This window comes from Microbacterium testaceum (assembly GCF_006539145.1).
Taxonomy (GTDB): Bacteria; Actinomycetota; Actinomycetes; order Actinomycetales; family Microbacteriaceae; genus Microbacterium; species Microbacterium testaceum.
Genome location: NZ_BJML01000009.1, coordinates 112,028 through 169,547, shown reverse-complemented (window position 1 = coordinate 169,547; position 57,520 = coordinate 112,028). Strand labels below are relative to the sequence as shown.

At 71.6% G+C, this 57,520-nt stretch carries 48 protein-coding genes and 1 tRNA gene (2 of these 49 cut by a window edge); 17 read left to right on the top strand and 32 right to left on the bottom strand.

Annotated elements, in window-relative coordinates:
* The 3 genes in view from MTE01_RS13690 to MTE01_RS13680 are tightly spaced (at most 3 nt apart) and all read right to left on the bottom strand, a layout consistent with a single transcriptional unit that may run on beyond the window.
* Window positions 1–4,710, bottom strand: partial view of a non-ribosomal peptide synthetase gene (locus MTE01_RS13690; protein WP_141378068.1) — the 5' portion only. 1,434 nt of this gene lie to the left of the window's left edge; 4,710 of the gene's 6,144 nt are visible here — the first part of the coding sequence; the start codon lies at window positions 4,708–4,710; its stop codon lies off the left edge, out of view.
* Window positions 4,707–11,108 (bottom strand): non-ribosomal peptide synthetase, encoded by a 6,402-nt coding sequence (locus MTE01_RS13685; protein WP_141378067.1) that lies wholly within the window; start codon window positions 11,106–11,108, stop codon window positions 4,707–4,709. Before MTE01_RS13685 ends, MTE01_RS13690 begins: the two co-directional genes overlap by 4 nt.
* 3 nt (window positions 11,109–11,111) lie before the next feature.
* Entirely contained in the window at window positions 11,112–12,434 is a 1,323-nt protein-coding gene (locus tag MTE01_RS13680; protein WP_141378066.1) for a lysine N(6)-hydroxylase/L-ornithine N(5)-oxygenase family protein, read from the bottom strand.
* Between the two features lie 129 nt (window positions 12,435–12,563).
* Here MTE01_RS13680 and MTE01_RS13675 point away from each other — a divergent pair, with 129 nt between their 5' ends.
* The 9 genes from MTE01_RS13675 to MTE01_RS13635 are packed head-to-tail and all read left to right on the top strand — an operon-like array spanning window position 12,564 to window position 22,208.
* Window positions 12,564–13,508 (top strand): methionyl-tRNA formyltransferase, encoded by a 945-nt coding sequence (locus MTE01_RS13675; protein WP_141378065.1) that lies wholly within the window; start codon window positions 12,564–12,566, stop codon window positions 13,506–13,508.
* Window positions 13,505–15,202, top strand: coding sequence for an ABC transporter ATP-binding protein (locus tag MTE01_RS13670; RefSeq protein ID WP_218026367.1), 1,698 nt, complete (start codon window positions 13,505–13,507; stop codon window positions 15,200–15,202). The genes MTE01_RS13675 and MTE01_RS13670 overlap by 4 nt, the downstream gene beginning before the upstream one ends.
* On the top strand, window positions 15,199–16,983 hold the full coding sequence (locus tag MTE01_RS13665; RefSeq protein WP_141378064.1) for an ABC transporter ATP-binding protein: 1,785 nt from the start codon (window positions 15,199–15,201) through the stop codon (window positions 16,981–16,983). The genes MTE01_RS13670 and MTE01_RS13665 overlap by 4 nt, the downstream gene beginning before the upstream one ends.
* Window positions 16,984–17,032: 49 nt before the next feature.
* On the top strand, window positions 17,033–18,052 hold the full coding sequence (locus MTE01_RS13660) for an ABC transporter substrate-binding protein (protein ID WP_141378063.1): 1,020 nt from the start codon (window positions 17,033–17,035) through the stop codon (window positions 18,050–18,052).
* Window positions 18,053–18,086: 34 nt separating this feature from the next.
* The gene (locus tag MTE01_RS13655) at window positions 18,087–19,439 is read left to right on the top strand and encodes a FecCD family ABC transporter permease (protein ID WP_116239527.1); all 1,353 of its coding nucleotides are present in this window, start codon (window positions 18,087–18,089) and stop codon (window positions 19,437–19,439) included.
* Complete coding sequence (locus MTE01_RS13650; RefSeq protein ID WP_141378062.1) at window positions 19,436–20,476, top strand: FecCD family ABC transporter permease; 1,041 nt, start codon at window positions 19,436–19,438, stop codon at window positions 20,474–20,476. The genes MTE01_RS13655 and MTE01_RS13650 overlap by 4 nt, the downstream gene beginning before the upstream one ends.
* Window positions 20,473–21,327: an ABC transporter ATP-binding protein gene (locus tag MTE01_RS13645; RefSeq protein WP_141378061.1), complete on the top strand. Its 855-nt coding sequence runs from the start codon at window positions 20,473–20,475 to the stop codon at window positions 21,325–21,327. Before MTE01_RS13650 ends, MTE01_RS13645 begins: the two co-directional genes overlap by 4 nt.
* Window positions 21,317–21,547, top strand: coding sequence for an MbtH family protein (locus MTE01_RS13640; protein ID WP_141378060.1), 231 nt, complete (start codon window positions 21,317–21,319; stop codon window positions 21,545–21,547). Before MTE01_RS13645 ends, MTE01_RS13640 begins: the two co-directional genes overlap by 11 nt.
* Window positions 21,548–21,554: 7 nt before the next feature.
* Window positions 21,555–22,208, top strand: a complete 654-nt coding sequence (locus MTE01_RS13635) for a 4'-phosphopantetheinyl transferase family protein (protein ID WP_141378059.1) — start codon at window positions 21,555–21,557, stop codon at window positions 22,206–22,208.
* Here the strand turns inward: MTE01_RS13635 and hutI are convergent.
* From hutI to MTE01_RS13610, 5 genes are read right to left on the bottom strand one after another with little or no spacing between them, the layout of a single operon-like run.
* The gene (gene hutI / locus MTE01_RS13630) at window positions 22,171–23,385 is read right to left on the bottom strand and encodes an imidazolonepropionase (RefSeq protein ID WP_141378058.1); all 1,215 of its coding nucleotides are present in this window, start codon (window positions 23,383–23,385) and stop codon (window positions 22,171–22,173) included. The genes MTE01_RS13635 and hutI overlap by 38 nt on opposite strands.
* On the bottom strand, window positions 23,382–24,698 hold the full coding sequence (locus MTE01_RS13625; RefSeq protein WP_141378057.1) for a formimidoylglutamate deiminase: 1,317 nt from the start codon (window positions 24,696–24,698) through the stop codon (window positions 23,382–23,384). The genes hutI and MTE01_RS13625 overlap by 4 nt, the downstream gene beginning before the upstream one ends.
* On the bottom strand, window positions 24,695–25,897 hold the full coding sequence (locus MTE01_RS13620) for an allantoate amidohydrolase (protein ID WP_141378056.1): 1,203 nt from the start codon (window positions 25,895–25,897) through the stop codon (window positions 24,695–24,697). The genes MTE01_RS13625 and MTE01_RS13620 overlap by 4 nt, the downstream gene beginning before the upstream one ends.
* A complete protein-coding gene (hutU, locus tag MTE01_RS13615; RefSeq protein WP_141378055.1) occupies window positions 25,894–27,549 on the bottom strand; it encodes a urocanate hydratase in 1,656 nt (551 codons plus the stop codon). The genes MTE01_RS13620 and hutU overlap by 4 nt, the downstream gene beginning before the upstream one ends.
* Entirely contained in the window at window positions 27,546–28,211 is a 666-nt protein-coding gene (locus tag MTE01_RS13610; RefSeq protein ID WP_141378054.1) for an IclR family transcriptional regulator, read from the bottom strand. The genes hutU and MTE01_RS13610 overlap by 4 nt, the downstream gene beginning before the upstream one ends.
* Window positions 28,212–28,286: 75 nt before the next feature.
* Between MTE01_RS13610 and MTE01_RS13605 the strand changes: the two genes are divergently transcribed.
* On the top strand, window positions 28,287–28,880 hold the full coding sequence (locus MTE01_RS13605) for a hypothetical protein (protein ID WP_141378053.1): 594 nt from the start codon (window positions 28,287–28,289) through the stop codon (window positions 28,878–28,880).
* Window positions 28,881–28,996: 116 nt separating this feature from the next.
* Here MTE01_RS13605 and MTE01_RS13600 read toward each other — a convergent pair whose 3' ends face one another.
* The 5 genes from MTE01_RS13600 to MTE01_RS13580 all read right to left on the bottom strand — a co-directional run bounded on the left by MTE01_RS13600 (window position 28,997) and on the right by MTE01_RS13580 (window position 35,274).
* On the bottom strand, window positions 28,997–29,434 hold the full coding sequence (locus MTE01_RS13600) for a heat shock protein transcriptional repressor HspR (RefSeq protein WP_103207887.1): 438 nt from the start codon (window positions 29,432–29,434) through the stop codon (window positions 28,997–28,999).
* 91 nt (window positions 29,435–29,525) lie between these two features.
* The gene (locus tag MTE01_RS13595; RefSeq protein WP_116239534.1) at window positions 29,526–30,506 is read right to left on the bottom strand and encodes a DnaJ C-terminal domain-containing protein; all 981 of its coding nucleotides are present in this window, start codon (window positions 30,504–30,506) and stop codon (window positions 29,526–29,528) included.
* 11 nt (window positions 30,507–30,517) lie between these two features.
* Window positions 30,518–31,132, bottom strand: coding sequence for a nucleotide exchange factor GrpE (locus MTE01_RS13590; RefSeq protein ID WP_103207883.1), 615 nt, complete (start codon window positions 31,130–31,132; stop codon window positions 30,518–30,520).
* Window positions 31,133–31,142: 10 nt separating this feature from the next.
* Window positions 31,143–33,017: a molecular chaperone DnaK gene (gene dnaK, locus MTE01_RS13585; protein WP_103207881.1), complete on the bottom strand. Its 1,875-nt coding sequence runs from the start codon at window positions 33,015–33,017 to the stop codon at window positions 31,143–31,145.
* Window positions 33,018–33,525: 508 nt separating this feature from the next.
* Entirely contained in the window at window positions 33,526–35,274 is a 1,749-nt protein-coding gene (locus MTE01_RS13580; protein ID WP_103207879.1) for a DEAD/DEAH box helicase, read from the bottom strand.
* 128 nt (window positions 35,275–35,402) lie between these two features.
* Here MTE01_RS13580 and MTE01_RS13575 point away from each other — a divergent pair, with 128 nt between their 5' ends.
* Window positions 35,403–36,773 carry an MFS transporter gene (locus MTE01_RS13575; protein ID WP_103208575.1) on the top strand — a complete coding sequence of 457 codons (1,371 nt, stop codon included), beginning with the start codon at window positions 35,403–35,405 and terminating at the stop codon, window positions 36,771–36,773.
* A 107-nt stretch (window positions 36,774–36,880) separates the two neighbouring features.
* Here MTE01_RS13575 and MTE01_RS13570 read toward each other — a convergent pair whose 3' ends face one another.
* Window positions 36,881–37,402 (bottom strand): MarR family winged helix-turn-helix transcriptional regulator, encoded by a 522-nt coding sequence (locus MTE01_RS13570; protein ID WP_103207876.1) that lies wholly within the window; start codon window positions 37,400–37,402, stop codon window positions 36,881–36,883.
* A 107-nt stretch (window positions 37,403–37,509) separates the two neighbouring features.
* On the opposite strand from MTE01_RS13570, the gene MTE01_RS13565 reads away from it, so the two are divergent.
* A complete protein-coding gene (locus tag MTE01_RS13565; protein ID WP_141378052.1) occupies window positions 37,510–38,274 on the top strand; it encodes a winged helix DNA-binding protein in 765 nt (254 codons plus the stop codon).
* Window positions 38,275–38,331: 57 nt separating this feature from the next.
* Here MTE01_RS13565 and dcd read toward each other — a convergent pair whose 3' ends face one another.
* A complete protein-coding gene (dcd, locus tag MTE01_RS13560; RefSeq protein ID WP_103207874.1) occupies window positions 38,332–38,937 on the bottom strand; it encodes a dCTP deaminase in 606 nt (201 codons plus the stop codon).
* A 347-nt stretch (window positions 38,938–39,284) separates the two neighbouring features.
* Between dcd and MTE01_RS13555 the strand changes: the two genes are divergently transcribed.
* The 3 genes from MTE01_RS13555 (at window position 39,285) to MTE01_RS13545 (ending at window position 40,782) form a co-directional block, all read left to right on the top strand.
* Window positions 39,285–39,358 (top strand) — tRNA-Gly (locus MTE01_RS13555).
* 183 nt (window positions 39,359–39,541) lie between these two features.
* The gene (locus MTE01_RS13550; protein ID WP_141378051.1) at window positions 39,542–39,952 is read left to right on the top strand and encodes a hypothetical protein; all 411 of its coding nucleotides are present in this window, start codon (window positions 39,542–39,544) and stop codon (window positions 39,950–39,952) included.
* Between the two features lie 290 nt (window positions 39,953–40,242).
* Window positions 40,243–40,782, top strand: a complete 540-nt coding sequence (locus MTE01_RS13545; protein ID WP_141378050.1) for a DUF6611 family protein — start codon at window positions 40,243–40,245, stop codon at window positions 40,780–40,782.
* 16 nt (window positions 40,783–40,798) lie between these two features.
* Here MTE01_RS13545 and MTE01_RS13540 read toward each other — a convergent pair whose 3' ends face one another.
* Both MTE01_RS13540 and MTE01_RS13535 read right to left on the bottom strand, forming a co-directional pair.
* On the bottom strand, window positions 40,799–41,560 hold the full coding sequence (locus MTE01_RS13540; protein WP_141378049.1) for an SDR family NAD(P)-dependent oxidoreductase: 762 nt from the start codon (window positions 41,558–41,560) through the stop codon (window positions 40,799–40,801).
* A 193-nt stretch (window positions 41,561–41,753) separates the two neighbouring features.
* On the bottom strand, window positions 41,754–42,113 hold the full coding sequence (locus MTE01_RS13535; RefSeq protein WP_103207864.1) for a hypothetical protein: 360 nt from the start codon (window positions 42,111–42,113) through the stop codon (window positions 41,754–41,756).
* Between the two features lie 125 nt (window positions 42,114–42,238).
* Here MTE01_RS13535 and MTE01_RS13530 point away from each other — a divergent pair, with 125 nt between their 5' ends.
* On the top strand, window positions 42,239–42,823 hold the full coding sequence (locus MTE01_RS13530; protein WP_116239541.1) for a YdeI/OmpD-associated family protein: 585 nt from the start codon (window positions 42,239–42,241) through the stop codon (window positions 42,821–42,823).
* Window positions 42,824–42,843: 20 nt separating this feature from the next.
* A complete protein-coding gene (locus MTE01_RS13525; protein ID WP_141378048.1) occupies window positions 42,844–43,533 on the top strand; it encodes an SGNH/GDSL hydrolase family protein in 690 nt (229 codons plus the stop codon).
* Here the strand turns inward: MTE01_RS13525 and MTE01_RS13520 are convergent.
* The 15 genes from MTE01_RS13520 to MTE01_RS13450 all read right to left on the bottom strand — a co-directional run.
* Window positions 43,528–44,163: a Pr6Pr family membrane protein gene (locus tag MTE01_RS13520; RefSeq protein WP_116239543.1), complete on the bottom strand. Its 636-nt coding sequence runs from the start codon at window positions 44,161–44,163 to the stop codon at window positions 43,528–43,530. The genes MTE01_RS13525 and MTE01_RS13520 overlap by 6 nt on opposite strands.
* Before the next feature lie 39 nt (window positions 44,164–44,202).
* Window positions 44,203–44,640, bottom strand: a complete 438-nt coding sequence (locus MTE01_RS13515) for a BLUF domain-containing protein (protein WP_103207855.1) — start codon at window positions 44,638–44,640, stop codon at window positions 44,203–44,205.
* A complete protein-coding gene (locus MTE01_RS13510; RefSeq protein ID WP_174799699.1) occupies window positions 44,637–44,921 on the bottom strand; it encodes a hypothetical protein in 285 nt (94 codons plus the stop codon). Before MTE01_RS13510 ends, MTE01_RS13515 begins: the two co-directional genes overlap by 4 nt.
* Window positions 44,922–45,057: 136 nt before the next feature.
* Window positions 45,058–45,447, bottom strand: coding sequence for an ester cyclase (locus MTE01_RS13505; RefSeq protein WP_103207853.1), 390 nt, complete (start codon window positions 45,445–45,447; stop codon window positions 45,058–45,060).
* A 234-nt stretch (window positions 45,448–45,681) separates the two neighbouring features.
* The gene (locus tag MTE01_RS13500) at window positions 45,682–47,271 is read right to left on the bottom strand and encodes a GMC oxidoreductase (protein WP_141378047.1); all 1,590 of its coding nucleotides are present in this window, start codon (window positions 47,269–47,271) and stop codon (window positions 45,682–45,684) included.
* Between the two features lie 37 nt (window positions 47,272–47,308).
* On the bottom strand, window positions 47,309–48,802 hold the full coding sequence (locus MTE01_RS13495) for an MDR family MFS transporter (protein ID WP_141378046.1): 1,494 nt from the start codon (window positions 48,800–48,802) through the stop codon (window positions 47,309–47,311).
* A 129-nt stretch (window positions 48,803–48,931) separates the two neighbouring features.
* Window positions 48,932–49,693, bottom strand: coding sequence for an SDR family NAD(P)-dependent oxidoreductase (locus MTE01_RS13490; protein WP_103207847.1), 762 nt, complete (start codon window positions 49,691–49,693; stop codon window positions 48,932–48,934).
* Window positions 49,690–50,661, bottom strand: coding sequence for a fumarylacetoacetate hydrolase family protein (locus MTE01_RS13485; RefSeq protein WP_103207845.1), 972 nt, complete (start codon window positions 50,659–50,661; stop codon window positions 49,690–49,692). The genes MTE01_RS13490 and MTE01_RS13485 overlap by 4 nt, the downstream gene beginning before the upstream one ends.
* Complete coding sequence (locus tag MTE01_RS13480) at window positions 50,658–51,689, bottom strand: amidohydrolase family protein (protein ID WP_103207843.1); 1,032 nt, start codon at window positions 51,687–51,689, stop codon at window positions 50,658–50,660. Before MTE01_RS13480 ends, MTE01_RS13485 begins: the two co-directional genes overlap by 4 nt.
* Complete coding sequence (locus tag MTE01_RS13475) at window positions 51,686–52,819, bottom strand: FAD-dependent monooxygenase (RefSeq protein WP_141378045.1); 1,134 nt, start codon at window positions 52,817–52,819, stop codon at window positions 51,686–51,688. The genes MTE01_RS13480 and MTE01_RS13475 overlap by 4 nt, the downstream gene beginning before the upstream one ends.
* A 35-nt stretch (window positions 52,820–52,854) precedes the next feature.
* On the bottom strand, window positions 52,855–53,790 hold the full coding sequence (locus tag MTE01_RS13470) for a cyclase family protein (RefSeq protein ID WP_141378076.1): 936 nt from the start codon (window positions 53,788–53,790) through the stop codon (window positions 52,855–52,857).
* Between the two features lie 110 nt (window positions 53,791–53,900).
* Entirely contained in the window at window positions 53,901–54,848 is a 948-nt protein-coding gene (locus tag MTE01_RS13465) for a fumarylacetoacetate hydrolase family protein (RefSeq protein WP_141378044.1), read from the bottom strand.
* A gap of 34 nt (window positions 54,849–54,882) precedes the next feature.
* Complete coding sequence (locus MTE01_RS13460; protein WP_141378043.1) at window positions 54,883–55,899, bottom strand: VOC family protein; 1,017 nt, start codon at window positions 55,897–55,899, stop codon at window positions 54,883–54,885.
* 287 nt (window positions 55,900–56,186) lie between these two features.
* The gene (locus MTE01_RS13455) at window positions 56,187–56,924 is read right to left on the bottom strand and encodes a hypothetical protein (RefSeq protein WP_141378042.1); all 738 of its coding nucleotides are present in this window, start codon (window positions 56,922–56,924) and stop codon (window positions 56,187–56,189) included.
* Window positions 56,921–57,520: the 3' portion of a Gfo/Idh/MocA family protein gene (locus MTE01_RS13450; protein WP_141378041.1), read on the bottom strand. It continues 492 nt past the right edge of the window; 600 of the gene's 1,092 nt are visible here — the last part of the coding sequence; its start codon lies beyond the right edge, outside the window — the gene reads right to left on this strand; the stop codon is at window positions 56,921–56,923. Before MTE01_RS13450 ends, MTE01_RS13455 begins: the two co-directional genes overlap by 4 nt.

The following is a 57,520-nucleotide window of genomic DNA, read 5'->3' as shown; positions in this document are numbered from 1 at the left end:
CCCCGCGACCCCGGGCCGCGCGGGGCGGAGCGCATCGTCGAGAACTCGCGCGACGGTTGCGGTGATGGGTCGACCGATCGTCGAGGTGGGGCGTTCCTCGACATCGGCGCCGAGGGCGTTGATCGTGTATTCGGTCGGGCCGTAGAGGTTGTAGCCGTGGACACCGGGCGCGTCGCGCAGCGCCCGCCAGAGGTCGTCGGGCACCGCCTCTCCCCCCAGCGACACGAAGACCACACCCGGGCCGTCGGCGGTCGGGTCGGTGCAGCGCGGGCGGGCGAGGAGCCCCTCGTCGACGAGGATGCGGCCGTAGCTCGGCGTCACATCGAAGCCGTCGATGCGGTGGTCGTCGAAGTAGGCCAGCAGCGCGCGCGGATCGCGCCGCATGTCGTCGTCGATGACGTGCACGCTGTGCCCTTCGAGCAGCCAGAGCAGCTGCTCCCACGAGGCGTCGAACGCGAACGACGTGGTGTGCGCGATCGCCAGGCGCCGGCCGCCCGCCGCCGTCACGACGGGCGTGAAGATCTCGACGCGATGATTCACGAACATGTTCGTCAGTCCCCGGTACGGCACGGCCACACCCTTGGGCCGACCCGTCGACCCCGACGTGAAGATGACATAGGCGAGGGCATCGAGGGATCGACGGGGCTCGACGAACGATCCGTCTCCCGACGCATCGGGCGACAGCACGGGGATGCCGGCCGGAACGGCGGCGGAGAGCACGTCGTCGCTGACGACGACCGCCGGCGCCGCCTCACGGAGGATGTCGGCGACGCGGGTGGCGGGCAGGGTGGGGTCGACGGGGACGTACGCCGCGTGCACGGCGAAGACGGCGAACAGCGCGACGATCATGCGCGCATCGCGCGGCAGATAGAGCGCCACGCGCGACTCCGGCCCGATCCCGCGCTCCTGGAGGGCGGTCGCGAGCTGCGTCGCCCGGTGCACCAGGTCGGAGAAGGTCCAGCGAACCGGGCCGGCCACGACGGCGAGACCGTCGGGATCGACGCGGGCGCGTCGCACGAGCAGTTCCCAGACCGTCGCGTCGAGCAGTGCCGCGTCGTCGCCGCTCGGGGTCGCCCCGACGAGCGCACCCGCCCCGGCCTCACCCGGGTCGCCGACGTCGAGCGCGGCGAGCGCGCCGGTGTGCGCGGCGATGCCCTCGAGCGCCCGCACGAAGGCGGCGACGATCCGGTCGGTCGAACGAAGGCCCTCGTCGTCGGGCCAGGCGCCGGGGCGCGTCATGACGCGCACGCGCGCGCCGGCGCCCTCACCGCCGGGGTTCACCACGACGGTGACCGGGTAGTGGGTGGCGTCGCGGACGGTCTGCGCGCGCTGGCGCAGGCCGCCGTCGGGGCCGAGCGCCTCGGTCGACGGCGTGACGGGGATGTTCTGGAACACGAACAGGGTGTCGAACAGTTCGCGATGCCCCGAACTCGCGAGGATCTCCGGCAGGGGCACCTCGGGGTGGGCCAGCATCACGCGGCGGAACCGGGTGAGATCGTCGAGGTGACCCTGCAGGTCGCCGCCGGGGCGGACCCGCACGCGGACCGGAACGGTGTTGAAGAGCAACCCGAGCAGGTCGTCGATGCCGGGGATCTCGGGGGGCCGCCCCGAGGTCACGGTGCCGAACGCGACGTCGCTACGGCCCGTCTCGTGCCGCAGCGCCAGGGCCCACGCGAGCTCGTACACCGCGCTGAGCGGCGCCCGCGCGGCGGTGCCGGCCTGCCGCAGCCGTGCCGTCAGGGTGGGGTCGAGGGTCAGGACGCGTTCGAGGGAACGCCCGTCGTCGCCGCGGTCCCGGACCGACGCGGAGGGGGCGACGAGGGTCGGCGCCTCGATGCCCCCGAGTGCGCCGCCCCACGCCGCGCGTGCCGCCTCCCGGTCGCGAGTAGCGAGCCACGAGACGTACCTCGCGTACGGCGGCCCGCAGCGTTCGACGGCCGAGCCGTGCCGGGTGTACTCGTCGAGGATGCCGCGGAGGAACCGCCAGATCGACCAGCCGTCGAGGATCGCGTGCTCGACGGTGAGCACCCACGTGTGCTGCGAGCCGTCCGGCGTGCTCAGCAGCCCGAACCGCAGAAGCGGCCCCTCGCCGTCGAACCCGCGCCGGCGCTGGTCCTCGAGGAAGCGCTCGCGGTCATCGCCCACGCGCACATCCCATTCGATGCGCGGCGACCGCGGCACGATCAGCACCGTGCGCTCGCCGACGCGCCGGAAGTGGCCCGCCACGTGGGGATGCTGCGCGATCATCCGCGCGGCGGCCGCGCGGAGCGCCGGGATGTCGAGCGTTCCGACCAGGTCGGTGACGGTCTGCGACAGGTAGACATCGGTATCGCCGGAGAGGTCGCGATGAAACAGCAGGCCCTCCTGCAGGGCCGTCGCCGGGTGCACCGCTCGGAGCGATCCGGCCGTGCGCTCGAGGTCGCGGATCGCCGCGGTCCCGATTCCCGCCGTGTCGAGCACGCGCGTGTCGGCGGGGCGCACGATCGCGGTGAGTGTGCTCACCCCGGCGCCGGGGGTGACGCGGCGGGCGATGGCCGCCGCGATCTCCGCGGCATCCCGATGCCCCGACACCGTCACCCGCCACCGGTCGGCGACCAGGCTCGCGGTCACGGTGACACGGTCCGAGACGGGAGCGACGGGCCGATCGGACACGTGGATGTCGACCAGCACGTCGGCGTTCACGAGACCGTCGAAGACCCCCGGTGTGTGCGGACTCGCCTCGCCGGCGATCTCGTAGTCGCGCGCAGCCTCCGCGGTCGGCTCGACGATGGTGCCGTCGCCTCGAAGGAAGACGGGGAAGGCGCGACGCCGCACACCGACGGCGGAGGCCTGAGCGGGGTCATCGCGGTCGGGCTCACCGACCATCGCGACGGCGGGTCCGGCGCAGAGGTCGCCGAGGCCCGACAACACGGCGGTGCGCAGGGCGGTCGTGGTGGTGGGCGGCGCGGGCAGCTCGGCGTGCGCCGACACCCCGGGGTCGAGGGCGGCCCACGACGGATCGACGGCCGACGCGGGAACCGACTCGATCACGTCGAGCCAGGCCTCGGCCGCGTCGACGATCCCGAGGTCTTCTCCCCGGCGGGTGCGGGCCTCGACGTATTCGGCGGCATCGCGGATGCCGAGCGCCGAGCCCGTCGAGAGCGCAGCCAGCAGCGCGGGCCAGGACTCTTCGTCGATCGCTTCCGACGCCGCCGCGAGAAGGATGCCGTCGGGTCCGGCCGATGCGGCGACCGGCCGCCCGGCCACCGTATCGGGATCGCGGGGTTCATCCGTGATCGCGGCCGCATCGAGCACCTCGTCGAGGGTGAGCGGGACGAACTCGTCGCCGCTCCGACGGGTGCCGATCGCGTCGCTCGAGGCATAGACACCCACCAGCGCCGCGGCGGCCCGGTGCCGGGGCAGGGCCATGCGCCGCTCGGTGACCGCGGTGCCCCGCGGCCGTAGCGCGGGGCGGGGACCGGTCGTCCGACTCAGCGCGAGGCCGTCGACGGGCGCGGCGGCATCGCCGGTGAGGGCGACGAGCGCGAGAACGACCGACTCCAGCAGGGCGGACGTCGTCTCGGGGCGGAAGATCTCGGCGCGCGAGACGACGTCGACCACGAGGCCGTCGTCGCCCTCGCCGATCGCGAAGGTGAGGTCGAATTTCGCCGAAGGCTCGGCGTCGTGGCGCACCTCGGCGGAGACGTCCCCGAGCCCGACCCGGCGGGTGCGGCGGTCGACCTCCGCGATCATGACCTGGAACAGAGGGTGGACGCCCGCGGCGCGGGCGGGAGCGACCTCGGCGACGAGCTCGTCGAACGGCACGGCCCGGCGCTCCCACGCGTCGAGCGCGCACGAACGCACGCGGCCGATCACCTCGCCGACGGTCGTCGTACCGGTGAGATCGGTGAGACCGACGACGGTGTTCAGGAACAGACCGACCCCCTCCGCGTCGGAACCCTCCCGCAGATCGGCGGCCATGCCGAGCGGGATGCGGTCGCCCGCTCCCCTCGATCGCAGGACGAGAGCGACGGCCGCGTGCAGGAGCATGAGCCGGGATGCCGCGACCCGGCCCGACAGGTCGGTGAGCGCCCGCGAGACCCACGCGGGCAAAGGACGCTCCTCACGATTGGCGACCGAGCTCGGCGCGGGGCTGCGCGGCCGGTCGAGGGGCAGCGGGACGGCGCTCGGCATGTCGGCGAACAGCGGCCCGAGCCCGTTCGCCGACGCGCTCGGCGGCTCGGCGTCGGACGCGGGGCCTGCCGGCCAGGTGGGCGCACCGCCCGCGAGCCGTTGCGTGTAGGCGTGCTCGAGGTCGTCGAGGATCGTGGGGATCGACTGCCCGTCAGCCGCCACGTGATGGATGACGATCACGACGTGCTCGGCGTACACGGCCGCGGCGGCGGGGACCTCGCGACGGGGGTCGGGAGTGAAGGGCAACCGCCCGTCCCATGTTTCGCCCGACCGATCGCGGACGGGGACCTCGGCGGCATCCCTTACGCTCTCGGTCCAGCCGCCGTCGATCTTCTCGAAGGCGGTACGCAGACTCGCGTGGCGTTCCACGACGTCGCGGAACGCCGCGGCGAAGACCGAGACGTCGACGCGCCCGTCGACGATCCGCAGGACGAGGGGCATCGCGTACGCGTCCGGCGAGTCCTCGAACTCGGCGAGGAAGAGCATGCGCTCCCGCGCGCCCTGCACCCGGACCGTCTCGATCACGTTCTCGCTCATGCTCTTCCTTCTCCTGCACGTACTGCATCTGCACGCACGGCATCCGCCCCCGCCGTGCCCGTGCGCGCCACGTCACAGACCTCGGCGGCGAGACGACGCGCTCCCTGCTCCGCATCGGCGGGCAGCGCCATGCGGTGGACGACGAGACGCGGCGCACCGTCCGCGATCTCGACGGCGACGAGCCTGCCCTGCGCCAGGTCGACGCCGTCGCCGGGCGGGACGCGATCGACCTGGAACGCCCGCCACAGCCGCGCGCGGCTCCGGTCGAGGCGCACGCGCAACTCGGGTCGTGTCGCGACCACCGAGGTGAGCGCGCGGCGGGCGGCCTCGGCCTCCACGGTCTGCAGAGGCACGGAGACCGTCATCGTGTCGACGTCGAGACCGTCGGTGCGAGCGGCGGCGAGCGACGGCGGCAGCGGAACGGGTCGCGCGGTCACGCTTTCGGTCGGCGGGGCGCACCGCGCCGCCAGTCCCTCGACGGTGCGGGTCTCGAAGAGATCGACGACCGACACCGGGATGCCACGGCGCTGAGCCGCGGTGACGACGGCGATCGCCGAGATGCTGTCGCCCCCGAGGGCGAAGAAATCGGCATCGGCCGGTACCGTCGAGGCTCCGAGCGCCGCGGCGAACGCCGCGGCCAGCGCGACTTCGGTCGTCCCCGCGGGCGCTCGACCACCGACGGCCGCGGGGGCGCGGTCGAGCTGCGGCAGCGCCGCGCGGTCGAGCTTCCCGTGCGGGGTGAGGGGGAGGCCGGCCACCGCCGTGAGGCGCGCCGGGACCAGAGCGGCCGGGACGACACCGCCCGCGTGTGCGCGCACCGCCTCGGGGGTCGCCGTCCCCACGTACACGGCGACCAACGTGCTCCCGACGACGAACGCCGCAGCCGCCTCGACGCCGGGCGCCGACACCAGCGCCGCCTCGACGTCGCCGAGCTCGATCCGCTGACCGCCGACCTTGACCTGCTGGTCGCGCCGGCCGAGGTAGTCGATCGCGCCGTCGGGTCGCTGACGCACGCGGTCGCCGGTGTCGTACATGCGCGCGCCGGCGGCGAACGGATCGGCGACGAACCGCTCGGCGGTCAGCGAGGGCCGGTTCGCGTACCCGCGAGCGAGCTGCACGCCGCACAGATAGAGGTCGCCCACCGCACCCGGCACGACCGGCTGGAGCGTGGCATCCAGGATGCGGCACGCCACCCCGACCAGGGGCAGCCCGATGCCGATCGGTCGGTCGACCGTGACATCGAGTGCGGCAGTGACGTCGACGGCCGCCTCGGTCGGGCCGTACAGGTTGTCGACGCGCACGCCGGGCAGCAGCTCGGCAAGCCCGCGCAGGTGGTGCGCGGTCAGCGCCTCGCCGCTGCAGACGATCACGCGGAGGCTCCGCGCCACGGCGGCGGCCGTCTCGCGCGCACCCGACAGGTGCTCGAGGAACGCGGCCAGCACCGACGGCACGAAGTGCACGACGCTGGCGCGCTCCGCCACGATCGCGGTGGCGATCGCGGCCGGATCGCGGTGCGCATCGGGCGGGGCGACCGCCTGACGGACGCCCACGACGGCCGGGAGGAACAGCTCCCAGACCGACACGTCGAACGTGAAGGGGGTCTTGTAGAGGATGACGTCGTCGGGCCCGATCCCGTGCAGGCCGGGGGCCGCCAGCAGACGGTTCACGATCGCGCGATGACTGACGACGACGCCCTTGGGTCGTCCGGTCGAGCCCGAGGTGAACAACACATAGGCGGCGTCGTCGGGTCTCGGCGCGAGCGGCGGGGCGGTGGGAGCGGCGCGGTCGGGGACCGCCTCGAGCACGAGGTGGGCGCCCGCGTCGGCGACGACGGCCTCGCGTCGCGCGGCCGGCCACGCGGGGTCGATGGGCACGTAGGCCGCGCCCGCGAGCACGATGCCGTGCACGAGGTCCACCTGGGCGGATCCGCGCACCGCGCACACACCGACCACCGACCCCGGGCCGATCCCCCGGGCCGCGAGCGTTCCCGCGATGCGGCGGGCCTCGTCGGAGACGCCTCGCGCGATGAGGTCGACGAGCGTGCGGTCGCGCCCGGCGTCGATCGCCCGCCCTCCTTCGAGAAGCGCCGGCGACACGGTGTCGACCGCGTCGACGCCCTCCAGGGCCGCGCGCACCTGGCGGAGGAAGCGCTCGGCCTCGTCGCCGGCGAGGGCATCCGTCGCGTATTCGAGCTCGACGGCGAGATCGTCACCGACCTCGGCGACGGTGATCGTCGCGTCGAACTTCGCCGTGCCCGTCGAGATCGGCATCCGCGACCCCTCGACCCCGCCCAGCTCGAGCCGGTCGAGACGCCGGGACTGGTGCACGACCATGATGCGCGGGGCGGCCCGGTCGCGCAGCTCCGGCGCCGCGGCCACCAGGTCGGCGACGTCGGCGCGTGTGTCGAGCGCAGCGACGATCTGCGGCCGCAGGTCGGTGCCACGCCGCGCGGCGAAGAGGGTCGTGGTGATGTGGCATCCCACGATCCCGTCGTCGGGCGTCGTGCGCGCCACCGGCGATGCGATGAGCAGATCCGCAGGACCGCCGAGCCGCTCGACCGCCGTGGCGACCGCGCGGACGGCGAGTTCGAAGACGGTCCCCCCGCGCGCGCGATCGCGGACGGCCGCCGCCGACGTCCCCGTCAGCACGCAGGCCCGGGTCGCCCCGGCGCGACCGAAGCCGGCGGTGGTGACGGACCATCCCGGCACGTCGGCGCGGTCCGGCAGCGGGGTGAGACGTGCCAACGCCTCGGCGGCGCTCTCGCCGCTCGGCTCCTCGACCACGGCGTCGACCTCGGCCCAGACCGGGACGGTGCCCGCGCAGCGGGCGCGCATGGACTCCGACAGCGTCTGCAGGAGCACGGGCTCGGACGCCTCGTCGACGGCGCTGTGATGCAGGGCGATGACCAGCAGCCAGCCATCGTCGCGCGGGCTCAGACCGACACGGATCGGGATCGCGGATGCCAGGTCGAACGGCCGGCGAAGAAAAGCGTCGACGTCTACCACGTCTTCGACCCCGGGGTGCGCTCGGGGGTCGTCTGCAGCGAGCCGGTCGGCGACCAGGGCATCGGGCCCGGGCGACAGCAGCGTCCGCAGCGCCGGATGCCGCCGCGTCGTGTCGGCCAGCGCCCCGCGCAGCGCCGAACGGTCGGGCTCGCGGGGGAAGAGGAAGGCCAGGGGGACGGTGTAGGTCGCCGAGGTCGTGTCGAGCTGCGATGCGAGCCACATGCGCCGCTGTCCCGGGGTCGCCGGGAGGCGAGCCGCCCGGTCGGCGGCACCGGTCGCGCGCGGGCGAGCTGCCGCGGCGTCGGCGTTCTCGACGAACCGGGTGAGCTCCGCGACCGTGGGGTGGTCGAACACCGCCCGCGTCGGCACGGTGCGCTGTGCGGCGCGCGACAGCCGGTTCGCCAGCCGCACCGCGGCGAGCGAGTCACCGCCGAGGGTGAAGAACCCGGTGTCGGGGCCGATCTGAGCCGGGTCGACTCCGAGCACCGCGGCCATCTGCTCGGCGACGGGCCGCTGGGCGGCATCGAGGGCACCCGGGCTGACCGCCTGCGAAACCGGCTCGGGGAGAGCGGCGCGGTCGACCTTGCCGTTCGCCGTCGTCGGCAGCGCGTCGAGTGCCGTCACCCACGCGGGCACCATGTGCCGGGGCAGGGTGGCGATCGCGCGCTCCCTGGCCGACACCTCGACGCGCTCCGGCGCGGCGCCCGCCTTGGGCACGACGTAGGCGTGCACGCGCGCTCCGCGCACGACGACGACGCAGGCGCGAACGCCCGGCGCTGCCGCGATCGCCCTCTCGATCTCCTCGAGTTCGACGCGCATGCCGCCGATCTTGACCTGGTTGTCGGTGCGTCCGAGGAATTCCAGTTCGTCGCGGTTCCACCGCGCGCGGTCGCCCGTGCGGTACAGCCGCGGCGTGGATGCCGGGTCGCGGGGATCGTGGAAAGGGTTCGCGACGAAACGCGACGCCGTCAGCGCGGGGGCGTTCACGTAGCCGCGGCCCAGGAGGTCGCCGGCCACGTAGAGCTCGCCGCCCATCCCCGCCGGGACGGGGCGCAGGGCGCGATCGAGCACGTACAACCGGCATCCGGGGTTCGGCCGGCCGATCGAGGTCGTGCTGCGCACGCCGTCTCCGCGGTAGACGATGTGCGAGACGCCGATCGTCGCCTCGGCGGGGCCGTAGCCGTGGTACATCGTGGCGTGCGGCAGGTGCCGGCGGAATCTGGCGAACAGCTCGGGGGTGAGCAGCTCGCCGCCGCACCACACGTGCCGCAGGCCCTCGAGGCGCGGGGCCGTCGTCAGCGCATCGCTGTCGAGCAGCGCGTCGAGCATCGAGGCGACGAGGTACGTGAAGGTGACACCGTGCTGCGAGATCAGCTGCAGCAGCCGCTCGGGCTCACGCTCCTCCCCGTCGCGCGCGACGACGACGGTGCCGCCCGAGCAGAGCGGGAGGAGCACCTCGTTGATCGAGATATCGAACGACAGCGGCGCCTTGAACAGGCTCGCATCGTCGGCGCCGAACCCCAGCACGCGCTCGATCTGCCACCGCATGCGGCTCGCGATGGCGCCATGGCGGATCATCGCCCCCTTCGGGGTGCCGGTGGAGCCCGACGTGAAGATCACGTACGCGAGCGACTCGGGGTCGCGCGGCACGAGGTCGGCGGCGGGCTCGATCTGCGCGAGATCGACCGCGTGCGTGCGGAGACCGGTCGGCTCGCCGGCTCCGGGTCCGACGAGCACGGCCCGCGCCCCCGCGTCGGCGACGACGCTCGCGCGGCGCCGGTGCGGCCACGCGGGGTCGAGCGGCACGAACGCCGCCCCCGAGAGGAGGATGCCGAGGATCGCCGCGACCATCTCGGCGCTGCGGTGCATGTCGATGGCGAAGATCGTCTCGGGGGCCGCGCCGAAGTCGTCGCGCAGAGTCCGCGCGATGCGCGTCGCCGCCCCCAGCAGCGTGCGGTAGTCGATGTGACGGTCACCGTCGGCGACGGCGACCGCCGACGGCGCGTTCCGCGCCCGCGCGAAGACCATGTCGACGACGTCCGCGTCCGACAGGCAGCGCCCCGTGTCGTTGCGCGTGGCCAGCAGGAGCGCGCGCTCGGGCTCGTCGACGATCCGGTGCGCACTCAACGCCCGGTCGGGAGCGGCGACGGCGGATGCCAGGAACGCGGCGAGCCCGGAGGCATGGGCCGCGAGCTCGAGATCGTCGGCCCGGCCGCGCACGACGAGCCGCAGAGCGCGGCGAGCGATCTCGCCCTCCGCCACGATGTCGAGGTCGGTCGAGGGCCCCACCCAGGTCGACCGCGCGATGCCGTCGCCCGGGTCGGGGCCGAGCATGACGTTGATTCCCGGCACGACGAGCGTGGGGCTGCCGAAGCGGGTGCGCAGAGCGTCGGCGACGGCACCGGGGTCGGCTCCCAGGTGCGGGCGCTGCGCGCTCAGCGCCTCGTCGAACGATCGCAGGTACGCCTCGATCGTCGCGTCGCCGTCGGCGGCCGGCTGCAGGGGCACGACGGCCGAGCGCATCTCGACGACGTGCGGGTCGCCGGGGGCCGCGACGGCCAGGCGCACCGCGTGCGCCCCCGGTCCGCGCACCGTCGCCGTGTACGCCGCGATGAGTCCCGCCACCGTGCGACCGACGCTCAACCCGCACCGGTCGGCGAGACCGGGGAGCGAATCGACCAGGTCGGGGTCGAGCTCGACGGCGATGCTCCGGATGCCGCGTGCCGGGCGCTCGATCAGGCTCTCGGCGCGGCTCACCGCGGCGACCACCGCCTCCGCGTCCGACCGAGGCGTGTCCGCCGGACGCGCCCCCGACCTACCGGCATCCCCCGCCCGAAGCGACTCGGGCGCCTCCGCGGATCTCGACGCCGGGGGTGCGGCATCCGGATCTCGGAGAACCGCGAGTACTCGACGCGTCAACTCGCGAATCGATCGGCCGTCGACGAGCACGTGGTGGTACGCCTGCGCCCACACGTACCCGTCCGGGACGATGAGGATCTCGTGGCGGTGGAGAAGTCGTCCCGCGCCGAGAGCGACCTCGACGCGCAAGCCGTCGACGCGGGCGGCGACCGCCGCATCGGGCTGGTTCTCGCCGCGCAGGTCGACCACGGCGGGCGCCTCGAACGGGTCGCACGCGACCCATCGCGGCTCGTCGCCGTCGGCGACGACCGTTCGCGACAGCCGCGGTTCCCCGCGCAGCACACGGGCGACCGCCTGAGCGAGACGACCGGGGTCGTGCGCCGAGGAGAAGCGCGTCGTCCACCCGAGGTGGAAGTCGGTGGCGCTGTCGGGATCGACCTCCGATGCCACCCACACGGCGCGCTGCGCGGGGGTCAGGGCGACGGCGTCGTCGGGTCGATCGAGGGAGGGGCGCGCGGGGGCGTCGACGGTCACGGTTCAGGCGCTCCGCACCAGCTCACGCTCGCGGGCGTGCAGTCCCGCGGCGATCGAGTCGACGATCTCTGCCGAGCGCACGGCGATGTTCGACAGCAGCGAGGAGGTGAGCCCGTGCGTGTCCTCGGTGCCGCCCTGCAGGTAGAGGCCTCCCGCCGTCGGTCGCGTCGTCCGCAACCGGTAGTCGCGCATCACCCGCGCATCGCCCGGCCCCTGGGGTGTGTAGAGGTCGCCGAGAATCGCGTCCAGCGGCATGGAGGTGAAGCCGGTCGCGTACACGACGGCATCCGCCGCGACCTGCTCGACCGCACCGGTGAGGCGGTTCTCGATCAGCACGGAGACCCCGTCGGCCCGCTCACGCGCCTCGGCGAGCGCGCTGCCGCCGTGCACGAACAGGCGCCGGGCGCCGACGACGCGCTCCGCGTACTCGATCTCGTAGAGCCGCTCGATGAGCGAGAGGTCGACGGCCGAATAGTTGGTGCCACGGTGGTAGGACAGCAGGCGGGCCTTCATCTCGGCGCTGCTGCCGTAGTAGTCGTCGACGGCCTCCGCGTCGAAGATGCGGTTGGCGTAGGGGCTGTCGTCGGCGGGGGTGTAGCCGTACTTGCCGAAGACGGCGTGCACGCGTGCGCCGGGGTACTGCTCGTGGAGGTAGTGGGCCACCTCGGCGGCGCTCTGCCCGGCCCCGACGACCACGAACGCGTCGTGCGTCGTCTCGGGCAACGCGGCGAGGCTGCTGAGCAGCGCGTGGTTGTGGAACTGGCGTGCGCTGGCCCTCACCCCCTCGGGGAGGCGCGGGGTCAGTCCGCCCGCCAGGACGACGTTGCGGGCACGGACCGATCCGGCGTGGGCGCCCTCGAGCACGACCTCGAAGTGGTCGGGGTGGTCGATGATCCTCGTCCCGCGCGTGTCGTAGAGCACCTCGGCGTCGACCCGGTCGGCCGCCCACTCGAGGTACTGGTGGAACTCGATCCGGGTCGGGAAGAACGTCTGGCGGTTGATGAAGTGGGGCAGTCGTCCGCTGTCGTGCAGGAAGGAGAGGAAGCTGTAGTCGCTCGCCGCGTTGCGCTGGGTCACGAGGTCTTTGAGGAACGAGATCTGCATCGTCGCCCCGGGCAGGAGCATGTCGGGGTGCCACGCGAAGCGGGGCTTCGACTCGACGAATGTCGACGTGATCGGCGAATTGCCCGGGATGGCGTTGCGTTCCCGCAGCGCGATGGCGAGTCCGAGGTTCGACGGGCCGAACCCGATGCCGACGATGTCGACGACCCCGTCCTGCGTGCTGGTATTGCGCGGTTTCTCTGCCGAAACGCGGGCGTGCGTCATCCGTCACTCCTGTTCGTCACCGCCCTCGCGAGTCCGCGGGGGCGTTGTGCTAGCTTAGGCAAGCCTTACATAAGTAAGGGCATGCTAACTGATCTACCGGCCGGCCGAAACCATCGAGGAGGGAAACGCATGCGGGTTGCGATGTTCGGGTACCAGACATGGGGACACCGCACGCTGGACGCCCTGCTCGGATCGACGCATGACATCGTCGGCGTCGTCACGCACCCTGCCAGCGATCACGCCTACGAGAAGATCTGGGACGACTCCGTCGAGCAGCTCGCGCAGGAACACGGCATCCCCGTCCACCTCGCGCGACGCCCCGACGACGCGATGATCGCCCGGCTCACCGAGTGGCGTCCGGACATCATCGTCGCCAACAACTGGCGCACCTGGCTCCCTCCCGAGGTCTATGACCGCCCCCCGCACGGCACTCTCAACCTGCACGACTCGCTCCTGCCCGCGTTCACCGGCTTCTCGCCCGTGCCCTGGGCCCTCATCAGCGGGGCGGAGCAGGTCGGCATCACGGCCCACCGTATGGACGGCGGGCTCGACACCGGCGACATCGCCGTGCAGCGTGCCGTTCCCATCGGTCCACGCTCGACCGGCACCGAGCTCGTGCGGGCGACGATCGACCTCATTCCCGAGGTGCTGCTTCACGCTCTGCAACAGATCGAGACGGGCACGGTCGAGTGGCGCCCACAGGACCTCGACCAGCGCGTCTTCTTCCACCGCCGCACCGAGCTCGACAGCCTCATCGACTGGACATGGCCCGCCGAAGACATCGACCGGCTCGTGCGGGCCATGTCGGACCCGTACCCGAGCGCACACACGTACTGCCGCGGCGAACGCCTCGAGATCCTCGAGGCGCACGTCTCGACGTTCCGCTACGGCGGCACACCGGGGCGCATCTTCATCAGGGAAGGCGACGGCATGGCCGTCGTCGCCGGCGGCGACGCCTACCGGGGCGACCGGCGCGCGCTCGTGATCGACCGCGTCCGCACGCCCGACGGGGTCGAGCACACGGCGAACGCCTACTTCCCGACCGGCGGCGGTTACCTGAGCCGCGAGCCGTGACCGCACGCGCGATCCGCTCGGGCAAGGACGTCATCCGGCGGACGATCGCCCGCAACCGCTCGGCGATCCTGGTCGGCACGGTGCTGCTGTGCGTGCATCAGCTCGCCGAGACCTCGGTGGCGGTCGTGATCGGTGTCCTCATCGACGCCGGCATCGCTCCGGGACGCGTTCCCGGGATCATCACCGCCATCACCGCCCTCGCGGGGGTGTTCCTCGTGCTCACGGTGTCGTACCGGGCGGGCATGCGCGTCCTCAACATCGCCCTCCAGAAGGAGGCGCACCTGTTGCGCCTGGAGGTGTCCGAGAAGGCGCTCTCGCCGCGCGGCTTGCGCACCGATGTGACCCCCGGCGAGCTCGTCACCGTGTCGGGCAGCGACGCCGACCAGACCGCCTGGTTCCTCGACCTGCTCCCCCGCATGATCGCGGCGGCCGCTGCCGTGGTCGCGACCGCGATCGCCCTCCTCGTCGTCGACGCCGCGCTCGGCGTGGTCGCCCTCGTCGCCATGCCCGTGTTCTTCGCGCTGGCTCACGCAGCCGGACCGCGCATCACGGCGAGAGCCGTGCAGCAGCAGTCACGCGTGGCCGCGGCGACCGCTCTCGCCGGCGACCTCATCTCGGGCCTGCGGTCGATCGCCGGTATCGGGGCACAGGATGCCGCTGCCCGGCGATACCGTGCCGCGAGCCGCGTCGCCCTCTCGGCCGCGATGTCGACCAACCGGTGGATCGCGGTGCAACGCGGCGTCACGGCGGCGCTGAGCGGCGTCGCGGCCGCCGTGATCGCCTCGGTCGCCGGATGGTACGCCCTCACCGGGCACATCACGACCGGCGAATTGGTCACCGTCGTGGGGCTCGCGCAGTTCCTCATCGACCCCCTCACCACGCTGTCGGGTCTGCCTGCCACGGCAGCCAAAGCCCGGGGATCCGCCGAGCGGGTGGCCACCGTCCTCGCGGCGCAGCCGCTCCTCCCGGCGGTCGCACCGTCATCGCCCTCCACCGAGACCCCGGGGCTGCGTCTGCGCGGCGTGCACCACGGGTCGCTCGACGGCGTCGATCTCACGGCGCGGTCGGCCGAGATCACGGCGGTCTTCGCCCACGACACCGCGGACGGCGATGCCGTGGCATCCCTCCTCGCGGGGCGGGTCGCGCCCGAGTCGTATCGCGGCAGCATCGAGGTCTGCGGACTCGGGCCCGGCGAGACCGAGGCGTGGCTGGTCGCCGAACCCCACGAGGCGCACCTGTTCAGCGGCAGCATCCGCGCCAACGTCGTCGCGAGCAGCGACACCGTCGACTCCGTCCGCCTGACGCGCGCCCTGCAGTCCTCCGGGGCCGATGACGTCGTCGCCCTCTTCGAGCACGGACTCGACCACCACCTGGTCGACCGGGGCCACAACCTCTCCGGCGGCCAGCGCCAACGCCTTGCACTGGCGCGCGCCCTGTATGCCGATGCCCCCGTGCTCGTGCTGCACGAGCCCACGACGGCTGTCGATTCGGTGACCGAGCAGCAGATCGCGGTCGGCATCGCCGCGCTCCGCGGTCGCTCCGACGCGTCGACGGTCGTGATCACCGGCTCGCCCGCGCTGCTCGCGGTGGCCGACCGGGTCGCGGTTCTCCGGCACGGCCGGGTGATCGCCGAGGGCACGCACCGCGAGCTGCTCGAGAGCGACCCGCTCTACGCCGAGGCGGTGGCGAGATGACGACGCCGCGCCCGGTCTCCCTGCCGATCGCCCGCTATCGCGCCTCTCTGCGGTGGCTCGCCCGCACGACGCTGCGGCATCCGCTCCTCCTCGTCGCGGCCCTCGGAACGGGCGTGCTCGCTGCCGCCACCGCGCTGGTGCCGGTCTACGCCATGGGCTGGCTCGTCGACGCCGCCGTCGCCGGCAGAGCGGCATCCGACATCGTCGTCCTGGTCGTCGTGCTGGTGACGGCCGCCATCGTCGCCGGTGCACTCTCGGGGCTCAGCACGTACGTCATCGTGCGGCTCGGCGAGACCGCCGTGGCGGTCTTGCGCGAAGACGTCGTCGCGGGCGTGCTCGACCTGCCGTCGGGGGTCGCCGAACGCGGCGGGCGCGGCGACGTGCTCTCGCGCGTCGGCGACGACATCGCCCGCATCACCCGCGCCAGCGGCGAGGTCGTTCCGGCTGTGCTGTCCGCGGGCCTGCTGGTGGCCGTGTCGCTGGGCTCGCTGTTCGGCGTCGATCCGGTCCTCGGGGTCGCCGGGCTGCTCACCCTCCCCCTCTACGGCGCCGCACTGCTGTGGTACCTCCCCCGTAGCGCTCACCTCTACGCGGAGGAGCGCGTCGCGGCCGGAGAGCGCACCGAGGCTCTCGCATCGAGCCTGCACGGCCGCGAGACGGTGCGTGCGTACCGGATGGAGGAGGCACGACTCGACGAGATCCGCACCGCGTCCGACCGCATGCGGGCCCTGTCGGTCTCGGTCTTCCGCCTGCTGCTGGGGCTCGTCGGTCGCGTGAATCTCGCGGAGTTCTGCGGCTTGGCCGTGCTGTTCGTCGTCGGATTCGTTCGGTACACCGACGGCGACGTCACGATCGGCGCGGTGACGACCGCGATCCTGCTCTTCCACCGCCTGTTCACTCCGCTCGGCACGGTGCTGTTCCTCTTCGACGAGATGCAGTCCGCCGGCGCGGCGATGAACCGCCTGGTCGGGGTCGTCGCGACGCCCTCCGTCCGAGTCCCCTCGCGGTCGACCCCGTCCGACGGCGCTCTGCGGGTCGACAACGTCCGTTTCGCCTACGGACCGGGCGACGACGTGCTGCACGGGGTGTCGTTCAGCGTTCCCGCCGGAACCCGGCTTGCACTCGTGGGCGCCTCGGGGGCCGGCAAGACCACGGCGGCGCTCATCGCGGCGGGCGCTCTCACTCCCGATTCCGGCAGCGTCCGGCTGGGCGGGGCGGCCCTATCCGACATCGGTACCGACGCGATGCGGTCACGCGTCGCGGTCCTCAGCCAAGACGTCCACGTGGTGGCCGGCCCCGTGATCGACGATCTCCGGCTGTCCGACGAGAACGCGGACGAGGACACCGTCTGGCGTGCCCTCCAGACCGTCGGTGCCGACGCCTGGGTGCGGGCCCTGCCCGAAGGCGTGCACACCGAGGTCGGCGCGCACCGTCACCGGCTCACCGCCGCACAGCAGCAGCAGATCGCCCTCGCGCGTCTCGTGCTGAAGGACCCCGACGTCGCGATCCTCGACGAGGCGACCGCCGAAGCCGGCAGCGCGGGGGCCGCCGCACTCGAACGCGCCGCCCTCGCGGCGACCGCGGGACGCACGACGCTCATCGTCGCGCACCGACTCACCCAGGCGGCATCCGCCGACGCCATCGCCGTCATGGAGGCGGGGCAGATCGTCGAGTTCGGCTCGCACGACGACCTCCTCGCCCGGGGCGGCGCGTACGCGCGGCAATGGGCCGCCTGGCGGGGGGATGCCGGGCCTGCGAGCACCCCTTCCGCACCCCGATGAAGAACCTCGACCCTCCACCGACACCACGCACACAGCAAAGGCGGTACCCATGAAAATCCGACCCAAGGTCACGGCTCGCGCGCTCGCGGTCCTCGGACTCGGCGCACTCGTGCTCTCGCAGGCGGCCTGCGCCTCCCCCACCGAACCCGGTGCCGCCACCACCGCGTCGGCGGCGGGCGGGTTCGACTACACCGACGCGCGCGGCGACACGGTCACGCTCGACACCGTCCCGCACAACATCGTCATGAGCGAACAGGCCGCGGCCGCGCTCATCCCCTACGGCATCCGTCCCGTCGGGATCTGGGGGTCGAGCACCCCCGACATGAGTGGTGTCCTCGCCGGGCTCGACGTGTCGGGCATCGAATCTCTCGGCGTCTCGTACGGTGACGTCGACGTCGACAAGCTCGCGTCCCTCGAGCCCGACCTCGTCATCACGGGCTGGTACGCGGGCGGATACCTGGGCGGGCTGGGCGCCGAAGACGCAGAGGTGTCGAAGCAGATCGAGCAGGTCGCCCCCCTGATCACGGTCTCGGCGCAGAAGAGCGCCTCGGCGTCGCTCGACGACTGGCGAGGCCTCGCGCAGACGCTCGGCGCCGACGTCGACTCGGGCACGATCGCCGACGAGAAGTCGACGTACGACGACGCCGTCTCGCAGCTGAAGAGCGCCCTGGCCGCGCGCCCGGGCACCACCGCCTACGCCGTCGCTCCCTCGACGCAGTTCTACGTCGCGATCCCGGGTGAGTTCGCCGAGCTGATCGATTACGCCGAGTGGGGCCTCGACGTGCGCGAGTCCCCGATCGCCCGTGACAGCACCTCGGGCTCGTTCAGCCCCGTGAGCTGGGAGAACGCCGGCGACTACACCTCCGACCTCCTCCTCTACGACACGCGGGCGTGGACGACGCCGCTGGCACAGGTCGAGCGCGATCACCCCACGGTGGCGACGCTGAACGCCGTCGCGCGCGGGCACGTGGTCGACTGGACCACCGATGCGACGTTCAACTACGCGAGCTACACGAAGCAGATCGCACTGCTGACGGATGCCGTGAAGGCCCTGCCCGCGAGCGAGTGACGTCCGAGCGAATGACACGCAATCGAGGAGTGCGATGACCCTGACCGATCTGGTGCCCGCGGCCCCGGATCGGCCGGGTCCCGCTCCCGGTCCGCCGAGGACAGCCCCGCGGGCGGCGGCACGTCTGGTCGACGTGCTGCTGCCCGCGGTGCCCGCCGCGATGACGCTCACGCTGATCCTCGCGATCCCCGACGAGCGCGGCGCCTGGCAGAGCGACCGGATCGTCGTCGCCGTCGTGGGTCTCGTGCTCGTCGTCGCCCTGGTCGGCGTGAACGTCTCGCGCGGCCGACGCGGCCAGAGCATCGGCATGGCGGCGCTCGGGCTCGTTCGCGTCCCCGGGCTCGGCGTGCGGTCGGTGGCGGCGCTCCGCCGAGCCCGGATCGACGTCGATGCGCTCATCGTCCGACCCCGTCGAACCGCCGGGGTCGTCGTGGTGCTCGCGGTGGTCGTCGTCGGAGTTGCGATGATCGCGATCGCCGTCGGGGCACGGAACGTGACGCTCCCCGAGGTCGCCCATGCCTTCGTCGGGGGTTCCCCCACCTACAACGACATCGTGATTCGCGAGCGGGCGCCTCGCGCGATCGTCGCGATCGCCGCGGGTCTGGCACTCGGCGCCGCGGGCGCCGTCGTGCAAGCGCAGACGCGAAACCCGCTGGCCGACCCCGACCTCATGGGGATCACGCGCGGCGCGACGCTGGCGACCGTGCTCGCGATCGCGCTGGGCGGTCTGACCACTCCCGCCGAGTACACGGCGTACGCGCTGCTGGGGGCGCTGGCCGTGACGGCTCTCGTGATCGTGCTGGCCGAGACGATGGGCGAGTCGATCATCGCGCTGCCCCTCGTCGGAGCCGCGGTCTCGTCGGTGCTCGGCAGCGCGACGGCCATCCTGCTGCTGCTCGATCAGACCGTCCAGCAGTCGTTCCGACGCTGGATGATCGGAGGCCTGTCCGACGGGCCGTTGTCGACGTACGCCGTGCCCCTCGTCGCGATCGGCGGGGGCCTCGCGCTCGCCCTGATGTGTGCGCCGTCGCTGAACGCGCTGAGCTTCGGTGCCGAGATGGCGACGTCGCTGGGTACGGACGTGCGCCGCGCCCGCATCGCCGGGCTGCTCGCCGTCGGGCTGCTCGCGGGTGCGGCGACGGCGGCCTGCGGCCCCCTCGCCTTTCTCGGGCTCATTGCGCCGCACACCGCTCGCCTCCTGGTCGGCACGGACCACAGGACGCTGCTCCCCGCGTCGGCGCTGATCGGTGCTGTCGCTCTGCTGTTCGCCGACGTCGTCGGACGCAGCGTCGCCCGCCCGGCCGAGATCCCGGCCGGGATCGTCTTCCTGCTCGTCGGTGCTCCCCTGTTCGTCGCGCTTGCGCGCCGGAGATCGGGGGCGCGATGAGCACGCGCGTCCCCGTCGCGCGGCTGGGCGGTCTCTCCCTGCCGGTGCGCACCCGGCCCCTCGTCACGTTCGTGGCGCTGTCGGTCGTCGCCGCGCTCCTGTTGTGCCTGTCGATCAGCGCCGGAAGCACGTGGGTGAATCCCACGACCGTCGTCGAGACACTCGGCGGGGGCGGAGGGCAGGCCGTCCGTTACCAGGTGCTCGGACTACGCCTGCCCCGCACGGTCATCGGAGCGCTCGCGGGCGCGGCCCTGGCCCTCGCCGGAGCGTTCATGCAATCGGTCGCCCGCAATCCCCTCTCGAGCCCCGACGTCCTCGGCATCACCAGCGGCGCCAGCGTCGGCGCCGCCGCCGTCTTCGTGCTCGGATGGCGTGTCTTCGGTGCCCCCCTGACGCTCTCACTCCCCCTCGCCGCACTGATCGGCGGCTCGATCGCGGCGGCCGTGGTGTTCTCGTTCTCACGGGGAGCGGCCGGGGGGATGCGACTGATCCTCGTCGGCGTCGGAATCAACGCCGCCCTGCTGGGCGTGCTGCACGCGATGCTCATCGCGGGCGGCACCTACGACGTGCTCCAGGTGCAGGTGTGGCTCACCGGCGACCTGTCGTCCGACGCCACGCGCATCGCCCCGCTCGCCGCAGTGCTCGTCGTCGCCGCCCTCATCGCCGTGGCCACCTCCCGGTCGGTCGCCGCGATGCACCTCGGCGACGACGTCGCGCACGGGCTCGGCGTCGCCGTCGGACGCACCCGCGTCGTGCTGCTGACCGGGTCGGTGCTCTCCTCCTCGGCCGCCGTCGGCGCGGCCGGACCGCTCGGCTTCGTCGCCCTGTCGGCGCCGCAGATCGCACGGTTCCTGACGAGCGAGTCCCGCGCTCCGCTGGGGTGCACGGCCGCGTGCGGTACGATCCTGGTGCTCGCGGCCGACCTCGCCGCCCGAACACTGTTTTCGAGCGCCGTGTCGGTGGGACTGCTCACCGCGCTCGTGGGCGGCCCGATCCTGATCTCCCTGATGCTGCGACGGCTGAGGAGCTGGGCATGACCGACCCCGCGGCACACGCGCTGACGACCTCCGGCCTCCGGGTCGGCTACGGCGGCCGCAAGATCCTGAACGGTGTTGACCTCGCGCTCCGAGCGGGCGCGGTCACCGCGATCATCGGGCCGAACGGCAGCGGAAAATCGACGCTGCTCCGCACGCTCTGCCGGCTCCTGGCCCCTGACGAGGGTTCCGTTGCGGTGCGAGGTCGAGCGCTCTCCACGCTGCGCACCCGCGATCTCGCGAGAGAGCTGTCGTTCCTCCCCCAGGCCCCCACGGCTCCCGAGGGGATGACGGTGCGCGAGCTCGTCGCCCGCGGGCGCCACCCGCACCAGTCACTGCTGCGCCAGTGGAGCAGGCTCGACGCCACAGCGGTCGAGGCGGCCCTGCAGCTCACCGGGCTCACCGAGCTGGCCGATCGCGATGTGCAGACCCTCTCGGGCGGGCAACGGCAGCGGGCGTGGATCGCCCTGAGTCTTGCTCAAGACACCGGCATCCTGCTTCTCGACGAACCGACGACCTACCTCGACATCGCCCACTCCGTGGAAGTGCTCGACCTCGTCGACCATCTGTGCGTCGACCTCGGCCGGACGGTCGTGATGGTCATCCACGATCTCAACCTCGCCGCACGCTATGCCGACGACCTCGTGGTCGTGCACGAGGGCGGCATCGCCGCGCAAGGCCCGCCCGACGCCGTCATCACCGCGCGTCTCCTCGAGACCGTCTTCGGCCTGACGGCCCGGGTCGTCGCCGATCCGGCGTCGGGCCGCCCCCTCGTCGTCCCGGTCGGACGCCGACGGGTCCACCGATCTGACCACCCCCACCCAGAAGAGACAGGAGACACCCATGTCGCATAACCCCTTCGACGACGAGTCCAGCCGCTTCCTCGTGCTGATCAACGACGAGGAGCAGCATTCGCTGTGGCCCGTCTTCGCCCCCGTGCCGGAGGGCTGGAGCATCGCCTACGGCGGCCCCGCCGGCGCCGAGCGCGCGGAATGCCTGGCGTTCGTGGAGACGAACTGGACCGACCTGCGACCCCTGAGCCTTCGCGAGGCGCAGGGCACGGCGGCGCCCTGAGCGGTTCATGATCGAAACGATCCTGCCGGCCGCCGCGCATGCCGTCGAGGAGTTCGGCGACGCACGCGCGGGTCCGCTCTTCCCCGACGAAGAAGCGGTCGTCGCGAACGCCGTGCCGCAGCGCCGCAACGAGTTCAGCGCCGTGCGGCGCTGCGCCCGCCGCGCCCTCGCCGAACGGGGCCACCCGCCGGTCGCCCTTCTCCCCGGACCGGGCGGAGCTCCGGCGTGGCCCGAGGGCATCGTGGGCAGCATGACCCACTGCGCGGGCTACCGTGCGGCGGTGATCGCCGACCGCGCGCACCTGTCGAGCATCGGGATCGACGCGGAGCCCGATGAACCGCTGCCTCGTGATGTGCTGCGGATCGTCGCCCGACCCGATGAGATCGAGCGCTTCCGCGCGGGCATCCCCGTCCCCTCGAGGAACTGGGACCGCCTCCTCTTCAGCGCGAAGGAAGCCGTCTACAAGGCCTGGTATCCGTTGACCGGGCGATGGCTGGACTTCACCGACGTGTCGGTGACGCCCACGTCCGATCCGCGGGGCTTCACGGCCGACGTCCTCGTGCCGGCACCCGGCCGCGCCCGCCTCTTCGGAGGTACGTGGACGACGGGGGACGGCCTGATCCTCACCGCGAGTGTGCCGGTCGCGCCCCACCGCCGATGACCGCCCGTTCGTCGGAGGCGGGCGCGCGATGCCCGTCCTTCCACACCGCCGCGGTCAGCGGCATCCCGGGCCGGTAGGCCAGGTGCGTCGCCGAGGGAGCATCGAGCAGGTGCAGGTCGGCGCGGTGTCCGACCGCGATCGAGCCCACCGCCCCCTCGCCGGTGGCGCGGCCGAGGGCGATCGCACCGCCGCGCGTCGCCGCGCGCACCGCTTCGGCGACGCTCAACCCCATCTGCAGCACGGCGGTCGCGACGCAGAACGGCATCGAACTCGTGTACGAGGTGCCGGGGTTGCAGTTCGAGGCGATCGCGACCTCCACGCCCGCGTCGAGCAGCCGCCGTGCGGGGGCGAGCGGCGCGCGGGTCGACAGATCGCAGGCCGGGAGCACCGTCGCCACCGTCGACCCCTCGGCGAGCGCGTCCAGGTCGGCGTCAGAGACGAAGTTGCAATGGTCGACGCTCGCGGCCCCCAGCTCGACCGCCAGCCGGATGCCCTCGCCGTGCCCCAGTTGATTGCCATGCACGCGCAGTCCCAACCCCGACGTCCGGGCGGCCAGAAGCACCTCGCGCGACTGTTCCGGGCTGAAGGCCCCGCGCTCGCAGAACACGTCGGCCCACGACACGAAGGGCCGTACCGCCTCGAGCATCGGGCCGCACACCTCGCGGACATAATCGTCGGCGTCTCGGCCCGCGGGCACGAGGTGCGCCCCGAGGAAGGTCGCGTCATCGACCCCCGCCGCGGCGATCCGCGCGCTGCGCTCCTCGCTGGCGAGATCGAGCCCGTAGCCCGTCTTGGTCTCGATCCACGTCGTGCCCTGCGCGCGGGCCTCGCGGACGCGGGCGGTGAGAAGCGCGGCGAGACGGTCGTCGGAGGCGGTCCGGGTGGCATCCCGCGTCACCGCGATCCCGCCCGCGGCGTAGCTCTGTCCTGCCATACGGGCCTCGAACTCGGCCGTACGGTCACCGTCGAAGACAAGGTGGGTGTGCGAATCGACCCAGCCCGGCAGCAGCGCCCGGCCGGCGGCATCCACCCGCTCGTCTGCCGCGGGAGCCTCGGACGCCGCGCCGATCCAGGCGATGCGGTCTGCGTCGATGACCACGGCGGCGTCGCGGAGCACGCGCTCCTCGTCGTCGACGGTCATGAGCTCTCCGATGCGGGTGATCACGGTCGAGGTCATGCGCTCATCGCCTTTCGCAGCAGATCTCCGATGGGTCCGAGGTCGGTGTGCGTGCCGCCCACGGCGCGCTCGCGTCCCCCGATGATCACACGGGTGACGTCGTGCGCGGTGGCGCTCAGCACGAGTTGACCGGGGTCGCTTCCGGCCGTGCGGGCGCTCGTCTCGTCGACGACGAGGAGGTCGCAGGGCTGCCCCACGGCGATCTCGCCGAGCGAGCGTCCCACCGCCGAGGCTCCACCCCGTGTGAGCGCCGCCACGAGCTCGGCGGGCGAAAAGCGCCCGCGACGCCGCGACGCGAGCCGCTCGCCGTGTTCGAGCGCGCGGGCCTCGAGCAGAGGATCGACCACGGCGTGCTGATCGGTGCCGAGCGCGAGACGCGCCCCCGCGTCGGCGAGGCGGCGGGCGGGACCGATGCCGTCCCCCAGGTCGGCCTCGGTGGTCGGGCACATCACGATGCTCGCGCGAGCGGCGCCGAGCGCGTGGATGTCGTCGTCGGTGAGGTGGGTGGCGTGCACGGCCGACAGGCGCGACGACAGCAGGCCGCTGCGGGCGAGGAGCCCGGTGGGCGTGAGGCCCGTGGCCTCGATGCACGCCGCGTTCTCGGCGGGTTGCTCCGACAGGTGTACGTGCAGCGGGATCGCCGGGTCCAGCTCCGCGCCGATCCGCTCCAACGCGGCGACGGGCACGGCACGCACCGAGTGCACGGCCGCCCCGACCACGACCTCGGGGTGCTCGTCGGCGAACGCCCCGCGCAGCGCCGACAGACGCGTGAGCCAGGTCTCGGCATCCGCGTCCCCGAAGCGCCGCTGGGCGGGTTCGAGCGGTGAACCGAAGCCGCTGGAGAGGTAGCACGTGTCGAGCAGGGTGAGACGGATGCCACTGGCCCGGGCCGCGCGCGCGAGCGCGCGCTCCATGGCGTGCGCGGGGGCGTAGGGCGAGGCGTCGGGCGCGTGATGCACGTAGTGGAACTCGGCGACCGAGGTCCATCCCGCGGCGACCATCTCGGCGTAGACCGCCGTGGCCACACGCTCGTAGGAGTCCGGATCGAGTCGACCGGCCTCGCGGTACATCAGCTCGCGCCAGGTCCAGAAGCTTCCGCCGTCGCCGTGCGTGCGGCCGCGAAGCAGCCGGTGGAAGGCGTGCGAGTGCGCGTTGATCGCGCCCGGCAGGGCGAGTCCGTCGAGGCGATGGTCGGCGGCATCCGGGGTCGCCCCCGTCTCGACGGAGGCGATGAGACCCTCGGATGCCGTCACCCGCACGTCGTTCGCCACGGCGTCGCCGATCCACGCCCGCGGTGCCCAGAAGCGCGTCATGCCAGCAGATCCTGCAGCACGTCGGCGAGCGCCGCGGCGGAGGCATCCGCATCGGTGTCGACGACGTGCTCCTCGGGGGAGTGCGAGATGCCCGAGGGATTGCGGACGAAGAGCATGCCGGTGGGCACGGCGCTCGCGAGGATGCCGGCGTCGTGTCCGGCGCCCGTGCGCAGGTACGGAGCGTCGGGCAGCGTCGAGCCCAGGCGACGGGCGAGGCTCGGGTCGAAGCCGACCGTGGGGCTCCACGACTCCTCGACCAGGACGGCCTCGCACCCGCGGGCGGCGGCGAGCTCGACGCACATGCGGTCGATGTCGGCGACGAGACGGCGGGTGACGGCGTCGTCGGGATGCCGGGCGTCGATCCAGAAGTCGACCGACGACGCGATGACGTTGGTGCCGCCGGGCACGGGCTCGAAGCGGCCGACTGTGGCTCGGGCGTCGTCGACGGCGCCGGCGAGCTCGGCGATGCGCCCGACCATGCCGGCGGCGGCGACCAGGGGGTCGCGGCGATCGGCCATGAGCGTGGTGCCGGCGTGATTGCCCTCGCCGCGCACCGACACCTTGAACCGGCCGTGGCCGAGGATCGACTCCGCCACGGCGAAGGGGCGATCGAGGTCGATGAGCCCGCGCCCCTGCTCGACGTGCAGCTCGACGAAGACGCCGATGCGCCCGAGCGTCTCGGGGTCGGGGCCGATCCTCGCCGGGTCGATACCGCCCGCGGCGAAGACCTCGGCGAACGTGTCGCCCTCGCGGTCGGTGAGCCGCCGCGCAGCGTCGGGAGACAAGGCTCCCGTGAGCAGCCGTGAGCCGAGGCACGCGACGCCGAAGCGCGAACCCTCCTCCTCGGGGAACACCGCGATCGCGAGGGGCTTCGCGGGCGTGAACCCGCGCTCGCGCAGCACGTCGACCGCAGCGAGCGCCGCCGCGATCCCCAGCGGACCGTCGAACGCCCCGCCGCCGGGCACCGAGTCGAGGTGGCTGCCGGTCACGACGGCGCCGGGTCCCGGCATCCCCCACCACGCCCACAGGATGCCGTTGCGGTCGACCTCGACGTCGAGCCCGCGCGCCTCGGCCTCGGCGACGAACCACGCGCGCAGGTCGCGCTCGGCGGTCGAGAACACCGGGCGGGCGTACCCGCCGCTGCGGGGCTCGCGGCCGATGCCCGAGATGGCGTCGAGGAGAGCGGTGACGGAGGTCATGAATCGAGCATGGGTACGCGCACCCCGCGCTCTCGGGCGACCTCGATCGCGCGGTCGTATCCGGCATCCACGTGACGGATGACGCCCATGCCGGGGTCGTTCGTCAGCAGACGCTGCAGCTTCTCGGCGGCGAGCTCCGTGCCGTCGGCGACCGAGACCTGGCCCGCGTGAATGGAGCGGCCGATGCCGACGCCGCCACCGTGGTGCAGCGACACCCAGGTCGCACCCGAGGCCGTGTTGATGAGTGCGTTCAGAATCGGCCAGTCGGCGATGGCATCCGATCCGTCCGCCATCGCCTCCGTCTCCCGGTAGGGCGAGGCCACCGAGCCGGAGTCGAGGTGGTCGCGACCGATGACGATCGGCGCCGAGATCTTGCCGTCGGCGACGAGCTCGTTGAAGCGGACAGCCGCCTTGGCGCGGTCGCCGTAGCCGAGCCAGCAGATGCGGGCCGGAAGACCCTCGAACTCGACGTGCTCCTGCGCCGCGGTGATCCAGCGCTTGAGTCCCTCGTTCTCGGGGAAGAGCTCGAGGATCGCCTGGTCGGTGACGGCGATGTCGGCCGGGTCGCCCGACAGCGCCACCCAGCGGAACGGACCGAGGCCCTCGCAGAACAGCGGGCGGATGTAGGCCGGCACGAAGCCGGGGAAGGCGAACGCGTCGGCGTAGCCGCCCTGGCGGGCCTCGTCGCGGATCGAGTTGCCGTAGTCGAACACCTCGGCACCGCGCTTCTGGAACTCCACCATCGCCTCGACGTGGCGGGCCATCGACTCGCGCGAGCGCACGGTGAAGCCCTCGGGGTCGCGGGCCGACTCGGTGCGCCAGTCCTCGAACGCGATGCCCGCGGGGAGGTAGGCCAGCGGGTCGTGGGCCGAGGTCTGGTCGGTGACGATGTCGACCGGAACCTCGCGGCGCAGCAACTCGGGCAGCACCTCGGCACTGTTGCCGACGAGGCCGACAGAGAGCGCACGGCCCTCGGCCTTCGCGGCGAGCACGCGCTCGAGCGCGTCGTCGAGGTCGGTCGTGACCTCGTCGAGGTAGCGCTTGCCCTGGCGGCGGCGGAGCCGCGTCTCATCGACGTCGACGATGAGCACGACGCCGCCGTTGAGGGTGACCGACAGGGGCTGAGCACCGCCCATGCCGCCGCAGCCGCCCGTGACGGTGAGGGTCCCCGCGAGCGTGCCGCCGAAACGCTTGCGCGCCACGGCGCCGAACGTCTCGTACGTGCCCTGCAGGATGCCCTGCGTGCCGATGTAGATCCACGAGCCGGCCGTCATCTGGCCGTACATCATGAGCCCCTCGGCCTCGAGGCGGCGGAACTCCGGCCAGGTGGCCCAGTCGCCGACGAGGTTGGAGTTGGCCAGAAGCACGCGCGGTGCCCACACGTTCGTGCGGAACACCCCCACGGGCTTGCCCGACTGCACCAGCAGCGTCTCGTCGTCGTCGAGGTCGGCGAGGGTCGCGACGATCGCGTCGTAGCTCGCCCAGTTGCGGGCGGCCTTTCCCGTTCCGCCGTAGACGATGAGGTCTTCGGGCCGTTCCGCGACCTCGGGGTCGAGGTTGTTCATGAGCATCCGCAGCGGGGCCTCGGTCTGCCAGCTCTTCGCTGTCAGCGTCGTCCCTCGCGGCGCGCGGATCTCCCGTGGTCCAGTCATGTCGTTCTCTCTCCCTCGAGGTCGGATACCGCACCGATCGAGCGGCTCTCCACGAGGAGCAAGCGCCCGATCTCGGCGGTCTTGGCTGCGGTGGTGCGGTAACTGGGGACAACGACGGAGAGGGATGCCACGACCCGCCCACCCACGACGACCGGTGCGGCGATCGCGGTGACGTCGTCTTCGACGCCCTGGGTGACGACGACGTAGCCTTCGAGGCCGGTCTCTCCGGCGAGCACCGCTCCGGCGGCGGAGCCGTGCAGCGGAATGGTGCGTCCGACCCAACTCGCGTGCCGGATCGAGTGGGTGCCCTCGACGATCGCGACGTAGAGCGCGGTGTCGCCCGCGCCGCGCACGGCGAGGTAGGTCGATTCGCCGGTCTGGGCCACGACCCGCGCCAGGGCGGACTCGGCGAGGGAGACGAGCGAGTCATTCGATAGGGCTCGCGCGCCCAGCTGAATCATGCGCGCGCCGGCCGCGTAGCGACCGTCGTCGGAGCGCCGGACGAACTCCTGCGCTTCGAGAGTGCGCAGGAGGCGCAGGGCGGTGCTGGCCGACAGCCCCGCCGCCCGCGCGGCATCCGCCAGAGTCAGCGGCCCGTCATTGCAGACGGTCGCGAGCAGCGACAGAGCCCGATCGACGGTGCGGGTGGGGTTCTCGGCCATGACCCTCCTTAATGCCGTCCAGTAAAATACATGTTTCACCAGATGACAAGCATGGATGCCTTCTAGGCTGGACCCATGTCCCGACTGCAGGCCGACGCCCCCGCCGACCTCTGGGTTCCCGTGACGGGTTCCCTCGGATTCCGTGGCCGCCGCCACCGGAAGGCCGCCATCGGCATGCTGCTGAGCCAGGCCAATCAGGCCACCGGCGCCACGCCGAAGCCGGGCGGCGGCGCCTTCGCCTGGATCCTCAGTCAGGCGGCGCCCCTGCTCATGCGCCGCGCGGCCGGGCGCGTGCTCGTGTGGGTCTGGAAGAGCGACCCCGAGCTGCTCGTCGTCATGGCGCAGCTGCAAGAGGCCACGCCCCAGCTGCGCACGGCGCGCGCCATGATGCCGATGGAGTACGACGACACCGAGTCGTTCCGAAACCCGCACCTCGGCGTGGGCGAGAAGCTCGCGATGCCGCTCCCGAGCGATCCGAAGACCCCGCCGTTCGCCACCTACACGTGGGACACGGGTTCGCACTTCGTCACGGTGACGGCCGTGTGCTCGGACCGCGAGCGCTTCGGCACGATCATCTCGTCGGTCGACGAGGTGGCGCGCACGATCCGCGTGGTCGACGACCTGAAGCTCGGCGAATCGCCGACGGTGCTGCGGCTCGACCCGGCCTGAGGCACGGCGCTGTCACCGGGAAGAGGCGTTGGATCCGCGACACGGACGCGCGCGGAGATCGGCGCGCAAGTCGACGCGGAACGGGCTCTCTGAAGCCCGGACGAAAAGACGACGTCTCAGTCGTCGTGCGGGCCACGCGGGCGCCAGAGCACGATGTCGGTGGCGCGGCGCACGCGGGCTCCGTGGCGGAGCGTGACGACCGATCCCGTCGCACCGGCCGCGAAGACACGGGCCCCGGGGCGGGATTGCCGCTCGACCGTGAGCTGACGTTCGAGGTCGTTCACGCGGCGGGCGAGCTCGTGCACCCGCTCCTCGAGGGCGAGCAGGCGGGCGATCGCCGGCAGGCTCATCCCCTCGCCGGAAAGACGGGCGACCTCGCGCAACTGTTGCACGTGTCGGCTGGAGTACCGGCGCGACCCGCCCTGGGTGCGCGCGGGCACGACGAGACCGAGCCGGTCGTACTGTCGCAGAGTCTGCGGGTGCATGTTCGACAGCTCGGCGGCCGCGGCGATGGCGAAGATCGGGGCGTCTTCGTCGATCTCTCTCTCGGACACGTCTTCACCTCTTTCGTCGTGCCGGACGGCGTGCCGGGTTCTCGGCATCCTGTCGTATCGGATGCCGAGAACCGCGGCGACGCGCGCGGTGTTATCGCGCCTTGGCCATCAGGTCGGCGCGGGGGTTCTCTTTGGGCTCGAGCTCGTGGAACCGCTCGAGGGCCTCGCGGGCGGCGTCGTCGAGATGAGTGGGAACCGCGACCTGGACCTCGGCGAGCAGGTCGCCGGAGCCCTTCGCGGTCTCGATCCCCCGTCCCTTGACGCGGAGCACGCGGCCGGACGGTGTTCCGGGGGCGACGCGCAGGCGGACGGGGTCGCCCCCCAGCGTCGGCACCTCGATGGTCGCGCCCAGCGCCGCCTCGGTGAAAGTGACCGGCACGGTGAGGCGGAGGTTGAGTCCGTCTCTCGTGAACACCGGGTGCGGACGCACCGCGACGGTCACGACGATGTCGCCGCTCTCGCCGCCGTCGGGCGACTTGCGCCCCCGTCCGCGCAGACGGATCTTCTGCCCGTCCGAGACGCCCGCCGGGATCTTCACTTTGAACGGCACGTTGTCTTCACCCGCGAGGGTGATGGTCTCGCCCTTGGCCGCGGTGACGAAGTCGAGCGTCGTCCGCGCGGTGACGTCGGCGCCCTTCTGCGGGCCGCCGAAGCCGCGGAACCCTCCGGTCGTCTGACCGAACCGGCCGGAGCCGAAGCCGCCGCCCTGCTGGTCGAACATCGTGAAGAAGTCGTCGAAGCCGCCCGACGGTGCCTGGCGCCCCTGGCCGAAACGGCTGAAGACGTCGTCGAAGCCGCCCCCGCCACCGGCCCCGGGAGCCGAGAAGCGCGCCCCCGAGCCCATGGCCCGGATCTGGTCGTACTCCTCGCGCTGCTCGGGGTCGTTGAGCACCGAATAGGCCTCGCTGATCTCTTTGAACTTCGCCTCGGCCTTCGCGTCTCCCGGGTTCGAGTCGGGGTGGTACTGGCGCGCGAGCTTGCGGTACGTCTTCTTCAGATCGGCAGCGCTGACGCTCTTGTCGACACCGAGGACCTTGTAGAAGTCCTTGTCGAACCAGTCCTGACTCGCCATTCGTCCTCCTCCTAGGCCGGCACGGCGACGACGACCTTCGCCGGTCGCAGTTCGACCGAACCGAGGCGGTACCCGACCTCGACGACCTCGAGGATCGTCGTCTCGGTCACGCCCGGAGTCGGGGCCTGGAAGATCGCCTCGTGCTGCTGCGGGTCGAACACGTCGCCGACGGCGCCGTACGAGACCACGCCGAGGCGCTCGGCCACGGCGCGCACCTTGTCACCGATGGCCGCGAGCGGGGTGCCCTCGACCAGATCGCCGTGCTTGGCGGCGCGGTCGAGGTCGTCCATGACGGGTAGCAGGCCCTTCACGGCCTCACCCTTGGCGCGTTCGATCTCGCGCTCGCGCTGCTCCTCGGTGCGCCGACGGTAGTTGGCGTACTCGGCCTGCAGGCGCTTGAGGTCGATCAGCAGCGAGGCCTCCTTGTCGGAGGAAGCCCCCTCTGCGGCGGCCTCGGGCGTCTGCTCGGCCCCGAGGATGTCGTCGATGGTCAGGCCCTCGGCATCCGGTTCCTGCGTCTCGGTCTGCTCGCCCGACGGCGCGGGGCCGGAGGTGTTCTCCTCCGGCCCCGTCTCGTCAGGACCGGCGCCCGAGCCCGTGGGCTGTTCGTCGTCCTTGTGTGCCATGTTCTATCGCTTACTTCTTGTTCTCGTCGGTCGGCTCGTCGTCGACGACCTCGGCGTCGATGACGTCTTCCTCGGGGTTCGGCGTCTCACCGTTGCCGGGCTGACCCACGTTGGGGTCGGCCTGCTCGCCCGCGGCCTGCGAGGAGGCGTAGATGGCCTCGCCGAGCTTGCCCTGGCTGGCGTTCAACTTGTCGAACGCGGTCTTGACCGCGTCGTCGTCGTCGCCGGCGAGAGCCGTCTTGAGTGCGTCGACATCGCCCTGCACCTCGGTCTTGACCTCGGCGGGGAGCTTGTCCTCGTTCTCCTTGATCAGCTTCTCGATCGAGTACGACAGGGTCTCGGCCTGGTTGCGGGTCTCGGCGGACTCGCGGCGCTTCTTGTCGTCGGCCGCGTTCTCTTCGGCCTCGCGCACCATGCGCTCGATGTCTTCCTTCGGCAGCGACGAACCGCCGGTGATGGTCATCGACTGCTCCTTGCCGGTGCCCTTGTCCTTCGCCGAGACGTGCACGATGCCGTTCGCGTCGATGTCGAAGGTGACCTCCACCTGCGGGATGCCGCGGGGAGCCGGGGCGATGCCGGTGAGCTCGAAGGTGCCCAGCGGCTTGTTGTCGCGGGTGAACTCGCGCTCGCCCTGGAAGACCTGGATCGCGACCGACGGCTGGTTGTCGTCGGCGGTGGTGAAGGTCTCGCTGCGCTTGGTCGGGATGGCCGTGTTGCGCTCGATGAGCTTGGTCATGATGCCGCCCTTGGTCTCGATGCCGAGGCTCAGGGGGGTGACGTCGATGAGCAGGACGTCCTTGCGCTCGCCCTTGAGGACACCGGCCTGCAGGGCTGCACCCACGGCCACGACCTCGTCGGGGTTCACGCCCTTGTTGGCATCCTTGCCCGTCTCCTTCTTGACGAGCTCGGCGACCGCGGGCATGCGGGTCGAGCCGCCGACGAGCACCACGTGGGCGATGTCGTCGACCTTGACACCGGCCTCGCGGATGACGTCGGAGAAGGGCTTGCGGGTGCGGTCGAGGAGGTCCTTGGTGAGGTCCTCGAACTTCGCGCGCGTGAGGGTCTCGCTGAGCGAGACGGGGCCCGAGTCGGTGAGCGACAGGTACGGCAGGTTGATGCTGGTCGAGGTCGAGCTCGACAGCTCCTTCTTGGCCTGCTCGGCCGCTTCCTTCAGACGCTGCAGGGCGATCTTGTCACCCGAGACGTCGACGCCCGTGGTGTCCTTGAACTGCTTGATGAGGTAGTCGACGACGCGCTGGTCCCAGTCGTCTCCACCGAGGCGGTTGTCGCCGGAGGTGGCGCGCACCTGGATGGTCGAGAAGTCGTCGTCCTTGCCCACTTCGAGCAGCGAGACGTCGAACGTTCCGCCACCGAGGTCGAAGACGAGGATGAGCTCGTCTTCCTTGCCCTTGTCGAGGCCGTACGCGAGGGCCGCGGCGGTGGGCTCGTTGATGATGCGCAGCACGTTGAGGCCCGCGATCTCACCGGCCTCCTTGGTGGCCTGGCGCTCGGCGTCGTTGAAGTACGCGGGGACCGTGATGACGGCATCGGTGACACTGTCACCGAGGTACTCCTCGGCGTCGCGCTTGAGCTTCTGCAGGATGCGGGCCGAGATCTCCTGCGGCGTCCACTTCTTGCCGTCGACGTCGAAGGTCCAGGTGGTGCCCATGTGGCGCTTCACGCTGGAGATCGTGCGGTCGACGTTGGTGACGGCCTGGCGCTTGGCGGTCTCGCCGACGAGCACCTCGCCGTCCTTCGTGTAGGCGACGACCGAGGGGGTCGTACGGAAACCCTCGGCGTTGGCGATGACCTTGGGCTCGCCACCCTCGAGCACGCTCACGACGGAGTTGGTCGTACCGAGGTCGATTCCCACTGCACGGGGCATATGTGTCTCCTTGCTTGTGAGCACGGCCGTTGCCGCACTCGGGGTTCTGGATGAAAGTCTCTGCGCGGGTTGAGCCGCGATGACTCAAGGCTAACGCACGCCCGTCGACCCGTCAAGAAGAGTTGATATGAATCGGCTCAACTTCGGGATACCACGAACGTGGAGACCCTGCGCCCAGCCCCGCGCGTCCCCGGCCCGCCCCGCGTATCCCCGGTGTTCCGGCATCCCTCCACCCCTGTCCCGATCTGCGCAGACCATGTCCCGAAATGGGCGGCCTAAGCGGGCCGCAGGCAACCAAAAGCGGGACATGGTCGGAAGAGACCGGGGCGGCCATCCCCCGCCCACCCATGTCCCGATCTGTGCAAACCATGTCCCGAAAAGGGCGGCCCGAGCGGACCCCAGGCAACCAGGAGTGGGACACGGCCGCGCGAACGCGCCCGCACCCCCACCACGCACGACGCCCCCGCACCCTCAACGGGATACGGGGGCGTCGAACGGATGCCGTGATTCAGTCGCGGTCGCGGTCGCGGCGCTGGGGACGGTCGCTGCGCTTGGCGGAGCGACCGCCCTGGTCGAGGCGCAGATCGATCAGCTGACCCGAGATCCGCGTGTCGGCGAGGCGGCCGATCGTGTCGCTCGACAGGTCGGCGGGGAGCTCGACGAGCGAGAAGTCCTGGCGGATCTGGATCGCGCCGAAATCGCCCCGGCGCAGACCCCCCTCGTTGGCGAGGGCGCCGACGATCTGGCGGGGCTCGACGCGCTGGCGACGACCGACCGCGATGCGGTAGGTGGCGAAGCGGCCGGAGGTGTCGCGGCGCGGCCCGCCGTCGCGCGACGCGCCGTCGCGCGAGTCGCGCGCGGGCCGGTCGTTGTCGAAGCGCTGCTGACGGAACGCCTCGGCCTCGAGCAGCAGCGGGGTGTCGCCCTGGGCGACCACGGCGAGAGCTGCGGCCACGTCGGCCTCGGGGACGTCGTGATGCGCCACGTAGTGGGCCACCACGTCGCGGAAGGTCGCGATCGCGGCGGTGTCCTCGAGGGCGGCGGTGATGGCGTCGTCGAAGCGGGTGAGGCGCGTCGCGTTGACGTCGTCGACGCTCGGCAGCGACATCTCGGTCAGCGGCTGGCGCGTGGCCTTCTCGATCGCGGTGAGCATGCGGCGCTCGCGCGGGGTGACGAAGCTGATCGCGTCGCCGGTGCGACCCGCGCGGCCGGTGCGACCGATGCGGTGCACGTACGACTCGGTGTCGATCGGCAGGTCGTAGTTGACGACGTGGCTGATGCGGTCGACGTCGAGGCCGCGCGCGGCGACGTCGGTGGCGACGAGGATGTCGAGCTTGCCCGACTTCAGCTGGTTGACCGTGCGCTCGCGCTGCACCTGGGCGACGTCGCCGTTGATCGCCGCCGCGGTGTAGCCGCGGGCGCGCAGTTTCTCGGCGACCGTCTCGGTCTCGTTCTTCGTGCGGGTGAAGACGATCATGCCCTCGAAGTTCTCGACCTCGAGGATGCGCGTGAGGGCGTCGATCTTCTGCTGGTACGACACGATCAGGTAGCGCTGGGCGATGTTCGTCGAGGTCGCGGTCTTGGTCTTGACCGTGATCTCTTCGGGATCGTTGAGGTACTGCGCCGAGATGCGGCGGATCTGCGCCGGCATGGTCGCCGAGAACAGCGCGACCTGCTTGGTCGACGGGGTGTCGGCGAGGATCGTCTCGACGTCTTCGGCGAAGCCCATCTTGAGCATCTCGTCGGCCTCGTCGAGCACGAGGTACTTGAGCTCGCTCAGGTCGAGGGTGCCCTTGTCGAGATGGTCCATGATGCGACCGGGGGTGCCCACGACGATGTCGACACCGCGGCGCAGGGCCGACAGCTGCTGACCGTAGCCCTGGCCGCCGTAGACGGGCAGCACCGAGACGCCCTTGATGTGCGCGGCGTACTTCTCGAACGCCTCGCACACCTGCAGGGCGAGCTCACGGGTGGGTGCCAGCACGAGGGCCTGGGGGTTCTTGTGGCCGGTCTCCATCTGCGAGAGCACCGGCAGTGCGAAGGCGGCGGTCTTGCCGGTTCCGGTCTGAGCGAGGCCGACGACGTCGCGCCCCTGCAGCAGCACGGGGATCGTGGCGGCCTGGATCGCGGACGGGGTCTCGTACCCCACATCCTTCAGGGCCTTGAGCACAGCGGCATCCAGTCCCAGATCGGCGAAGGTGAGCTTCTCGGGGGCGGTCTCGGCTTCAGCGGAGTCGACGGGGGTTTCGGATGCCATGACTCCACGGTAGTCTCCTCCGCGCTCTCGCGCGGGCCGGGGTCTAACCTGAACCCGCGCGCCGACGACGGCGCGGCTGCCTCCCCGGCCGTACCGGGCGTTCACCGAAGGACCCTAGCGTGACCGACATGTCCTCCCCCGGCACCACCGCAGCTCCCGCCACCGACCGTCGACAGGTGATCGCCTGGGCCCTCTGGGACTGGGGGTCCGCGGCCTTCAACGCCGTCGTGACGACCTTCGTCTTCAGCACCTATCTGGCCAGCCAGCTCTTCGTCGATCCGCGGATCGTGGCGGCCGCGAACGGCGACGACAAAGACCCCGCCCTCGTGCGCGCCCTCGCCGACAACGCGACCCTCGTCGGGGTCGCGCTGATGATCGCGGGGATCGTGGTGGCCCTCGTCGCCCCCGTCCTGGGCCAACGATCCGACGGCACCGGCCGCCGCAAGCTCTGGCTCGGCATCAACACCGGTCTCGTGGTGCTCGCCATGGCGGCGATGGTGTTCGTGGAGGGCACTCCCCGGTTCCTCGTGCTGGGCGCGACACTGATCGCGGTCGGCAACGTCTTCTTCGAGTTCGCCAGCGTCAACTACTACGCGATGCTCACCCAGGTCTCGACCCGCGAGAACATCGGCCGCGTCTCCGGCTTCGGCTGGGGCATGGGGTACGTCGGCGGCATCGTTCTGCTGATCCTGCTGCTCGTGCTGTTCATCCAGAGCTTCGGGACTGCGGATGCCGGTGGGCTCCTCGCCGTGACCAAGGACGACGGGTGGAACATCCGCCTGGCGGTGGTGGCATCCGCCCTCTGGTACGCCGTCTTCGCGATTCCGGTGCTGCTGCGCGTGCCGGAGATCCCGGCCCGGGAGCGTCGGGTGAAGGTCAGCTTCTTCCGCTCCTACGTTCTGCTGTGGGCCACGTTGCGATCGCTGTGGAGCGACAGCCGACAGGTCCTGGTGTTCCTCGTCGCCAGCGCGGTGTTCCGCGACGGGCTGACGGGCGTCTTCACCTTCGGGGCGATCATCGCCGCGCAGGTCTTCGGCTTCAGCTCGACGCAGGTGCTGTACTTCGCCGTCGCGGCGAACGTCGTCGCCGGCATCAGCACCTTCGCGGCCGGACGCCTGGACGACCGGTTCGGACCCAAGCGCGTCATCATGGCCTCGCTCGTCGGCCTCATCGTGCTCGGCAGCGCGGTGCTGTTCATCGGCACCTCGCAGACGGCGTTCTGGATCGTGGGCCTGGGCCTGTGCGCCTTCGTCGGCCCGGTGCAGTCGGCGAGCAGATCGTTCCTGGCGCGCGTCGCTCCGGAGGGTCGCGAGGGCGAGATCTTCGGCCTCTACGCCACGACCGGTCGCGCCGTGTCGTTCCTGGCCCCGGGCCTGTTCGCGCTGTTCGTCGGACTGACGGGTGACACGCGCCTCGGCATCCTGGGCATCGTGCTGATCCTCGGCGCGGGGCTGCTGCTGATGATCCCGGTGAAGGCGAAGCCCGCCGTCATCGCCTGACGCGCGCCGGCACGCAGCTCCGCCAGATCACACGGTGCGCATGGTCCCGGTCGGGTGATCTCGCGCGGACCGCGTGGTCCATCGTCGAGAATCCGGATGCCGCGACCTCAGTCGCGCGGCCAGGAGTCGGCGAACTTCGCCAAGAGGCGGGCGAACTCCACGCGCTCGGCGTCGCTGAAGGACTCGAGTGCGGAGCGCACGGCATCCCGTCTGCGCCCCCGGAAGCCCGACACGAGCCCCTCGCCCTCGGGGGTGAGACGCACGCGCGTGCGGCGGGCGTCGTCGGGATCGGGTTCGCGCGCGACCAGCCCCATCTGCGCGGCCTGCTGCACGAGGCGCGAGGCACGGGGCTGATCGACGCCCACGGCCTCGCCGATCTCGCTGACCGAGAGGGATCCGGATGCCGCGACCAGCGCGTCGAGCATGCGGAGCCGCGCGGGTCCACCGAAGCGCCCGTGCGAAGGATCGGCGACCCACGGCGGAGCGCCGCGGCCCCACGGCCCCCCGTGCCCACCGCCGTGGTCGCCGTGCGGGTGATGGTGCGCCTCGGCCGGGAACGGCGGCCGCGGGCGACGACCGCGCAGACGCCCGAGGGCGGCGGCGATCTCGTCGGCGGGGTCGGTGGACATGAGGAGATTTTACATGTCGCTTGACAAGCATCGGGAATGCATGTCACAGTACATTCGTTGTCACATGACATGCAATGGCGGATCGACCGCCCACGAAAGGACTCCCCATGAACACCCCCACACCTCACGACCCCCGCATCCTCGCCCACCGCCTCACGACGGTCGGCCACGCGCTGCACCACCGTCTGCTCGCCCCGTTGCGCGACGGCGACCTGCACCCGAAGACCGTCCTGGTCCTCTCCGTGATCGACGGGCGCCTCGACGCCCCGTGGATCAGCGACCGCATCGCCCGCGGCGGCAAGCGCATCAGCGCCCTCGCCGACCGGGGATGGATCGCCCCCGCCGGCGACGGCTGGACGCTCACCGACGAGGGTCGTCAGACGCTCGATCGAGTGGATGCCGACCGCCAGGCGCTTCTGTCCCAGGTCCCGGCCGACGAGATCGAGCGCCTCACCGCCGCTCTCGACGCGATCTCCGAGGCCCTCGGCCTCGAGGAAGACGCCGGCTCGCGCGGTCCGCGCGGGTTCGGCTTCGGTCCCGGCCCGTTCGGCCCCGGCTCGGGCCGCGGATTCGGCCCCGGCATGCGCGGCGGCCCCCGCTTCGGCGGCGGCGAGCGCGATCACCGAGGCGGCGACGGCGGCAATGCCCACCACGGCTTCGGACCCCGCCACGGCGGGTACACCGACGGGCACCGGCCCGACGGCGACGGCACATCCGACGGCTCCCCGCAGGGCGGTGACCCCCGCCACGGCGACCACGGCCACCGGCACGAGCGCGGGCACGGCCGCGGGCACCGGGCGGCCGAGCGCGCCTACGAGCGCGGTTTCGACGCCGGGTTCATCCGTGGGCGCGAGTCCGCGGCATCCGAGTGATCATCGAGGACACACGCGGCGGGACCTCCCTCGGGAGCCCGCCGCGTCGTCGTTCGGTCAGCGTCCCGCAGACCCCTCGTCGGTGGAACCGACGTCGGTGCGGTGGAAGTTCAGCGACGAGCGCGAGGCCGTCGGGCCGCGCTGGCCTTGGTAGCGGTTGCCGTACGGACCGGATCCGTAGGGGTTCTCGGCCGGCGACGTGAGTCGGAAGTAGCAGACCTGCCCGATCTTCATCCCGGGCCACAGCTTGATGGGCAGCGTCGCGACGTTCGAGAGCTCGAGCGTGACGTGGCCCGAGAATCCGGGGTCGATGAACCCCGCGGTCGAGTGGGTGAGCAGCCCGAGACGCCCGAGCGACGACTTGCCCTCGAGGCGCGCGGCGACGTCGTCGGGCAGGCTCACGCGCTCGAACGTCGATCCGAGCGCGAACTCCCCCGGGTGAAGGATGAACGGCTCGTCGGGCTCGACCTCGATGAGGCGCGTGAGCTCGGGCTGATCCTCGGCGGGATCGATGAAGGGGTACTTGTGGTTGTCGAACAACCGGAAGTACCGGTCGAGACGCACGTCGACGCTCGAGGGCTGGACCATGGCCGGGTCGAAGGGCTCGAGGCCGAGGCGCTTCGCGTCGAGTTCGGCCCGGATATCGCGATCGGAGAGCAGCACGGCCCCAGCCTAGGGGCGAGGCCTGTGCCGCGTCTGCGCGGTTTCGGCGCGAGGTGATGGGCGCGGCATCGAGATCACCCGCGTTTCCCGACGTGACTCGGGATGCCATCGCGTGCCCCGTCATCTCGCTCGACGACCGTCATCTCGACGTGGGGCGGGGTGGCGCGGCGTCGAGGCCGTACTCGATTTGACGAGACCGCACTCGATGCGTGTCAAACGCGTGCGTCCTCGCAAATCTCCTGCGGTTTCGACGCCACCGTCCCGTCGCGTGGACCCCGGGATGGGCGCGGATGCCTCGGGATGCCGCGCAGACGCTGTTATGCTGGCCGGGCTGCCGCACGGCGCACGGGGCTGTAGTTCAATGGCAGAACATCTGCTTCCCAAGCAGATAGCGCGGGTTCGATTCCCGTCAGCCCCTCCACAGCCCTCACGGGTGGCCATCGGTCGCCCGGGAGGGCTCTCGCATTGCCCTGACTCGAAGCCCGGGGTGGACCCTGGCGCCGGAGGCTCTGCACGCCGCGAAGCCGCCCCCGCCGACCGCGTCAACCCCTCCTCGCCCCTTCGGCCCCACCCGCGAGAGTGGGTACCGACGAAGGGGGACGTCATGACGGAGATCTCGGAAGGTCAAACGGATACCGCAGGCATCGAGAGGCCGGGCCTGCCGTTCTGGGTGAAGGCGCTCGGGTGGCTGCAGGTCGTCGCGATCGCGCTCATCGTGGTGGCCTTCATCGCTCTGCAGGTCGTGCAGGCGCAGTCCACCGGTGTGAACTACAGCGCTGCGGCGCTGGCGATCATCTTCGCCCTTCCTCTGCTGGTCGTGTGGCAGCAGCCCGTCCTCGCGGCCGTGGTCGCGATCGTGCTCGTCGTCGGAGGGGCGTTCGGTGTCCGATTCCGCCGCGGACGGATGAGCGTGGGCGAGGCGATCTGGGGCTACACCCTGCTGGCGTGGACGCTGTTCTGGGTCGCGATGTGCGCGGTGGGTGCCGCCAGGATCTTCGGCAGCATGATGGGCTGAGCCCCGGGGCCGTGGCATCCGGTCGAGGACTTTCCACAGGGCGAAGCATCGAACCCGGCCCGCCGCTCCGCGGAATTACGCGCGTGTAGTTTCGAACACGTTAACGAATACGGGGCTTATCCACACCTATTTGCACAGGCCGCGCCGGTTTCCACACACACTCTCCACAAAGTTATCCACAGCTGTGGAGACAGCTGTTCGCCGGTGTGCACGACGTGGACGCGCGGTGCCCCCGCATGGGTATCGTGAGGATCCTCGCGAGGCGGATCCGGCGAGCGCACCATCGTCCCGTGCGATCGAACACCGGCTTCCCCTTTCACGTCAGCGGCACCTGGGGCTCCTACGAACGTCGATGGAGCGGACACGGGCTCATCGTCGAGCACCTGCGGGTCCTCCCCCCGGACGGCACCCCCGAGGAGCGGCTCGCCTGGAACGCCGCCGTCATCTGGCCCACCATCGGTTTCTTCTGCGGCATCGCCGCAGCCGTCGTCGCACACCACGCCGCCTCCGTCTCGTGGAGCGTGGCGCTCGGCGCGGCCGTATGGCTCGGGCCGTGGGCATGGCTGGTGTGGAGGAGCCGACCGTTCGCGCGGCGCGTACGCGAGTCCTGGCAGATCAGCGGCGCGGGCGTATGGATGACGGACGCCTCACCGCTCCGCGATCACGCGGATCGGCTGGACGAGGCCGGGCGGTGGACGGCCGTCACGGGGAGCCGCGCGCACCTGATGCTCACCTGGGGCGATGTCTATGCGGCGCTGTCCCCCGCGCCGGGGCACACTCCCGCCGCCCTCGTGGAGCACATGACCGACCTGCGGCCCGCGGGGTCCTGACTCGTGCTGTCGGCGGTCACGTACGCAGGTGCGAGGCGCCGTTCAGATCGAGGATCGTTCCCGACGCCCACTGCGAGCCGGGCGCGCTGAGATACACCACGGCATCCGCCACCTCCTCGGGGGTAGCGACGCGGCCGAAAGGACTCTGATCCCGGATGCCGTCACCCGTCGGCCCGGACAGCTTCTCCTGCTGCCGATCGGTGCCGACGAACCCCGGCGCGACGCTCGTGACGGCGATGCCGTGCGGCGCCAGGGCCACGGCGAGGGACTGGCCCATGGCGTGCAGGCCCGCCTTGGCCGCGCCGTAGGCCGGGAACTCCGGCTCGCCGCGGAAGGCGCCGCGAGAGCCCACGTTCACGATCGCCCCGGGCAGCCCCCTCTCGATCAGGGAGCGGGCGACGAGGAAGCTCAGGTTGGCAGGCGCCTGCAGATCGACCTGGACCATGCGTTCCCAGGTGCGGTGCCAGGTGGCATAGTCGACCGTCGCGACCGGGTGCGAGGTCGAGGGGTTCGGGGCGAGGGCCGCGTTGTTGACGAGGACGTCGATGCGTCCGAACGCGTGGAGGACGTCGTCGACGATCCGTTCCGCGGTCGCGGGGTCCGAGACGTCCCCCTCGACCAGGACGTGCCCCTCACCGTGCAGAAGGGCGAGGGTCTCTTCGGCGGCCGATCGATCCTGACCGTAGTGGACGGCGACCCGATCGCCGCGTGCGCTGAGGGCGACGGCGATGGCGCGTCCGATTCCGCGCGACGCGCCGGTGACGAGGGAGTGCAGCATGTGCCCATCCTCCCGGTGCCGAGCGTTCGGGCGGCTCCGCGAAACGGCGGGCCGCCCGAACTGTCCGGGGCTCACGCATCGGGGCGATGAACCGGTCGCGTCCGATGCGGATCACCCACGCTACGTCTGAGCGCGGGCGGCGAGGCGGGCTTGACGAGCTCCCCCCGCGGGTGCGGGGCCCGGTCGTGCGGGCTCAGGCGCGGGTGAAGCCGTCGAGGTCGGGATCCCAGAAGGCGTCGGGGTTCGCGTCGTCGCTCGACTGCTCGACCGCGACGGCGGGCGCCTGCGGAAAACGCTTGTGCTGGCGCAGCTCCTCGGCCGCCCACGAGAAGTCGGGCTCCTGACCTTCCCAGTCGGCCGGGGCGCTGAGCACGTCGTTGCCGACGCCGATGACGAGCTCGGCCTCGTCTTCCTGTCCGCCGCCGGTGACGATGGGGATGCTCACGGCCTCGGCCTGCCCCTCGGCAGCGATCGACGCGGTGAGCTGCACGAGTGCCTCGGCCACATCGTCGGTCGTGGTCACGGTCTCACCGGCATAAGTCACACTGCGCATTCAGCGATGTTCTCCTCTCGAGCGCATCGGAGGGGGCCGGTTGCCCCGGGGCGCGCGCTCCGATAGGGCGCTCGTGTCGGGGGTCCGCGCTAGGGTCCGATGAGCCGGCCGAGAGGATCACGATCATGACCGAAGCCCCCGAACTGATCGTGGCCGACGCCGCGCGCTGGCGATCCTGGCTCGACGCCCACGAAGACACCAGCGACGGCGTCTGGCTCGTCCTCGCGAAGAAGGGCACCACCTCGCCCACGTCTCTCACCTACGCCCAGGCCCTCGACGAGGCCCTCTGCAGCGGGTGGATCGACGGACGAAAGCAGTCTCGGGATGCCGACACCTTCCGGCAGCACTTCACCCCGCGCCGCGCCCGCTCGATGTGGTCGAAGCGGAACGTCGATCACGTCGCCCGTCTGACGGACGAGGGTCGCCTGCGGCCCCGCGGGGCCGACGAGATCGCACGCGCTCAGGCCGACGGGCGGTGGGAGCGCGCCTACGAGGGATCCGCGGCGATCGAGGTCCCGGCGGATCTGCGCGAAGCCTTGGATGCCGAGCCCGTCGCGGCGCGCGCCTTCGAGGCGCTGACCAAGGCCGAGCGCTACTCGGTGCTGCATCCCGTCGTCACCGCGACGACGCCCGCGACCCGGGCGACGAGGATCGCGCGCCACGTGCAACGTCTCGCCGCCGATCCGGCTCCCCCGGCCCGGGGGGACTGATCGCCACCGAGAATGGGCTCATGCGTGCGCGACGGCTCCTCGGCCTGATCGCCGCGGCATCCCTTGTTCTCGGCGTGTCCGCGTGCACGGCCCCCACCGCAGAACCCGCACCCGCCGTCACCGGGCCCGTCGTGTCGTTCTACGGCGACTCGTACACGCGCGGCACGGGCGCGAGTTCGAACGACAAGCGCTGGTCGACGATCGTGTCGGCCGAGCGGGGCTGGCAAGAGATCAACCGCAGCGAGAACGGCCTCGGCTTCGTCAACCGCCGCGCGTCGATGGGGCCGGGACTCGACGACATCCCCGCCCAGGTCATCGCCGACGACCCCGATCTGGTGTTCGTCACCATGGGTCTCAACGACAACTTCAGTTACGACCGCGCGGCCGAGCGCATCCGCGAGACCATCGAGAGCGACCTGCAGCGCCTGCGCGAGGGATTGCCCGACGCACGGATCGTCGTCGTCGAGCCCTTCTGGTACACCGCCGATCGCCCGGCGTCGGTCGACGTCATCGCGGGCTGGGTCGAAGACGCCGCCGCGCGGATCGGCGCCGACCACATCGACGGTGCCAGCCACTGGCTCGACGGTCATTACGCCGACTCCGCCGACAGCTGGATGGCCGGCGACGGCCTTCACCCCAACGACACCGGGTACGCCTCCATGGCGGAGAAGATGGATGCCGCGCTCCGCGCCCTCGACCCGCCCCTATGACGGCAGGGCTCGCGACGACCGTCGTCGACCGAGCGCCCAGACGCCCGTCGCCGCGACGAGAAGCAGGGCCAGGATGCCGACGACGTGCAGCAGGAGCGACGCGAGGCCGCGCTCAGGGAGGAGGAACCCGTAGGGAACCCACCCGTCGGTCGCGCCGCGCACGAGGACGACGGTGATCCAGAACAGCGGATACGGGAACACCCACCACAGGCGCCGCCACGCGAGCCGGGGTCGGTCGCGAGCCGTCGCGACGTCCGCGACGACGAGCACGGGAAAGACGACGTGCAGCACCACACTCACCCAGGGCGGGGCCGACCCCGTTCCGGGCACCAGAGCGTTGTAGACGACGGCGACCACGATGAGACAGGCGGCGCCGATCGCCCACGCGAGCGTGAGCGCGGAGGGAACGGGGCGGTCCCTCAGGCCGAACGTTCCCACGGCGATCAGCACGAGCGCCGTGAGGATGCTGGTCTGATTCGTGAAGTATCCGAAGAAGTCGAAGGGGTTGGCATCTCCGGCCGCGATCCGCAACACGTAGGCGAAAAGCACCACCGCGATCACGACCGCGCCGACGGTGACGCGCAGCACGGCGCGCGCACGTCGAGGGGGGCCGGGGGACGGGGAGATCACACCGTGACGCTACCGCGAGAGACCCGGACGACCGCTCCGTCAGGCGCCGTTCGCGGTCCGCGCGCGGAACCACACGGTGAGCTCGCGCACGGCGCGGATGCTCGCGTTCTCGTCGTCCGCCTCGAGGTCGTCGAAGGTGTCGCGGAAGCCCTCGGGAGCGGGAGCGGTGGGCACGCCGATCGGCTCGTACCCCATCGTCCACTCCGTGAAGCGGCGCTCATCGATGCGCTCCGACAGCAGCACACGGACGCCCGTGTGTCGCGGGTCGCGGCGGATCTTCGTCATGAGCTCGTCGACGGCATCCTGCGGCCCTTCGAGGACCTGGAAGAAGCGGCCGCGGCGATACAGCAGCATGCCGGTGAGGTCGTGCTCGTGATTGGACCGACGGCTCCACGAGAGGAGGTCGTTCAAGCGGTCGTCGTCGAAGGGCTCGGAGGCCGCGCTGACGTACGAGACGGAGACGAGGTCGGAGCTCATGAGGCCTTCCCGCCCTCGATCGAGCGAGGAGCGGGCACACGCACCTCTCGGAGGGTGATCTCGGAATCCTGCGGGGGCTGATCGTTGGTGACCGCAGCCATGGCGGCCGTCAGGGCTTCGAAACGACCGACGAGGCGCGAACGACCGTTGTAGGCGAGGAACGTCCCGCCGGGCTGGCGGTCGATGTAACCGAGGAACACGCCACTCTTACTGCCGACGTGGAAGCCGTCTTCGACGCGAGCCCACACGACTCCGGCGCCGGGGCGGTCATGAGACACCATGGTCGCCGCTCTTTCTGCCCGGGATGGAAACGGGCGAGATCGAAAGTACCCGGCCCCTCCGACATGCAGGCGCCCTTGACAGACCGCGCCCACGGAGCACGCCCCGGCCGCGCGATAGGCGGGGAGCCCCTTCTCCTCAGAGCAGCGCGGTGCGGATCTGCGCGGCATCGTCGGTGCCGCTCGCCTCGACGATCCGACCGCCCTCGATGCGGTACATCGCGAATGAGGCGATGTTCACGCGCCGACGGGTCGGGCCCGCGTGCGCGAACGCCCCCGTGTGCGCTCCCCCGCCCCGGAGGTGCACGGCCAGACGGTCGTCTTCGACGATCAGCTGAATGCGCTTCCACTGCCAATCGGGGAAGCCGTGCAGCAGCTCCGCCAGATCGGCGATCCACGCCTCGGCCCCCGCGGGCAGGTGCGCGCGGCGCACCGCGGGATGCAAGAATCCGCGGACGGCTTCGAGATCGTGCCGGTTGAGGGCGTCGAGGTAGTCGGCGAACCACTCGCGCGTCTCCCAGACCTCCACTCCCCCATTATCGGCGGGATGCCGGAGACCCGACCCGTTCGCCCGGAGCCCCGGCGATGTCGCTGAGGCGGCGGCGGCCGCGACGTCGGCTGGCCGGGGTGCCTCCCGAGCCCGTCGAGTGTCCACAACACCCGGGCGCTGCGAGAAATCGTCCGGGTGTTGTGGACAGTCGAGCGGGGGTCTTCGGCGCGGACGGCGCGGGGGCGACGCGCGCGGCGACTCCGGCCCGAAGTGTCAGGCGTGCGGCACGCTGTGCACCGCGCTCAGCTGGTCGGCGAGACGCCGAGCCCCGCGCACCGCGATCGCGACGCTCGTCAGGGTCGGGTTCATCGTGTTGGCCGTGGGGATCAGCGCGTTGCCGCCCACGACCAGGTTGTCGAAGCCCCAGACGCGCGAGTACGGATCGGCGACCGAGGTGGCCGGGTCGGTGCCCGTGCGCATCGTCCCCATGAAGTGCAGGCTCGAGCCGAACGGCAGCAGGCGCGGCTCGGCGATGAAGGTTCCGAGCGCGCTCCCCGCCCGCCGCAGCCGCGCGGTGGCCTCGTCGATCTCGCGCTCCTCGTCGGCGTCGAGTGCGTAGTCGATCGTGAAGTTGGGGAGCCCGCGGTAATCGAGTTCGTCATCGCTGAAGGTCGCTCCGTCCTCGACCCGGGGGACCTTGCGCACGCCATAGCCCATGTTCACGTACCCCCAGCGGTTGCCCGCGGCCGGGTGGTCGATCGGCAGGGGAAACGGCGGGGTCTCGGCGTACATGATCTGAGCCGAGTACGGGTGGTCGGGCTCCGAGAAGGGGATGCGGTTGACCGCCGCGACCGGATCGGTGGGGTTCTTGGCTCGCCGCGCCAGCTCGCTGCGCAGCTCGTCGTCTGAGACGAGCTCGGCCATGCGGTCTCCGTCGAGCGCGACCGTGCTGATGACGACGTGATGCTCGGTGAGGTACCGGCCGAGGGCGGCGGGACGGATGCCGGAGGCGAAGAGCAACTGCGGCGATCGGAACGCGTCGGCCGCGACCACGACGGCATCCGCTTCGACGAACGTCTGCTCCCGGGTTCGCAGATCCTCGACGACGAGCCCGCGCACGTGCGCTCCGTCGTGCTCGATGCGGCGGACGAGCGTGAGATCGCGCAACTCGAAACGGGCCGCGGTGTCGGTGCCCTCGTCGAGGAGCGGTCCGAGAACCGTGTCGGCACCGGCCCACCGCATCGTGCCGTCGGGCTGGGGATCGCCCGCGACGGGCAGGGTGCTCACGCCGTACCCCTCGGGCAGCTCGTCGCCGAACTCACGCGAGAGGAGTTCGCGGATCGCGGCCCCCACGGGCGAGTCCGAGAACGCGGCGCTCTGCTTGTGCAGCAGCCCCTCGGCGGTGGAGATGAGATCCTCCCATTCGTCGTCGGGGATGAAGCCGAGTTTCTCGGTGAAGGCGGGGCGCGGGATCGCACAGGTCCAGTGGGCCCCCTGGCCGCCGACGTTCGTCGCGGCTGCGGCTGCCGGGAAGCTCGCGGCGTGGGCTGAACCCTCGCCGCCGAAGTCCAGCAGGTGCGTGCCCTGGCGCGCGGTGAACATCCCCTCGACGACCGCCCCCGCCGGGATCCCGAGCGACGCGCGGAACTCCCCGGCCTGGGGCCCCTGAGAGCGCTCACGAGCGCGCGCCTTCTCGTCGGGGTCGACGATGTTGCGGACGCTCTGGCCGGGACGTTCGGTGACCTGCGGGCCCGCCTCGAACATGACGACGCGGGCGCCGGGGAACGCCTCCAGCAGCAGACGCGCATAGGCGGAGCCGATCGGGCCGCTACCGACGATCGCGACGGTGGGGGTGCCGCTCATGATTTCTCCTTCGTGCTTCACAGCGAGGGGCGGGTACTCAGGCAGGTTGGCGGTCGACCGGCTCGGCGACCGCCTGCGCCATCTCGTCCGACAGGCGCTCCGCGGGCAGGAACAGTGCGACGACCACGCCGCACGCGTAGACGAGCGCGAGCCCCAGGAAGATGGGCGCGAAGACGTCGTGGTAGACGAGGCCGATCTCGTCCTGGACGGCTCCGGGGGTCGATCGCACCACCGCAGGTGTGAGGGTGGCGGCATCCAATCCCGCCGGAAGAGCGGCCGCGACCGAGAAGCCGATCACGCCTCCGACGAGCGCGGTTCCGACGGCGGCCCCGACCTGGCGCACGAGGTTCGTCGTCGCGGTGACCGCCCCGAGGTCGTCGAGAGACGCCGCGTTCTGCACGACCGCGAAGATCAGATTCGTGAAGGCCCCCGTGCCGATGCCGACCGCGGCCATGACCGCCATCGGCGCCCACAGCGGCACGCCCGCGGGAAGCACGGCCATCGTGAGCAGGCCGACCGCGGCGAGCGCGGTGCCCGCCACCGGGTAGAGCCGGTATCGACCCGACCGGCTGACGAGCCACCCCGTCAGCAGACTGCTGACGAGCATGCCGAGAACGGTCGCTATCGGGACGAGTCCCGAGACCGTCGCGGTGGTCCGGTACGCCATCTGCACGTAGGTCGGCATGTAGGCGACCACCGAGAACAGGCCGGCGCCGACGACGAGCGAGAGGCCGAGGCATACGAGGATCGTGCGGTTGCGCAGGATCCTCGGCGGCAGGATGGGGGCGTCGGCCCGGCGCTCGATGAGGACGAGGGCCAGGATGCCGGCAGCCGCCGCGACCGCGCACGCGATCGCCGCGGGGCGCAGGGCGTCGTCGCCGATCCACGTGACCGCGAGGATGAGAGCCAGGAGCGAGCCGGTGAACACGAGCGAGCCCGGCACGTCGAAACGGGGGTGGGCGCCGCCCGGGAGGCCCGGAACCGCCGTGAGCGCCAGGACGAGCGCCACGACGCCCACCGGGATGTTGATCCAGAACACCCAGGGCCAACTCGCGTAGTCGGTGATGAGGCCGCCGACCACCGGACCGACGACGATCGCGACGGGGAAGGCCGCACCGATCACGGCCATGTAGCGCGGTCTCTGACGCGGGGTGGTGACCCGGGCGACGATGGTCTGCGACATGAGCTGCAGCCCGGCGGAGCCGAGCCCCTGCAAGACCCGCGCGGCGAGGAGCCAGCCGAGGTCGGGTGCGAATCCGCACGCGAGCGAAGCGACGAGGAAGAGGACCAGCGAGACGACGAAGACGCGTCTGGGGCCCAGGACGTCTCCGAGCTTGCCGAGGACGGGGAGCATCACGGTGGCGGCGAGGGTGTAGCCGACCATGATCCAGCTCATGTGCTCGAGCGCGCCGAGGTCGCCGGCGATCGTGGCCAGAGAGGTAGAGACGACCGTGTGATCGAGGGCACCGAGGAACGACACCGCGAGCAGGGCCGCGACGAGAACGCGCAAGCGCGTGGGGGAGAGAGTCATGCGTGGGGCGCCGTACGACCGGGCGATCGACGCGACCGTATGTGCCGCTCCGGCTCCCTCACCGGGCGAACGGACCCGAAGGGCCCCGACGTCGTGCCCATCATAGCCCACTTATGTCGAAAATCAACATTAGAGCAGGGCGCGACTGAGCACCGTGGCGGCGCCGGAGAGCGCCTGCCCACCGTCGACACCGATCTCGGCTCCGGTGATGAAAGCCGCGGCATCCGAGAGCAGGAAAACCACGACCCCCGCGAGCTCGTCGACCTCGCCCGCGCGACCGAGCGGGATGATCCGCTCGTTCGCCGCGCGGAAGGCGGGTGGAGCGCTGGCGGTCATGGCCGTGTCGACGAATCCGGGGTGCACGAGATTGACGCGGATCCCGCGCGGCCCGAGCTCCGTCACGCACGCGTGCGTGAGGCCGCGGAGCGCCCACTTGCTCGCGGTGTACGCCGCCGTGTAGTGCCCCGTGAGTCCGGCGACCGAGCCGATGTTGACGATCGAGGAGCCGGCATCCATCGACGGCAGCAGAGCCTGGACGCCGAGCATGGCGCCCGTCACGTTCACCGCGAAGACGCGGTCCCAGTCGGCGCGCACGAGCGAGCCGATGCGGGCGCGATGGGTGATGCCCGCGTTGTTGACGAGACCGCGCACCCGGCGGCCCTCCAGTGAGGCGGCGAGCGCTGCCCAGCCCGCCTCGGACGACACGTCGAGACGGCGGTAGGCGATCGACCCCTCGGGGGCTGCCGCGAGAAGGTCGGCGGCCCCGTCGGCCAGGTCGACCGCGATGACCTCGGCACCCTGGCGGGCGAGGGCGAGGGCTTCGGCCGCCCCCTGGCCGCCCGCCGCGCCCGTGACGACGAAGAGGTTGCCGGTGACGCCGGACGTGCTCATCGCGACCGTGCCCGCGACCGCTCCCGCGCCCGGGCGACGGGCGGCGCCGCTACCCGCTCCCCTACGACGTTGACGACCTCGCCGACGCCCTCGATCGCCAGGCGCACCTCATCGCCCGGTTCGAGCGGGCGCGGGTCGAGGCCGCCGCGACGACCCCACAGCTCGCCGAGGCAGCCGCCGTTGCCGACGGTCCCCGAGCCGAGCACGTCGCCCGGCACGACCACGGAATTGCGCGCGGCGTAGGCCACGAGCTCGGCGAACGGCCAGCCCATGTTCGACACGAGGTCGTGGCCGATCAGCTCGCCGTTGACGAACAGCTCCGCGCGCACGGCGAGGAAGCCGTCTTCGTCGACGAAGGGCTCCATCTCATCGGCCGTGACGATCCACGGCCCGAGGGTCATGGCGAAGTCCTTGCCCTTGGCGGGCCCCAGGCGCACCTTCATCTCGCGGGACTGCAGGTCGCGCGCCGACCAGTCGTTCATCACGGTGTAGCCGAAGATATGGGATGCCGCCGTCGTGGCATCCAGGTTCTCGCCGTCGGAACCCGGTACCGCTCCGATCACGACCGCCAGCTCGAGCTCGACGTCGAGGCGCTGTGTCTCGGGGATCGCGATGACGTCCCCCGTCGCCCGCACGGTGTGCGGGTTGGTGAAGTAGAACGTCGGCGCCTCGTACCACTCGGGCACGACCTCGCTCCTGCCGTCGACCGAGGCGCTCACGCCCTCGACGTGCTCCTCGAAGGCCACGAAATCGCGTATCGAGGCCGGCACGAGAGGGGCGAGCAGGTGCACCTCGGACAGCGACCTCGCGGCGGCGCGATCCCGACGTTCGAAGAGCGCCGACACCACCGACAGCCCCTGCGCCAAGACCTCGGCGACCCGCAGTCCGTCCGGGAACGGCACGACCGCGTCACCGTCGACGAAGCCCTCGCCCACGTCGGCGCCGTCTGTCCAGCGAGCGATCCTCACGCGTGCACCCGCGTGCGCAGCAGTTCGGCGGCGTTCCCGCCCAGGATGCCGGTCGTGTCGGCATCCGTCAGCCCCGCCCCGCGTACGAAGGCGACGGGCTCGTCCAGGCCCATGTCGAAGGGGAAGTCGCTCCCCAGCAGTACCCGGTCCGCTCCCGCCGCCTCGACGAGCCAGCGCAGCGCCCGCTCGTCGTGCACGACGGTGTCGAACCAGATCTTCGAAAGGTACGTCGACGGCGCATGCGCGCAGCCGTGCGCCTCGGGGCGCACCCTCCAGGCCCGGTCGCTCCGCCCGATCGCGGTCGGCAGATATCCGCCCCCGTGCGCGGCGATCAGACGGAGTCCCGGATGCCGGTCCAGCACGCCCGCGAAGATCAGGTGCGACAACGCGACGGCGTTCTCGGTGGGCTGGCCGACCGTGTTGGAGAGGTAGAACCGGTCGAGCCGCTCGTCGAGTGAGCAGCCGAAGGGGTGGAGGAACACCACGGCACGCAATTCGGCCGCCCGCGCCCAGAAGGGCTCGAGACGCTCGTCGCTGAGTTCGACCTCGCCCGCGAACGAGGAGATCTCCACGCCCGCGAGGCCCCGACCGAGCACGGCGTCGTCGAGAGCGTCGACCACGAGGTGCGGGTGCTGCAGGGGCACGGTGCCCAAGCCCACGAGCCGGTCGGGCGCCTGCGCGACGTGCTCCGCGATGAGACGGTTCGCCTCGCCGGTCGCCCAGGTCGCGAGTCCTTCGTTCGCCCACGGGTAGAAGTGGTTCGGAGAGGGGCTTACCCATTGCCGGTCGACGCCCTGCGCGTCCATCGCGGCCAGGCGAGCCTCGACCGAGGTCAGCTTCGGGAAGCGCTCGCCGATCATGCGCCCCGAGGCCTGCAGGCTCGGCAAGCCGTTCCGGCGCAGCTCCAGGTCGGCCGCGGCCTGCACGTCCTCGGGCACCCGACGCTCGACCTCGGCGTGCAGGCCGGGCATCAGGAGGTGGGCGTGGACGTCGGTGACCTCGGGCGCACCCTGCTGCGGGACGCTCATGCGCGGGCCGCCGTCAGCTGCGCGACACCGAACATCAGGCCGCCCATGTCGGCGTCGCGGACGCCGTCGAGCTGCCACTGACCGAGCTGCACCGAGGCGTCGACGATGGCTTTCGCCCGCGCCACTCGGCGTTCGTGGAACTCGTCCCACAGCGTCTGGTCCACGGCATCCCGGTTCACGAGCAGCTCGCTGAGGACCGCCGCGTCTTCCAGTCCCTGGGCCGCGCCCTGAGCGATCGTGGGAGGGCAGCTGTGCGCGGCGTCGCCGATGACGACGGCGCGACTGCGGTTCCACGGGGCATCGACGAGGTGGCGCGTGAACCACGTGTAGTTGGCGTCGGCGCCGGCCTCGATGTCGGCGCGGATGTGGTTCCACGGGCCGTCGTAGGCGCGCGACTGCTCGACCATGATGCGCCGCGCCTCCTCGGGGGAGGCGCTCGAGCGGTCCTGCGCCGCCTCGACGAGGAACGCGTACATGGTGTCGTCACCCGTGGGGGTGTAGCCCGCGATGTACATCGGCCCGCCGTAGTACAGCTCGCTGCGGTCGACCTCGGGAGGCAGCGAGACGAACGTGCGCCAGATTCCCATGCCCGTCTGCTCGGGAGAGACGTGGATGCCGATCATCTCGCGCACCGCCGAGTGCAGGCCATCGGCGCCGACGAGCACATCGAAGGTGCCCGCGGGCCGACCGTCGACCTCGACGGCGACGGCGTCGTCGGTCTGCGAGACGCCCGTCACACGGGTGCCGAAGTGCACGCGCGCACCGGAGCGCTCGGCCTCGGCGAGCAGGATGCGGGCGAGGTCGGGGCGGGACATACCCATGGTGGAGGGGTAGTCGGGGCCTCCGGTCTTGAGGTCGGGGAGAGCCGCGACGACGGGCGCCCCGGGGCCGGGGGCGCGGAGGTTCAAGCCCTCGAATGCCCTTCCGGCGGCGGCGATCTCGTCCCAGACACCGAGCTCGTCGAAAACGCGCAGGGCGTTGCCCTGCAGCGTGATGCCCGAGCCATGCGTGGACAGCGCGGGCTGGGCGTCGTAGAGGTCGACCTCGACACCGGCCTTGGCGAGGAAGATGGCGGTGGCAAGGCCAGCGACGCCGGCTCCGGCGATCGCGACTTTCTGAACGGCGGTCATGTCAGAACCTCTCTGTTCTGGGACGGGTGAAGGAATTACAGCAGAGCGACGGGGTTCACCGGCGACCCGACGGCCCCGGTGATCGGCAACGGCGGGGCCGAGAGCAGGAACTGCCACCGACCCGCGGCCGCGCAGTGCGAGGCGAGCGCGTCGAGGTTCCACATCTCGCCGATCGTCAGACCCATGTTCGGGATCACGACCTGGTGCAGCGGTTGGAAGGCCGGCACGTCGAACTCGTTCGGACGCACCTCGAAGCCCCAGGTGTCGGTCGCGATCGCGGCGATCTCGGTGCGGTGCAGCCACCCGGCCGTGGTGAGCGAGAGTCCCGGTGCGGGGCCGCCCGCGTAGTCGCCCCAGCCCTCGCGGTGCGCGCGCGTGTAGTGGCCGGTGCGCACGAGCACGATGTCGCCTCGCTCGATCTCGACACCCTCGGCGTCGGCGCAGGCCTCGAGGTCACCGACCGTGATCGCGTAGCCGTCAGCGAGTTCTCGGGTGTCGGGGGCGAGGTGACGGCCCAGGTCCAGCAGGACGCCCCGCGAGACGATCACGTCGGCCGCGTGTTCGATGCCGGTGACGAGATCGCCGTCGCTCGTCACGACGTCGCCCGCCCGGCGCCCGTTCCAGGCGTACCCGTGGTCGAAGATGTGACCGAGGCCGTCCCACTGCGTCGAGCACTGCAGGGGCATCGCGATGACGTCGTCGGCGCCGCCGATGCCGTGCGGGAAGCCCTGGTTGCCTCGCTCGGCATCCGTGCCCGTGTCGGTCATCGTGTGCACCGGGTTGGTGCGCCGGCGCCAGCCCTTCTGCGGCCCGTCGGTGTCGAAGCGCTGCGAGAGCGAGATCGAGACGCCGTCGCGCACGAGGGCCGCGGCCCGGCGACGCTTGTCGGCGTCGATGAAGTTGAGCGTGCCGAGCACGTCGTCCTCGCCCCAGCGGCCCCAGTTGCGGAACGCCTCGGCGCGCGCGGCGATCTCGGTCTCGGGATTCTGCCGGTCGAGGTCGGCCGGGTCCTCGGACGGGAGGGCCCCCGGAGCCGCGCCCGGTCGTCGCGCCGCGTCCGGTCCCTGAGCTGGTCGGAGGGTCACGACGCCGCCTCCCCCACGCACCGCACGACCTGCGTACCGAGCGCACCGATGGTCCCCGTCATCACGTCGCCGTCGCGCAGGAACCTCTTCCAGTGCTGGCCGTTGCCGGCGGGGCTGCCCGTCAGCAGCAGGTCGCCCGGGAGCAGGGGGTGCGTCTGCGAGGCCGCCGAGACGAGCGCCGGGACGTCGAAGAGAAGGTCGGAGGTGTTGGCATCCTGCATCACCTGCCCGTTCAGTTCGAGACGTACGGGGGTGTCGGTCGAGTCGACGAAACGCGCGGGCACGAGCAGAGGCCCGGTCGGCAGGAACCCGGGGGCGTTCTTCGCCCGGTACCAGTCCGTGCCGATCTCCTTCATGTCCTTTCGGAACACGAGATCGCGCGTCGTGATGTCGTTGACGATCGTGTACCCGGCGACGTGATCGAGAGCGTCCTCGCGCGAGACGCGGAACGCCTCGCGGCCGATCACGACGGCGAGCTCGAGCTCCCAGTCATGCACCTCGCTGTAGGCGGGAAGCACGAGCGGCACGTCGTCGCCGACGACGCACGCGGTGAGCCCGATGAAGAAGTACGGCTCGCCGCTGCGGGCGCGCTCGTCCATCATCTCGGCGGCGAAGGAGTGTGCCTCTTCGGGCGTGCGGTCGGTGTTCTGCGTCAGGCCCGCGGCCACGAGCTGAATGACGTGCTCGCGGTAGTTGGCGCCGGTCTGCAGCACCTGCCGCGGCTCGACGGGCGCCGTGAGAGTGACGGTCGAAAGCGGATGCCACTCCCCCGGCGCTTCGGTCAGGCCTTCGATTCGATCCCAGTCGGGGTCGGCGAGGAACGCGTTCAGACCGCCTCCCAGCTCGGCGTCGCTGAGCGGGCGGATGCGGTCGCCGACCACGAGGCCGACGCGCACGGCATCCCCGTCTCGGAAGCGCGCGAGCGCGAACGGTGCAGTCGTCATGATGGTTCTCACTTTCCCCGACCGGGATCGACCCTCAGCCCCGACCCTCGACGGCGTAGGGGTTGAGCAGGGCGTCCTTGATCTCGTCGGGCACGCCCTCTTCGGTGGCGCTGGGGCCGTCGGCCGGCGGGAACGACTCGGTCATCGACATGGGCATGCGGCCGTTGCGGTAGAAGTTGTTCGACCCCTGCGACGGCTTCCAGGTGTTGGCCTCCCAGTCGGGCACGTAGTTGCGGTAGCCGCCGGTGTTCAGCTCGATGCGCAGGCTCGAGGGCTCGCGGTAGTAGAGGAACGTCTGCTCGCCGATCCCGTGAATGTTGGGGCCGTACTCGATGGGGATGCCGTTCTCCATGAGCGTGTCGGCCGCGATGAGCAGTTCTTCGCGGGTGTCGACCCAGAAGGCGTAGTGGTTGATGCGGCCGGCGCGGCTCGAGCCGTCGAGCACGACGCCGAGGTCGTGCGACTTCTCGTTGGTCGTGAGCACCGAGAACACCGAGATGGGGGCTTCGTCGAGCACGGTGCGCGCCATGAAGCGGAACCCGAGCGTGTCGACGTACCACTGCACGAACGCGTCGACGTCCTGCGTGGCGACGGTGACGTGGTCGAGCTGGCGCGGGGCTCCGGCGACGGGGCTGCGCTTCTCGGGGCGGTCGGGGAAGATCGAAGCCGTGTGCGGCTCGGCGCGGTGACGCTCGACCTCCCAGTGCAGGGTCATGTTGTGGCCGAACGGCCCGGTGAAGCGGAAGGCGCGGCCGATGCCGCGGCCCTCGAACCACTCGCCCTCGATACCGGCGGCCTGCACGCGCTTCGCGGCCTCCTCGAGGGCCTCGGCCGACGAGGTCCGCCACGCCATGGTCTCGAGCGAGGGCTCGTCGCCCTGGGCGACGACGACGGAGTACGCGTAGTAGTCGCCCCAGCAGCGGAGGTAGACACGGCCGTCTTCGCGGGCGACCTCGGTCAGCCCCACCTGATGGACGTAGAAGTCCACCGAGGCCTCGACATCAGGAGTCGTGATCGCGACGAACGACAGATGAGAGAGAAGCTTGATCATCTTCGATCCTTTCGGTGAATCGGGTCGTTCCGACTCTTCTTCCACTATCCGACCGAAGTCGATATCAGGGAATCCGATTCTGTGGATGCCGGGCATCGGCGTGAGTTATCCGCTGCCGGAGCGAGCGCGGACGGCTGGGGTGCCCTTCCTCGGACAGTCGGCCCCGCGTCCCACTTATGACGGTGCATGTCCCAGTTGTGGTCACTTGCGGAGCCGGCAACCGACCAAAAGTGGGACATGCTCCGGCGGGAGCGGGACATGACAGGCTCCGGCGGGAGCGGTCGCGCTCATCCGGGGAAGTGCGAGATGGCGGCATCGTCGGCCGCCAGCTCCGCGAGGTCGCTCAGCGCCGTGCCCGACTCGACGGCCTCCAGAACCCGGCGCAGCGCGAGACGCTCGGGGGATTCCCGCCGAACGGGCCGGATGCGGCGACCGTCCTCGTCATCGAAGGCCACCTCGCACAGCGGCGATGTGCTGTCGACGCGCACCTCGACCCGTCGCGGCCCGAGCGCCGTGGCGACCAGAGCGCCGCCCACCCCGCCGCCGATCGCGCGGGTGACACTCAGGCCGACGCCGTCCGGACCGCGCAGGGACATCGTCGTCGCCGCCGCTGTGTCGGCGCGACCGACGACGCTCAGCGGGCCGCCGGCGAGCACCCGCGCCCACCCGATCGCGTCGCGGAGGAGGGCCGTGGCATCCGTTCGCCCTCCCCACGCGTCGACCACGATGTGACGAGGGGCGACCGCCTGCGCCGTCGCGTCGGCGAACACGTCGGGCCGCAGGCGTCGACGGACGACCGCGACTGGAACGCCGATCACCCAGAGCCGCCCGAGGACGGCGGCCGGCAGCGGCTCGGGCTCGTCGACGATGAACGCGGTCGCATCGACCAGCCGTTCCCACCACGCGCCGCGCCCCGCGACGACGCGGACACCGTCGACGCCGACGCCGAGTCGCACGCGGGGCGCGAGCTCGGCCACCGCGGCGCGGTAGGCGGGGATATCCGTGCGCACCTCGATCGCATTCACCGTCCGACCTCCGCTCGCTCGGCGCCATCCGGCCCGGCCTCCTCGCGCACCGCCCCCGCCCGAACGGCCGCGGCCGCTCCGTCGGCGATCGCCAGCACGAAGACCGCGTCCGCGCGCAACTCGTCGTACTCCATCGCGGCCTCTCCGCGCAGCAGCGCGGCGAGCGCGCGCCACTCCACCTCGTAGCCGTCGCGACGGTCGATCGGGTATACCGTGTGCACCCCCTGGGCATCGCGAACCGTCGTGCGCGCCCCGCCGACGTGCACGAACGGCGGGGGGAATTCGACCTCGACTCGGGCACCCGCGGTGACGACGCTGACGCGCCAGAGCGAATCGGCACCCTCGGGGAGCATCACGGTCGTGAACCGGACGAGCGCGCCGTTCGCGCGCAGCGCCAGATCGAACCCCACGGGCGCCACCGGCCGAGCCCACACCAGGTCGGGCGCGGCCGGCACGAGGTCGCGGACAAGCGGCAGGTCGTGCACCCCGAGCCCGGCCACGAGCTGTCGCACGATCGCCGCGCTCTGCTCGGGATCGTCGAGGTCGAGCGGCGGGCGGTGCACGGGCGCACCAGCGGGAAGCGGCTCGCCCATCGT

Coding starts and splice junctions, on each gene's coding strand:
- MTE01_RS13605 (WP_141378053.1), top strand. CDS start 28,287: ATGTCCCGACTGCAGGCCGACGCCCCCGCCGACCTCTGGGTTCCCGTG.
- MTE01_RS13530 (WP_116239541.1), top strand. CDS start 42,239: ATGACCGAAGCCCCCGAACTGATCGTGGCCGACGCCGCGCGCTGGCGA.
- MTE01_RS13625 (WP_141378057.1), bottom strand. CDS start 24,698: ATGACGCGCTTCTGGGCACCGCGGGCGTGGATCGGCGACGCCGTGGCG.
- MTE01_RS13650 (WP_141378062.1), top strand. CDS start 19,436: ATGAGCACGCGCGTCCCCGTCGCGCGGCTGGGCGGTCTCTCCCTGCCG.
- hutU (WP_141378055.1), bottom strand. CDS start 27,549: ATGACTGGACCACGGGAGATCCGCGCGCCGCGAGGGACGACGCTGACA.
- MTE01_RS13515 (WP_103207855.1), bottom strand. CDS start 44,640: ATGAGCTCCGACCTCGTCTCCGTCTCGTACGTCAGCGCGGCCTCCGAG.
- MTE01_RS13660 (WP_141378063.1), top strand. CDS start 17,033: ATGAAAATCCGACCCAAGGTCACGGCTCGCGCGCTCGCGGTCCTCGGA.
- MTE01_RS13460 (WP_141378043.1), bottom strand. CDS start 55,899: ATGATCAAGCTTCTCTCTCATCTGTCGTTCGTCGCGATCACGACTCCT.
- MTE01_RS13610 (WP_141378054.1), bottom strand. CDS start 28,211: ATGGCCGAGAACCCCACCCGCACCGTCGATCGGGCTCTGTCGCTGCTC.
- MTE01_RS13465 (WP_141378044.1), bottom strand. CDS start 54,848: ATGACGACTGCACCGTTCGCGCTCGCGCGCTTCCGAGACGGGGATGCC.
- MTE01_RS13535 (WP_103207864.1), bottom strand. CDS start 42,113: ATGCGCAGTGTGACTTATGCCGGTGAGACCGTGACCACGACCGACGAT.
- MTE01_RS13525 (WP_141378048.1), top strand. CDS start 42,844: ATGCGTGCGCGACGGCTCCTCGGCCTGATCGCCGCGGCATCCCTTGTT.
- MTE01_RS13640 (WP_141378060.1), top strand. CDS start 21,317: ATGTCGCATAACCCCTTCGACGACGAGTCCAGCCGCTTCCTCGTGCTG.
- MTE01_RS13655 (WP_116239527.1), top strand. CDS start 18,087: ATGACCCTGACCGATCTGGTGCCCGCGGCCCCGGATCGGCCGGGTCCC.
- MTE01_RS13480 (WP_103207843.1), bottom strand. CDS start 51,689: ATGAGCGTCCCGCAGCAGGGTGCGCCCGAGGTCACCGACGTCCACGCC.
- MTE01_RS13475 (WP_141378045.1), bottom strand. CDS start 52,819: ATGACCGCCGTTCAGAAAGTCGCGATCGCCGGAGCCGGCGTCGCTGGC.
- MTE01_RS13575 (WP_103208575.1), top strand. CDS start 35,403: ATGTCCTCCCCCGGCACCACCGCAGCTCCCGCCACCGACCGTCGACAG.
- MTE01_RS13540 (WP_141378049.1), bottom strand. CDS start 41,560: ATGCTGCACTCCCTCGTCACCGGCGCGTCGCGCGGAATCGGACGCGCC.
- MTE01_RS13590 (WP_103207883.1), bottom strand. CDS start 31,132: ATGGCACACAAGGACGACGAACAGCCCACGGGCTCGGGCGCCGGTCCT.
- MTE01_RS13565 (WP_141378052.1), top strand. CDS start 37,510: ATGAACACCCCCACACCTCACGACCCCCGCATCCTCGCCCACCGCCTC.
- MTE01_RS13490 (WP_103207847.1), bottom strand. CDS start 49,693: ATGAGCACGTCCGGCGTCACCGGCAACCTCTTCGTCGTCACGGGCGCG.
- MTE01_RS13580 (WP_103207879.1), bottom strand. CDS start 35,274: ATGGCATCCGAAACCCCCGTCGACTCCGCTGAAGCCGAGACCGCCCCC.
- MTE01_RS13680 (WP_141378066.1), bottom strand. CDS start 12,434: ATGACGCACGCCCGCGTTTCGGCAGAGAAACCGCGCAATACCAGCACG.
- MTE01_RS13635 (WP_141378059.1), top strand. CDS start 21,555: ATGATCGAAACGATCCTGCCGGCCGCCGCGCATGCCGTCGAGGAGTTC.
- MTE01_RS13645 (WP_141378061.1), top strand. CDS start 20,473: ATGACCGACCCCGCGGCACACGCGCTGACGACCTCCGGCCTCCGGGTC.
- MTE01_RS13495 (WP_141378046.1), bottom strand. CDS start 48,802: ATGACTCTCTCCCCCACGCGCTTGCGCGTTCTCGTCGCGGCCCTGCTC.
- MTE01_RS13510 (WP_174799699.1), bottom strand. CDS start 44,921: ATGGTGTCTCATGACCGCCCCGGCGCCGGAGTCGTGTGGGCTCGCGTC.
- dnaK (WP_103207881.1), bottom strand. CDS start 33,017: ATGCCCCGTGCAGTGGGAATCGACCTCGGTACGACCAACTCCGTCGTG.
- MTE01_RS13595 (WP_116239534.1), bottom strand. CDS start 30,506: ATGGCGAGTCAGGACTGGTTCGACAAGGACTTCTACAAGGTCCTCGGT.
- MTE01_RS13620 (WP_141378056.1), bottom strand. CDS start 25,897: ATGACCTCCGTCACCGCTCTCCTCGACGCCATCTCGGGCATCGGCCGC.
- hutI (WP_141378058.1), bottom strand. CDS start 23,385: ATGACCTCGACCGTGATCACCCGCATCGGAGAGCTCATGACCGTCGAC.
- MTE01_RS13675 (WP_141378065.1), top strand. CDS start 12,564: ATGCGGGTTGCGATGTTCGGGTACCAGACATGGGGACACCGCACGCTG.
- MTE01_RS13665 (WP_141378064.1), top strand. CDS start 15,199: ATGACGACGCCGCGCCCGGTCTCCCTGCCGATCGCCCGCTATCGCGCC.
- MTE01_RS13500 (WP_141378047.1), bottom strand. CDS start 47,271: ATGAGCGGCACCCCCACCGTCGCGATCGTCGGTAGCGGCCCGATCGGC.
- MTE01_RS13550 (WP_141378051.1), top strand. CDS start 39,542: ATGACGGAGATCTCGGAAGGTCAAACGGATACCGCAGGCATCGAGAGG.
- MTE01_RS13570 (WP_103207876.1), bottom strand. CDS start 37,402: ATGTCCACCGACCCCGCCGACGAGATCGCCGCCGCCCTCGGGCGTCTG.